Here is a 55,316-nt window from a genome sequence, read left to right as displayed (position 1 = left end):
CCGGACGAAGGGGTAGGGGACGCTGTGGTCGGTCATTGCTTGAGGCTCATGGCGAAGTCCGGCCGCTCAGATCGCCCGCACCTCTTCCGCTTTGGCGACGAACTCCAGCGTGTCCGCTGCGTCGAAATCCGCCACAGGCACCGCGAAGGCGAAGCGGTTCGCGTACCAGAAATTGCCGAAGGGCAGGAACAGGCTGCCGGAGGTGAAGGTGGCGAGCGGCGTGTCGCTCGCCTTCAGCACCGCCTCGAAGCCGGGGCCGGCTTCAGCTGCGGCGGTGTTGTCGCCGAACACCTCGAACTGCACGACGAGCCGCACCAGCGGGGCGCCCGCCTCCTCCGTCCTGATGGCGATGACCTTCAGGTCCTGGAAGCGCCGGCCGATGCTGCCGTCCGCCAGCAATTGCGGGAATTCATGCACGCGCCCCTTCTTCACCGCGAGGCCGTCGGCGGGCAGCACGCCGAGGTCGGCGAGCCCGGTGGGCTTGGCGGGGGCCAGTGTCACGCTGGTGCGGGTTTCCTGCAATGCCGGCAAAATACGCTCCTGTCGGGTGGGTCGTTGGACATGCGACAAAAATCGACATTGCCCGCCCAGAAGCACATTGCGCGCCAGATCGTCCTCAGCTCCCGCGATAGGTGGTGTAGGCGCCCGGCGAAAGCAGGAGCGGGACGTGGAAATGCTCCTCCGGATTCCACACGGTGAAGGCCACGCGCACCTTGCCGAGATAGGCGCGGGCGGTGGTGGAATAGCCGTGGCGGGCGAAATAGGTGGGCGTGTCGTAGCGCCACTCATAGGTGCCGGCGGCAAGGTCGCCGTTGCCGAGGAGATGGTGGTCGCAGGCGCCGTCATCGTTGGTGACGAAGGAGGTGAGGCGCGTCATGCCGCCATCGCTCTCCCGCCGCCACAGCTCCACGCCCAGCCCGCCGGCCGGTGCCGCGCGCACGGTGTCGAGCACGTGGGTGGAGACGCTGCCCGTGGGCGCGGCGCGCACGCGGTCGAGCAGCCGCATCCAGGAGATGGCCGCGACCTCCGCCAGCGCCTCCGTACGCTCCGTCTCCGGGCTCGCCGCGAGGCGCCGCTCGAAGGTGGCGAACAGGGTTTCCAGCGAGGCCTTGCGCACCGCCAGGATGAAGGGATAGCCGAAGCGCGCCTCATAGGCGGCGTTGAGCCGGTCCAGCCGGGCGCTGATCTCGGCGTCGAGCGCATCTAGCCCGAGGGCGGTCTGCTCGGCGGTGGATTCCGCCGTGGTGCCGCGCCGGAGCGTCTCGGGGGAGAGGCGGGGATGGCCGTTGAGGAAATCCGCAAGGGCCGGCGCGGGCAGCGCCTCGATGCCGGCGAGCATCGCCTTGTGCAGGGCGGTGAGGGTGGCGAAGGGGCGCGCGGCGGCGGCGTTGCGCGCCACCCACGGGGCATTCTCGAACACCGGGCCGAGGGCCGCCGAGAAGTCGGTGGCGGTCATGGCATTCAGCGCGTCGAGGCGCAGGAGGTCGTTCTGCACATCCCGTCTCCCGGTCATTTCATGAAGCGTGAGAAGCCGGCGACGCGCTCCATCAGCACCATCATCAGCACGGTGGCGATGATGATGACGCCGCAGGCGGAGGCGGCCCGGCTGTCGAGCTGGTTCTGGATGATGTCCCAGAGATAGATGGGCAGCACCTGCGTGCGGGCATCCTGGAGGAACAGCGACACCGGCACGTTGTCGAACGAGGCCATGAAGGCGATGAAGGCGCCCGAGGCGACGCCGGGGCTGATGAGCGGCAGCGTCACCGTCCGGAACGTATGCACGCGCGAGGCGCCGAGGCTGCGCGAGGCGTCGAGCAGGGCCGGATCGAGCTGGGCGAGGCTGGCGAGCGTGGTGCGCAGCACGAAGGGCACGCACACCACGATATGGCCGATGGCGAGCGTCAGCGTCGAGGGCCGCATCCCCAGGATCGAGAACAGCATCAGCGCCGCGAAGCCGAAGGCCAGCGCCGGCAGGATCAGCGGCGACAGGAACAGCGTCTCCAGCCCCCGCGCCACCGCGCCCTCGCTGCGAGCGATGCCGAGTGCGGCGGCGACCCCCAGCACCACGCAGGCGGTGACGCTGATGACCGCCACCTTCAGGCTCACCCACAGGGCGGCCTGCAATTCGTTGGCGTCGATCAGCGCCGCATACCAGCGCAGCGAATAGCTGGCGGGCGGGAAGTGCAGCGCCTCCTCCCCGGTGAAGGAGAGGATGAGGATGACCAGCGTCGGCCCCGCCAGTACGATGACGGAGATGAGGGAAAGGAGGCCGAACACGGTGTTGAAGGAGAGGGTCTGCCAGTCGCGGAGCATGGCGTCCTCCTAGCCGTAGAGCCGGGCCGCGCGGCTGCGCGAGAGCGCCACCAGCATGGCGACGATGAGCAGCACGGAAATCATGAAGATGACCGAGACGGCGGCGGCGAAGGGCCAGTTCTGCAAATCCATGGCCTGCTGGAAGATCATCATGGGCATGTAGAGCAGCCGGGAACCGCCGATGAGCGACTGGGTGACGAAGGCCGTCACGCTCGCCGTGTAGGTGAGGATGGTGCCGGCGATGATGCCGGGAAGGGAGAGCGGCAGCGTGACCTTGAAGAAGGTGCGCCACGCCCCCGCGCCCAGCGCCTGCGAGGCGCTCTCGAGATTGGGATCGATGCGCTGGAGCGTGGTGATGAGCGGCAACACCATGAGCGGCATCTGCACCTGCGCCAGCACGATGACGACGCCGGTCTCGCTGAACAAAAGCTTGAGCGGTTGCGCCGAGAGGCCGAGCGCGAGGATCGCCTCGTTGACGATGCCGTGCCGGCCGAGGATGACGATCCACGCGAAGGTGCGCACCACCACGCTGGTAACGATGGGCAGCACCACGAGGAAGATCAGCACGGCCTGCCAGCGGGCGGCGACCCGTGTCGAGAGCCAGGCCAGTGGATAGCCGAACAGGAGGCACAGAAGGGTCGCCTTCGCGCCCACCAGCAGGGTGTCGCGCAGCACGGCGAGGTTGAGGCCGTCGGTGAGGAAGGCGGCGTATTGGGCAAGGCCCAGCGTGCCGGTCATCTGCCGCTCGGTCTCGAAGCTGATGGCGACGAGCAGGCCGAGCGGCGCGACGAAGAACAGCGCGAAGAAGGCCGCAAGCGGCAGCGCGAGCGCCCAGTCTCTTGGTTTGGAGTGATGGGCGCCCGCCATGGTCACGCCCGGATGTCGCGGTTGAACTGCTGGGTCCAGGCGGCGCGGTTCTGGTTCACCTTGGCCCAGTCGAAGAACACCATCTTGTCGAGGTCGGTGGGGGTCTTGGCGATCTTCTCCGCCACCAGCCCGGCGTAGGGCACCTTGCTGGAGGTGGGGATCACGTTCCAGGGCGACTTCTGCATCTCGCTCTGCACCTCGGGCGAGATCTGGCTGTCCACATAGGCATAGGCCAGCTCCGGCTTCAGCGCGCCGGCGACGATGTGCATGGTGGTCTTCCAGGCCGGGGTGCCGGTATCGACGCGGACGAACTCGATGGGCACGCCCTTGGCCTTCAGCTCCTCGGCGAAATTGAAGTTCTGCACGCCGATGTCGATCTCGCCCTGCTGGAACAACGCCCCGTGGGCGCCGAAATTGGCGGAGACGGCGGCGAGGTTCGGCAGCAGCGTCTTCAGCTTCTTGAAGCCCGGCTCCATGTTCGCCTCGGTTCCCCCGGCCAGCCGGTTGATGTCGAGCAGGAAGGCGAGGCCGAGGGTGGAGGCCAGCGAGGTGATGCCCACCCGGCCCTTGTATTCCGGCTTCCAGAGGTCCTCCCAGGAGGTGGGCGGGGTCTTCACCGTCTTCGGATTGTAGGCAATGCCGATGGCCTGCATGGTGATGGCCGGGCCGAACGTGCCCTGGAACTTCGGGTTCAGCGCTGCGAAGTTCGGCGACTTGGCCGGATCGTATTTGGCGATGAGGCCGGCATCGATGGCTTCCAGCGCCGGGCCTTCGTCCAGCATGGCGACGTCGAACGGCGGCTGGTTGCCCTTGGCGGCGGTCAGCTTGGCGATCTGCTCGGTCGCCAGCATGGGCGACTGCACCACGCTCGCCCCGGTGCGCTTGACGAAATAGGGCGGGAGGATCTGCTTCTGCACATTGGCCCAGGTGCCGCCGAAGGTGGCAGCCACCAGTTCGTCCGCTGCGAACGCACCGCGCGGGGAGAGCGCGAGGCCGGCAGCGGCAGCGGCGGCGGAGGCGAGGAACCCTCGCCGGGACATTTCGAACGTCATGCTCAATTCCCCTTCTTGTGGGTGTCGCCAGACGGGTCCGGGAACAGTCCGGTGATGCGGTTGGGCTTGAACTCGAGGAAGACGGCGCCTTCGAGCGGGGCATTGGCCTCGCGCTCCTGCACCACCTTCACCGACGAGCCGTCCATGAGCCGCGCCTCGTAGATGAGCGCGGGGCCGATGGGCATGACGGCGGTGATCTCGGCGGCGATGGCGTCCACGCCGCCTGCGGCGCTCACGCGAAGGCCCTCGGGGCGCACCGCGACGAGGACGGGGGCGCCAACGGGCAGCGATGTCTCGCGCCCGGTCTCGATGACGATGCTGTCCACGAGGCGTACGGCAGTTCCGTTGGCGGACGTGCCGGCCACTGTGGCCCTGAGCAGGTTGGCGGTGCCGACGAAGGTGTTCACGAAGAGGGAGGCCGGCCGGTCGTAGATGTCGGCCGGCGGGGCGAACTGCTCGAGGTTGCCGCGGGAGAGTACGGCGATCCGGTCGGACATGCTGAGCGCCTCCTCCTGATCGTGGGTCACCATCACCGTGGTGATGCCCGACTGGCGCTGGAGCCGCTTGATCTCGATCTGCATGTCCAGGCGCAGATTCTTGTCGAGGGCGCTGAACGGCTCATCCAGCAGCAGGATGCGCGGGCGGATGGCGAGGCAGCGGGCGAGGGCCACGCGCTGCTGCTGGCCGCCGGAAAGCTCGCGCGGTAGCCGGTCGCGGAACGCGGCCATCTGCACCACGTCCAGCATCTCGGTGACGACCGAGTCCGTCTCCGCCTTGGGCCGGCCGGCGGCGATGGGGCCGTAGGCGATGTTCTGCGCCACGCTCATGTGCGGGAACAGGGCATAGTTCTGGAACACGATGCCGATGCGCCGCCGGTTGGTGGGCAGATGGGAGATGGAGGCACCGTCCACCAGCACGTCGCCGGAGGTCTGGCGCAGGAAGCCGGCGATGATCTTGAGGAGGGTGGTCTTGCCGCAGCCCGAGGGGCCAAGCAGCGAGACGAGTTCCCCGGGGCGGATGTCGAGATCGACGGCGTTCGCGGCCACCACCTGCCCGAACGCGTGGGAAATCCCCCTCAGCGTCAGCGCGTGTCCGGCGGACTGGCTCATGTTTGAAGCCTCAAGGGTGCAGTCTGATCGGGACGCCCCATCGCCCGCGACATCAGGAGTGTCGCCGTGCGAGCCATTGCCGTCCATCGCAGATTTGATACTTTTCCATACGCAGATTGCGTATGGAGGCAGTGGTGCCGGCATCCCTCGTTCCCGCCGCCCTGCGCTATGCCGAGCAGGTGGCCCGCTCCGGCTCGATCCAGCGCGCCGCGAAGGATCTCAACGTCGCCGCCTCGGCCATCAACCGGCAGGTGCTGCAACTGGAGGAGACGCTGGGCGTCCCCCTGTTCGAGCGGGTGGCAAAGGGCATGCGCCTCACTCCCGCCGGGGATGCCCTCGTCACCCTCGCCCGCCGATGGATGGCGGACGAGCGGCGCACCGCCGCCGAGCTGCGCCAGCTTCAGGGGGTGGATCAGGGCCATGTGCGGGTGATGGCCATGGACAGCCACGTCAACGGCATCCTGCCCGCCCTCATCGCCGATCTCGACGTCCGCCATCCGCGCATCTCGTTGGACGTGGAGGTGGCGAGCACGGATGCCGCCGTCGCCGCCCTGACGGCCGGGGATGCGGACATCGCCGCGATCTTCAACCTGTCGCCCCGGCGCGACATCCATGTGTTGTGGTCGGCGGAGCTGCCGTTCGGCTGCGTGATCGCGCCGGACCATCCGCTCGCGCGGCGCGGCTCCATCAGCCTGCAGGAGGTGGTGGCCCATCCCATTGTGCTGCAAAGCCGCGCCTTGATGATCCGCCGCTATCTGGAGGCACGGCACGGCTGGCTGTTCACGCAGGAGCGCAAGACGCTGGAGACCAATTCGCTGCAACTGGTGAAGATCCTCGCCCGCGAGGAGGGCTACGTTGCGTTCACCTCCGAACTGGACGCGGCGCCGGAGCTGATTGCCGGCACGCTGGTGTTCCGGCCCGTGCGCGACAAGGGCGCCGAGCCGCAGATGGTGTCCATCGCCATCGACGGGCGCAAGCCGCTGACGCGCGTGGGCCGCATCGTGGCGGAGACGCTGGAACGCCTCATCGGCCAGACCATCGCCAACGTGCGCCGCGCGGGGCCTGCGTCGGACTGAGGGACGCGCGCGGCAGAATTGGCCTGCTGGTGCTGCGATAGGTATGCTCGCGCGAGGCGGTCGCGTCGCGGCCAGGGGCAAGCTGGAGGAGCAAATGGTTCGCTTTGCGCTGCGGGCAGTCGCGGTCCTGCTGGCGCTGGCGTGTGTCGCGATCCTCGCGCTGGTGCTCGCGGTCAACCTTCCGCAGGCGGAGGGCGCGCGCCGGGCGCTGGCGGAAGAGGGGCTGACCCAGCTTTGGGGCGAGCCGGTCCGAGTGACAGGAGCCGTCGCCGTTAGCCTTTGGCCTCGCGTGTCGGTGGACATGGACGGCGTGGAGGCCCGCGGTGCCGATGGCGCCAACGCGCGCATCGACCGCCTCACCGTCTCCATTTCGCGCTATGCGCAACTGCTCGCCGGTCGCCTGCGCTACGGCCTCGAGGTCGGGGGTGGCGATTTCGACCTGCCGTTCGACGCCGGCCTGAAGGCCCGCCCCGGATCGTTGCTGGCATCTCCCATCCACGTGCTCTCGTTGCTGCCCCACCTTTCGATCCGCGACACGGTGATGCGCTTCACCGATCCAATGAACGGCTGGCTGTTCGAACTGAAGGTGTCGAACCTGAAGAGCGCGATCGAGACGGGGCGCAACGTGCTCGTCGCCGACGCGGCGTTGAACGGCCAGGCGTTGACCCTCGCATTTGCCTTCGACATCGATGTGGAGAAAGAGGAGCGGGAGCGCCCCTATGGCGCGCAGATCACGCTCGCGACCGCCGGCGAGGCCGACGCCCGGGGCCTCTCGGCCCGTCTCGATGTGCGCGCGCCGACCAAGCGCTTCGATCACGGCCTTTCAATGCGGCTGCATGCCGATGCCGGCAGCCTCGCCAAGGTGCTCACCCTCGCCGGGATCGCGCCGACCATTGACGGGACCGGCCAAATCGCCGTGCGCCTCAAGGTCGAGCCGGACCACGCCAGCTTTCACGATCTGGATCTCGTCCTCAATTTGGCCGAGGGCCAAAGGATTTCAGTCACAGGGCAGGCCGACGACCTCGAAACCCTCGCCGGCGCCGAGCTGAAGGCGGTCGCCGATCTCAAGACGGACGCGCCGCCCGCCGTCTCCCTCCGCGAGATCGTCGTGACCCGCCTGACGGGCACCTTCCACAGCCGTGCCGAAGGCATGATGCTGGACGAGGCGCTCATCTCCACCAATGCGTTCGACCAGAGCCTGCGCGAGATCGGCCCCATCCGCGTGCGCTCGGTCGCCCGTGACCCGGAAGGTCACGTGGCCTTCCGGGGCCTATCTGTGCGCGCCGGCCCCCCGGATCGGCCCATCGCCCAGCTTGAGGGCAATGTGGATGACGTCCTCGGCCTTGCCGGCGTCGAACTGGCGGGCAGCATCGACATTCCCGTGGCCAGCGTTCTTTCCTTGCCCGCTGAGGCCCAGGACAGGCTCGGCCGTATCGTCGGCAGCCTGTCCCTGTCGGACGCCGGGGACGGCCTCGGGGTGGATTCCTTCGCGGCCCGCATAGACGGCAGCGACCTGATCTCCGCCGATCTCGCTCTCGTGCTGGACGAGCTCGGCAAGCCCGGCGTGGCGGCCACCACCCAGGTGGATGCGCGCCTCAAGGTGCCCAACTATTCCGCCTTCGCAGCTGCTTTGGGGGAAGCATCCAACTTCCGGGGGCAGCTGGGGTTCGAGGGGCGCCTCAGCGGCAACACCGACGCCCTGACGATGGAGGGCCGCACCGACATCGGGCGCACACGCATCAACGGAACCCTCTCCAGCCTTGCCGCCCCCGGGGGACGCTCGTTGGTGAAGGGCACCATCAGCTCCCCGATGGTCTATGCGGACGAACTCATCTCGTTCCTTCGGCCGGCGGGCCAGCGGCGCCCCAAGACCGTGCGGGTGGTGGGCGCCCGCGAGCGGGATGGCGGCAGCCAGCTCGACCTTGATCGGCACCACGGATGCGGACGTGAGCATTACCGCCACGCGTCTCCAGGGCGGCGGCGACAGCGCCACCGGCGTTCAGGCGCGTCTCGCGGTGAAAGACGGCAGCCTGAGGGTGGACCCGATGCGCATCGGCTACCGGGGTGGCGTGATCACCGGCGTCGTGGCGAGCGAGGGCCGCTCCGTCATGCGCGCCAAGGGGTCGGGACAGGGCTGGCCGCTGTCCTCCGTGCTTGGGCGCGGCTCGGCCATCTCGGTGTCCGGCACCCTGCAGATCGTCTTCAATCTCACCGCGCGGATGGATGCCGCCGATCCTCTCGCCACCCTCGCCGGCACGCTCACCGGCCGCGTGGGCAGCGGCCGCATCGGCACTGGCCTGCTTGATCTCGCCGGTGTCGGCATTATCGCGGGCATCTTCACCTCGTCGGTCCAGAAGGGCGAGAGCGTGATGCGCTGTGCCAAGGTGCCCCTGGTGTTCCACAAGGGTGTCGGCCGCACCAATCCGGTCATCGTCGTGAATACGGAGAATGTGCAGGCGCTCGCCCGAGGGACGGTCGACCTCGTGCGCAATCGCATCGACCTGCGCGTGGCGCCCCGGCCGCTCAACGCGCCCGAGGGGCCGGCCGGGCACAGCTTCACCGTGACGGGCGCGCTCAGCAGCCCGTCGATAGAGCTGGCATCGTCGGGCAATGATCCGGGGGGGCGCTACAGCTGTAAATGAGACCAAAGCGCTCGCGTGACCTGGACTTGGAATTAATAGATCGATCGATTAGTCTATAAATTCCAGCCGCGCCCTGCGGTTGATCTGGCCTCCCCCCCTCTGGAGCGAACCATGACCGACCATCGGCCCGTGCCTCCGCGCGGCGTGCCCGCGCATGAGGGAGCTTCCCCCGTCACGATCACCCGTCACGGTCCTGTTGCTGTCATTCACATCGACCATGCTCCGGTGAACGCGCTGTCTCGCGGCGTGCGTCAGGGTCTGCTGGATGCGGTGCGCGCGCTGAATGCCGACCCCGCCGTCTCCGCCATCGTCCTGAGCGGCGGTCCGGGACGCTTCATCGCCGGGGCGGACCTGCGTGAGATGGCGCTGCCGCCGGATGAGCCGTTTTTGCCCGAGGTGGTGGGCGCGATCGATGCCTCAACCAAGCCCGTGGTCGCGGCGCTGGATGGCGCGGCGCTGGGCGGCGGCTGCGAGATCGCACTGGCCTGCGATCTCAGGCTCGGTTCGACGAAGGCGCTGGTCGGGCTCACCGAGACAAGGCTCGGCATCATCCCCGGTGCCGGCGGGACCCAGCGGCTGGTGCGGCTGGTGGGGGTCGCGCAGGCCATCGCGCTGGTGTGCGAGGGGCGGGTGCTGAAGGCCGGCGAGGCGCTGGCGCTGGGCCTCATGGATGCGGTGGTGGAGGGCGATCTCCTCGCCGAAGCCATCGCCCGCGCGCCGACGGTCGCGAAGCGCCGGCTCTCGGCGATGCCGGTGCCGGCGGGCGATATTGGCGAGGAGGAGGCCGCGACCGCCAAGGCGCTGAAGGGGGCCAAGGGCGTGCCCGCCATCGCCGAGGCGATCCGCGTCATCAAGGCCGCGCGGGCGGGCGACTTCGCCGCCGGCCTCGCTGCCGAGCGCGCGGCGTTCCTCGCCTTGCGCGAGAGCCCGGAAGCGAAAGCCCTGCGCCATCTCTTCCTCGCCGAGCGGGAGGCGGTGAAGGTGCCGGGGCTGGAGGGGGCGAAGGCACGCCCGGTCTCCTCGACCGCCGTCATCGGCGCCGGCACCATGGGCGCGGGCATTGCCGTGGCGCTGCTGGATGCAGGTTACCCGGTGATCCTCGTGGAGCGGGATGACGAGGCCGCCCAGGCCGGCGTCGCGCGCATCGACGGGCTTTACGCCCGGCAGGTGAAGAGCAGCCGCATCACCGAGGCGCAGAAGGCCGAGCGCCTCGCCCGCCTCGCGCCCGCATCCGACTATGCGGCGCTGTCCGAAGCCGACCTCATCGTCGAGGCCGCGTTCGAGGACATGGCCGTCAAGACCGACATCTTCCTCCGCCTCGATGCGGTGGCAAAGCCGGGCGCGGTGCTCGCCACCAACACCTCCTATCTCGACCTCGATGCCATCGCCGCCGCCACCGCCCGGCCGCAGGATGTGGTGGGCCTGCACTTCTTCGCCCCGGCCAACATCATGAAGCTGCTGGAGGTGGTGAAAGCCACCCATACCGCGCCGGATGTGCTGGCGACCGCCCTCGCGCTGGCAAAGAAGATGGGCAAGCAGCCGGTGGTGGCGGGCAATTGCGACGGCTTCATCGGCAACCGCATCTATGCGGTCTACCGGCGCCACGCGGAATATCTGGTGGAGGACGGGGCCAGCCCCGAACAGGTGGATGCGGCGCTGGAGGCCTTCGGCTTCGCCATGGGCATCTTCGCGGTGTCGGACATGTCCGGCCTCGACATCGCCTACGCCATGAGGAAGCGCCGGGCGGCGACGCGCGACCCCGCCGAGCGCTACGTGGATATCGCCGATCAATTGGTGGAAGCGGGGCGTCTCGGCCGAAAGACCCAGGCCGGTTGGTACGCCTACGACGCAAACGGCAACCGCACGCCCGACCCAGCCGTCACGCAGATCATCGCGCAAGCCCGCGCCGCCAAAGGCATTCAGCCGCGATCCTTCACCCCCGAAGAGATCCAGCTCCGGCTTCTGGCGGTGATGGCGAACGAAGGCGCCAAGGCCCTCGCAGAGGGCATCGCGCTGCGGCCGTCCGACATCGACCTCGCCTTCGTCAACGGCTACGGCTTCCCCCGCCTGAAGGGCGGCCCCATGCATGCCGCCGACGCCCTCGGCCTCGCCGCCATCCTCGCCGAAGTCGAAGCCGCCCACGCCACCGGCGGCACCGGCTCCGACCCCGCACCGCTCCTCGCCCAGCTCGCCGCCGAGGGGACGACATTCGCAGACTGGCAGAAGGCCTAAGCCTCTCGCCCAGAAGTAAAAAACCCCGCCGCCGGCGCGTGCCGGGCGGCGGGGCAGTCAGCGGGCCGCCACGGTCGGATCAGGCGGCACCGACAATGGTGATGGAGCAGACGTTCTGCGCCGGCGCACCGCCCAGATTGTGGGTGAGGGCGAGGCTGGGATTGCCGAGCTGGCGCTCGCCGGCCTGCCCCGTCAGTTGCAGCCAGCATTCGTAGAGCATGCGCAGTCCGGAGGCGCCGACGGGATGGCCGAAGCATTTCAGGCCGCCATCCACCTGGCAGGGCAGGGTGCCGTCTGCGTCGAAAGCGCCGTCCAGCATACGTTTCCAGGCGGTGCCTTCGTCGGCGAGGCCGATGTCTTCCAGCGTCACCAGCTCGGTGATGGAGAAGCAGTCGTGCAGCTCTGTGAAGCTCAGCTGGGCGCGGGGTTCGGCGATGCCCGCCTCGGCATAGGCCCGGCGCGCGGCGATGCGGGCCGTGTGGACATAGGAGCCGTTCCAGCCGCTGCTCTGCACCTCCCAGCCATTGGAGGCGACGAGCTGGATCGCCTTGACCAGAACCAGCGTCTTTCCAAGGCTTTGGGCGATTTCCGGCGTGGTGACGATGGCGCAGGCGGCGCCGTCCGACACCGGGCAGCAATCGAACAGGCCCAGCGGGTCCGCCACGAGGGGCGCATTCACCGCCTGCTCGACGGTTATCGCCTTGCGCAGATGGGCGTTTTTGTTGCTGACCGCATTGGCGTGGCTCTTCATGGAGGTGTGCCCCATGGCCCGCTTGAGATCACCCGGCGAGATGTTGTGCCGCGTTCCATAGGCCCGCGCGAGCTGGGCGAAGTTTCCCGGATTCGTGTGTGTTGGCAGATACATGGGCGCGAAGGTGCCGCGCGAGGCCGGGGGCAGGCCGGCAAAGCCGGTGTCCTTCAGCTTCTCGACACCCACCGCCAGTGCAATGTCCACCGCCCCCGACGCCACGGCATAGACGGCACCGCGAAAGGCTTCCGTGCCGCCGGCGCAGAAGTTTTCGACACGGGTGACGCCGATGTTCGGAAGGCGCAGAGCCTGGGCCATCGGGGTGCCGGCCTTGCCGGCGCCGATATCGTCATAATGGGAAGAATACCAAGCCGCGCCAATCTGTTCGGGCGTGATGCCGGCATGGCTGAGCGCCTCAAGATACGCTTCCGCCATCAGCTCTTCCTGCCCCACATCCCAGCGCTCGCCAAAGCGGGAGCAGCCCATGGCGAGGATGGCGACCTTGTCCTTGATTCCATTGGCCATTTTCTCGCCCTCTCGTCAGTCTGCGGCGGACGGCGCGGGGGCCGCGACCGCTTTCCAGAAATAGCGACGGTACCCGGTTCGCTCGTCCAAATCCTTGATGCGAAAGACGAAATTGACCGCATCGCCGGGCGAGAGACGCTCCGCTTCGGGGTCGGTGAAGTCCATCATCAGGCGGGCGCCGCCGGGGATGTCGATGAGGCCGTAGCAATTGGGCGGGCTGCGGGAGAAGGCGAGGCGGTCTGCGGTGGCGGTGGCCACCGTGCCGCCGAGGTCCGCGAAGGGGCATGGTTGCTGGGTTTGCGCGAACAAACCAGCCTCCGCCACGGCGAGGCGGGAGGGGGGAAACTGCACCTGCCCTGTCTCGGGGCTGCGACTGCCGACGAAGCCCAGCAGGGCCTCGGAATTGCGGTAGGCGGTGGTGAGCGCCTCGTTGACCGGGAAACGTCCGCGCAGGCCGCGCTCCCACGGCATGAGGCCGCGAAAGATGGGGAGTTTCAGATAGTTGCCCTCGGTGACCCCAGCCGCCAGAGCGGCCGAGGCGGCGGCCGGGAAGGTGGTGATGGCGTCGGTCGCCTCCAGCACCAGAGCGGTGGCGCCCTGGCCGAACTGGGCCACCAGCACCCGCTCGCCGGGGTGCATGTCTTCCATCACTCGCGCCAGCATCACGAGGGCATGGGCCGCGCCCGTGTCTCCGCATTCCAGATCAAGGGGTTGCGCGAGTTTTGCGCGGGAGAGGCCGGCCGCCTGCGCCACCGCCTTGGCTGCGCCGGGGATGACGCAGGGCAGGACGAAATGGTCGATGTCGGCGGCAGAAAGCTGCGCTTTTGCAAGAGCTTCCGTGATGGCGCGGGGCACGAGGTCGAGGAAGCCTTCTTCCCGCACCCAGCGCTCCTCCCAGTCGGTCGCCAGCGGCCGGTCGGGGACGCGGTAGCGCTCGATGAAAGGGGCGGAGAGGCTGGCACCGCCGCGATAGGTGAGGAGGTCCGGCCCGCCGCCGACGAGGGCGCTGACACCCCCATCCGAATAGCGCATTTCGGCCATTCCACCCGGGTTGTTGAGAGGCATATCGGCGGCGATCAGCAATGCCGGGTCGGTGGATTCGAGCGCCCCATGCAGCGCGAGCAGCCCGCACCTCATGGTACCTCCCACATCCTGCGTCCGGGTCGCCTCGGGGAGGCGGAGGGCGGCATGGACGAGGGCGGCCTGCTGCGGCTCGGCGAACACCGGGGTGGTGGTGGCGAAGGTGAGGGCGCGGATGGCGGTGCGCGCCTGCGGAACCTGTGCCAGGCAGGCGCGGGCGGCGGCGACGCCCATCGTGATCGGGTCTTCGTCCCAATAGGCCAAAGTGCGGGCGCCGCGGGCCTCGCCCCGGGGGCAGAGCCAGCCCATGGCGGCGGCCATGGCGGCGCGCTGGAGGCGCAGGCGCGGCAGGTGGATCGCGAGTGCTGTGATGCCCGTCATGTGGTGCCCGTCTGTGCGGCCGGGGGAGGGGGCTTCACCGGTCGCCGCGCGCCGAACGTCGGGGTCGACGGCGCGCGGGAAAGCCGATTGCCGCCCGCATTTCGGCAGTATAATAATCAGAACGTTCGGTCAATAAATATCCAGAGGGGGGCGCCATGGGAGACGTGCGGACGGGTGAGGAGCACATCGCCATTGTCGGGGCCGGGCAGGCGGCCGCCTCCCTCGCGCTGCGCCTGCGGCACGGGGGCTATTCCGGAGCGCTGACGATCTTTGGCGACGAGCCGCACCCGCCCTATCAGCGCCCGCCGCTCTCCAAGGCCTATCTCAAGCGCGAATGGACGGTGGACCGGCTCTATCTGCGCCCGGCCGAATTCTGGAGCGGCCTCGGCGTCGATGTGGTGACGGGGGCGCCCGTCACCGCGCTCGATCCCGCCGCGCGCACGCTGGAGGTGGGCGGGCGCAGCGTGGCGTGGACGAAGCTGGCATTGGCCACCGGCACCCGGCCCCGCCCGCTGCCGCCGGAATTCGCCGATCTTTCAGGCGTCTACGAATTGCGCAGCCTCGCTGATGCGGACCGGCTGGAAGGCGAGATCCGCCCCGGCCGGCGGCTCCTCGTGCTCGGCGGCGGCTATGTGGGGCTGGAGACGGCGGCGGTGGCGGCGAAGGCCGGCGTCACCGTGACCGTGGTGGAGCGTGCCGCGCGCATTCTGGAGCGCGTCGCCTGCGCCGAAACCTCCGACGCCATCCGCGCGCTCCACGCGGGCCACGGCGTGCGCATCCTGGAAGGCCGCAGCGTGGCCGGGGTGGAGGCGCGGGAGGGCGCCGTCGCAGCGGTGACGCTGGACGACGGCACGCGCCTGGATGTGGATGCGGTGCTGGTGGGCATCGGCGTCCTGCCGCGTGATGAACTCGCCCGCGCGGCCGGCCTCACCTGCGAGAACGGCATCGTGGTGGACGCGCACGGCCGCACCTCGGTGGGGGGCAACTGGACACCCGGCATCTGGGCGGCGGGCGATTGCGCGTCCTTTCCGTTTGAGGGCGTGCCGACCCGGCTGGAGAGCGTGCAGAATGCGGTGGACCAGGCGGAATGCGCCGCCGACGACATGCTCGGCCACACCCGTTCCTATGCGCCGGTGCCGTGGTTCTGGTCCGATCAGTACGAGATGAAATTGCAGATCGTCGGCCTCAACCGGGGCTATGACGCCGTGCTGCGCCGGCAGTCCGAGCGGGGGGAATCGCTCTGGTACTTCCGCGACAGGCGCATGATCGCCGTGGATGCGCTGAACGACGCGCGCACCTACATGGCCGCGAAGAAGCTGCTGGAAGCGGGCGCGGTCCTGACGCTGGACGAGGTGGCGGACGCGGGGTTCGATCCGGTGGCGCGGATGAAGCGGTCGGCGTGAGGGGGGCGCCGGTCTGGCTGTAGGGAACGCCGGAGTGATTTAGAGCGCTGTCATGCCCCGGCTTGGCCGGGGCATCCACCCGGCCGCGGCCTGGGTGCTTGATCGCCAAAAGCCGGCCCAGCCGTGGAGTGGATCCCCCGGACAAGCCGGGGGATGACGGCGCGAGAAAGGGGTTGAAGGCGTCTGACAGATCGCTGGGTCGCCCCGCCCCTCTACTCCTTGCCGCGCCCCTCATGCCGGCTCCCATGCCGCCCGTCCGGCTTCGCATGTGCCGCGCCGGTGGTCGTCGGCGCGGGGGCATTGGCGTAGCCCTTCACGAAGAGGGCCACGGTGCGGTCGGCCAGCTCGTCGGGCGTCACGGCGCCGTCGGCGTGGTACCAGGTGTAGGTCCAGTTGATCATGCCGAAGAAGAGCATGGTGTCCACGTGCGCCGTGGGGGAATGGGCGAGATCCGGCCGCAATTGCAGAAGGATGTCCCTGACATAGGCGATCAGCTCGCGCTGCTTGGCCACCAGCACCTTGCGCGTCTCGGGCGCGAGGAATTCGGTGCAGGTGAGCAGCGCCACATGCTGGTCGCGCGAGACGGAATAGACGTTCAGGAACAGGCGGGTGAGCTGGCGGAAGCGCTCCTCCGGGTCCTGATAGCCGTAGAGGGTCTGCCGGCACTTCATGAGGAGGCTTTCCACATGCGAGGTCAGCAGGTCGGAAAGGATCGCCTCCTTGGAGGTGAAATAGTGATAGAGCCGCGACTTGGAGCACTCGCACGCCTCGGCGATGTCGCCGATGGAGGTCGCGGCATAGCCGCGCTGCGCGAACACGGACGCCGCCCGCTCGAGGATGGTGTCGTGGATATTGTCGTATTCGGCTGAGCGCGTTCTCGCCACGGCGGCCACACCTGCAAGAATGATCCGATCATTCGGTCTATAGGCGCATGGGGCGTCGGTGCCAAGGGCGGTACAAAGGGCGGTACACCGGCGCATCGCCTACTGAGGCACCATCGGCCGCTGCATCGAGCGGCGCGACAGGTGATCAAGGCGCCTTCCCTATGGTAGCCTCGCCGCGTCAGCGCGCCACCGACGTTGATGCAGATCAAAATCGCCGTTTACATAGACCATCCGTTCGGTCTATTAATTCGCCAATCGAGAGCGGCCACAAGAGCCGTGTGTTCCAACGGTCGGATGGGGGAGGAGCCAGATGCAGCATCCCGAGGTGGAGTCGCTCGACCGCGACGGAATTCTGAAGCTTCAGCGCGAGGGCCTCGCCGGCCTCGGCGCGCGTCTCGCCCGGTGTGACACCTGGAAGGCGCATTTTGCCCAGGCCGGCATGAAGCCGGAGGATCTCGCCTCCGAGGACGGCCTCGCCAACGCGCCCTTCATGGACAAGTCGCTGCTGCGCGACCTCTATCCCTTCCCCTTCCTCACCGTGCCCATGGAGAGCGTGGAACGCTTCGTCGCCACCTCCGGCACCACCGGCCTGCCGGTGACCTTCGGCATGACGAAGAATGATTACAACACGCTGCTGCCCTATCAGATGGCGCGCCTGCTCAGCGCCGCCGGCGTGAAGCCGGGCTTCCGCGCCTATCAGGGCTATGGCTATGGCCTGTGGATCGGCGGGCCGGCGCTGGATGCCGGCTTCTCCGCCGTGGGCTGCACCAACTTTCCCATCGGGCCCGGACGCGGCGAACTCGCCGCCCGCTGGCTGCGCGACCACGCCTATGACGTCGCCTCCATGTCGCCGCTGTGGCTGATGACGCTGGTGCAGGCCGCCAAGAACCAGGGCATCGATCCGCGCACGGACTGGACGCTCAAGGTCGCCATCCTCGGCGGCCAGTCGGTCTCGGCCGAATTCCGCGCGCAGCTGGAGGCCGAGATGCCCGCGGGCTTCATGAGCCACAACATCTACGGCACCACGGAAGCCGGCGGGCCCATCCTCGCCATCTCCACGCCCCACACCCATGCGGACGACGAGCTTCAGCTCCTCAACGAGGATACGGTGATCGTCGAGATCCTCGATCCCAAGACCATGAAGCCGGTGTCCGAGGGTGAGGTGGGCGAGATCGTCATCACCACCCTGCGCAAGGAGGCCTCCCCCGTGGTGCGCTGGCGCACGCGCGATCTCGTGCGCCTCTCCCCGCGCCCCTACGATTGCCCCTCGGGCCGGCGCGGCATGCGCAAGATCGGCCGGATCATCGGGCGCACCGACGACATGATCAAGTTCAAGGGCGTCATCGTCTTCCCGTCCCAGATCGAAGACGTGATCGCCGGCATTCCCGGCCTCGCCAAGGAAGCCTGGCAGATCTACGTGGACAAGGAAGCCACCACCATCGGCAAGATGACGGTGGCGGTGGAGGCGGTCACCGCCTCGCAGCGTCCCGGCGAGGATGCGGCGGCCGATGTGCGGCGCGAGATCAAGGCCCGCCTCGGCATCAACGTGAACGTGGAATGCCACGCGGAAGGCGTGCTGCCGCGCTATGAGGCCAAGGCCACGCGCGTGCTGCACCGGCCCGAAGCGACCCACTGAGGCGGCCTTGGCAGAGGCTCTTTCCTCCGACGCACCCGCCTTCGAGCGGGTGCGCGCGCGCATCGAGGCCGCGACCTCCGCCTGGGCGGCGGGGCTGACGCTCGCCGAGATCCGCGACAGCTTCGAGGCTTTCCTCGCAGACGGGGAGAGCGCGCCGGAGGTGACGCGCACGCCGCTCGCCCGCGCCGGCCTTCCCGCCTGCGCCTTCGATGCCCCGGGGGGCGATGCCGCCCGCGTCCTGCTCTATTGCCATGGCGGCGGCTTCCAGATCGGTTCCATCCGCTCCCATGCCGGGCTGATGGCGCGGCTTGCGGCGGCGAGCGGGATGCGGGTGATCGGTTTCGACTATCGCCTCGCCCCCGAGCACCGCTTTCCGGCGGCGCACGACGATGTCTTCGCAATCTATCGCGCGATGTTGGAGGCGGGGGAAACGCCGCTCGCGCTCGTGGGGGATTCCGCCGGCGGGGCGCTGGCGCTGGGCACGGTGATGCGGGCGCGGGATGCGGGATTGGCGCTGCCCAAGGCGCTGGTGCTGCTCTCGCCCTGGCTCGATCTCACCCTGGGCGGGGAGAGCTATAGCGCGCTGGCGGACCGGGACATCTTCTCCCGTCCCGAGCAGTTGAAGGCCATGGCGCGCACCTATCTCGGCCGGAACCACACGCCGGCCGATCCCGCCGCCTCGCCGGTGCTGGGCGATCTTTCCGGCCTGCCGCCGATGCTGGTGCACGCGGGCGGGCACGACATCACCCTCGACGACAGCCACCTTCTTGCCCGCCGCGCGGTGGAACAGGGTGGGCGCGTGGAAGTCGAGGTGTTTCCCGGCATGTGCCACCATTTCCAGGTGTTCGCGGAGCTGCCCGAGGCAGCGGCGTCGCTCTCCCGCATCGGCGATTTCCTGCGCGGGCTCTGAAACCCGGCCTCCTCCCGACGCCTTTCGACGTCGCTTGCGCCGGGCGCACTCGCCGGCCTCCCGCCACCGCCGGGAGGCCGGTTTTTTCGTTTCACCCCAGCCGCGCCGGATCGAGCCCCCAGTCGGCGAGGATGGCCGGCCCATCCGCGCCCGGTGCCGCGGGACCTTGAGCCACCTCCGAGGGGGTGGCGGAGAAGCGGGGGGCGGGGGCGGGTTGAGTCACGCCGTCGACCGTCACGAACGCGCCGCGCGCCTGCGCATGGGGGTGCGCGGCGGCCTCGTCCCAGTCGAGGATGGGGGTGACGCAGGCGTCCGTGCCGTCAAACAGCGCCGCCCAATGGTCGCGCGGCTCCGTGATGAACAGAGCCGCGAGCCGCGCGCGCAGTTCGCCCCAGCGGGCGGGATCGGCGGCGTGGGTAAACTCGGTGGGCTCCAGCCCCAGCCGGTCGAGGAGGATGCGGTGGAAGCGGCCCTCTACCGGCGCGACGGCGAGGAACTTCCCGTCCGCGCAGGCATAGGTGCCGTAGAAATAGGCCCCCCCATCCAGCAGGTTCGCGCCGCGCGCATCCCTCCACATCCCGCCGGCGCGGAAGCCCCAGAACATGGCTGCGAGGAGCGAGGCGCCATCCGTCATGGCGGCGTCCACCACCTGTCCCTGACCGGTGGTCCGCGCCGCGAGCAGCGCTGCCACCATGCCGAACGCCATCAGCATGCCGCCGCCGCCGAAATCGGCGACGAGGTTCAGCGGCACGGGGGGCGGCGCATCGGCCGGGCCGATGGCGGCCAGCGCCCCGGTCAGGCCGAGATAATTGAGGTCGTGCCCGGCCGCGTCCTTGAGCGGCCCCTCCTGCCCCCAGCCGGTCATGCGGCCGTAGACGAGGCGCGGATGGGCGGCAAGGCAGGGCTCCGGGCCGAGGCCGAGGCGCTCCATCACCCCCGGCCGGAAGCCCTCGATGAGGCCATCCGCGCGGGCGATCAGATCGTGCATCACGGCGAGGTCGGCCTCGGCCTTCAGGTCGAGGGCCAGCGAGCGGCGGCCGCGCGCCAGCACGTCGAAGCGCGTGTTCATGAGCGGCAGTTCCGCCCGCGCGCCCTTCTGGTGAATGCGGATGACCTCCGCCCCCGCATCCGCCAGCATCATGGCGGCGAACGGCGCCGGGCCGAGGCCCACCATCTCGACGATGCGCAGTCCCGAAAGCGGACCCGGCATCGTCCTCAGCCCTGGCCGGCGGGCAGATGGACGACGAGGCCGTCCAGCGCCGGGGCCACCTTGATCTGGCAGGAGAGGCGGGAGGTTTCGCCCACGTCCTCCGCGAATTCCAGCATGTCGCGCTCCATGCCGGTGGCCTCGCCCACCGCCAAAGACCAGGCGGGATCCACATGCACATGGCAGGTGGCGCAGGAGCAGGCGCCGCCGCACTCGGCGACGATACCGGGCACATTGGCGCGGCGGGCGCATTCCATGACGGAGAGCCCGTCATCCGCATCGATCTCGATGCGCGCGGCGGCAGGCGTGACGAAGACGATGCGGGTCATCGGGGGCTTCCAGTGTATTGGTCTTGCTTGCGAAATTCAGGCGCCGCAGCCCATGCCGCCGGAGACGCCCAGCACCTCGCCCGTGATGAAGGCGGCGCCCGGCGAGGCGAGGAAGGCCACCGCCGCCGCCACTTCCTCCGGCTCGCCCATGCGGCGCAGGAGGGTGAGGGCGGCCATGTCGGAGAGGATCTTCTCGCCCACCTCCGCCACCGCCCGCTCCACCATGGGGGTGCGGATGGGGCCGGGGGCGACGGCGTTCGCGGTGATGCCGTAGCGGGCGTTTTCGCGGGCGATGGAGCGGGTGAAGCCGATGAGCCCGGCCTTGGCGGCGGCATAGACCGCACCGCCCTTCGAACCCAGCCGCCCCGCCTCGGACGCGACGTTCACGATCCGCCCATAGCGCGCCGCCTGCATGGCCGGCAGCGCGTGGTGGGTGAAGAGGAAGGCAGTTTCCAGATTCACCGAGAGCAGGAACCGCCAGTCGTCCACCGTGGTGTCGGTGAAGAAGGCGTGCTGGTCGGCGCCAATATTGTTCACCAGCACGTCGAACGGGCCGTGGGTGGCGAACAGCGCCTGCGCGGCCGCCGCGTCCGTGCCATCCATGTGGACGAAGGTGGCCCCGGTCTCGCCCGCGAGCACGGTGCCGGTCGTGGCATCGCGATCGCAGAAGGTGACGGCCATGCCGTCCGCGCCGAGCTGGCGGACGATGGCGGCGCCGATGCCGGCGCCACCTCCCGTGACGAGCGCGCGGCGCGGGGGCAAAAGCGGCTTCTCGGGCGCGCTCATCGGCCGGTGAAGACGGGCTTGCGCTTCTCGATCACCGCCGCGAGGCCCTCGCGGCTGTCGGCGGTGAAGGAGAGTTCGGAGACGGTGCGCGCCTCCTCCGGCAAAGCGCGCTCCACGTCCAGCGCGTTCCACAACAGGCGCTTGGTGGCGGCCATGGCGAGCGGCGCGCCGGAGGCATAGAAGCGCGCGGCCTTGCCGGCTTCCTCGGTCAGCGCCTCGTCCGCCACGCACTTGGTGATGAGGCCGATGGACTGCGCCTCCTCGGCGGTGACGACGCGGTTGGAGAGCATGATCTCGGCCGCGCGGCGGAAGCCCACGAGATGGGGCAGGATGACCGAGGCGCCGGCATCCGGCGCCATGCCCACCCGCGTCGCCCCGGCCATGAACTTCGCGCCCGCGCCGGCGATCACGATGTCGGAGGCGCAGACGAGGCCGAGCCCGCCGCCGCCCGCCGCATAGCCGTGCACCTCGGTGACGACGATGGCCTTCAGGCGGATGAGGGCGCCGATGGCGACCTGGAGATAGGCCGTCACCTCGCGCAGGAAATCGCCCAGCGCCTCACCTTTGGAGGCGAACTCGCGCACGTCGCCGCCGGCGCAGAAATTCGCGCCCGCGCCGCGCAGATGCACCACCCGGACATCGGCGGCGCGATGCACCACCATGATGGCGCGATAGAGCGCCTGCATCAGCTCGATGTTCATGCCGTTGGCCGAGCCGGGGCGATTGAGCGTGAGGGTGGCGACGCCATCGGCATAGTCGAGCAGGACGGGGCCTTCGGCGATCCAGCTTTCGGGGGCGGGGGTGCCGTGTGTGGTGCTGTGTGTCATGGAAGCCTCTGGGGTGGGAGGGGAGGGAGCACGGTGGCAGGGCCCGCCCTCACACCAGGAACGACAGGGTGAAGATCGGCTTCATGTTGTTCACGAGGCAGATCTTCTTGCGCACCAGCCGGAAACCTTGCTCCGTCATGCGCAGGCGGTAGGTGTTGCGCGCCGCCCAGAGCGTCTCGCCGCGCAGATTGTCCTCGTAGATGAGGACGTTGGCGCGCACGTCCACCTCGGGGCCGCGCACCTCGGCGATCTCGATGTTGGAGATCACGCGGGCCAGCTCCGAGCGCGGCGTCTGGGTGTGGCGGCGGCCGGTCTTGAGCTGGCGGATGCGCACGCCGATGCGCGAGCGGTTGTCATAGAGCACCGACATTTCCTTCTCGGGGTCGGTGTCGTCGCCATTGGCGGGGACCCAGTAGATGGCGTCGTCCGTCCACAACGCCTCCCACCCGTCATAATCGTGGGTGTCGGCGAGGCGCGCCTCCAGATAGAGGAATTGCGCCACCTGATGGTGCAGCGTCGCCGGCTCGATCTTGGCGAGGTCGGGGGCGGAGGCGTCCGTGAAGGAGTGAGCGAGGGCGGTCATCAGCGGGCCTCCGTCATCAGGTTCAGATAGTGGCGCCAGATGCCGCGCTGGGGCGTCTCGTCGGTGGAATGGGCGATGCGGAAGCCGTTCTCGTCGAGGCGCTCGCGGTGCAGGCCGCGCGAGAGCACCAGCCATTCCGGATCGAGGATCTGCGCGCCGCGATGGTTGCGCTCGTACATCTCCGTATCGTCGGCGAGGAGGAGGCCGGCGGGGCCCACCGAGCCCATGGTCTGCTGGCGCAGGCGGCGGTTGATGTCCGGCGCGCCCTTGAACTGCACGGCGGTGACATGCTGGATGGTCTCGTCCACCGCCACCGGCTGGAGCACGAAGATCTGGATCTCGGCGATGAAGAGGTTCGGGAAGATCATGACGTGGGGCGAGCCGTCGATCATGATCTCTCGCGCGCGCTCCTCGCCATAGGCGGCGTTCATGCGCGTCACATAGTCGGGCAGGCGCTCCGGCGTGGTGCCGAACCACTGGAGCGGCTTGTCGTTCTTGCGCCATTCGGGGCGCAGGTCGAACTCGGTGTGGCCGTTTCCATAGTCGCGGGTCAGCGCCGTGGAGTCCGCCGCGTAGAGGCTGCCGATGCCGGAGTTCGTCACCTGGAAGACGGAGCCATGGACGAAGCCGGGGTGATAGCCGTCCGTCTCGTTCTCCAGCATGAACTTCCAGTTGGCCTTGGTGCGGTGCTGCAGGAAGCCGGCGGTCAGCTCCAGCTCGCCGGTGGGCGAGTTGTCGAGCAGCTGGTCGAGGGCCGCCTTCGCGCCGCCGAGGTGTTCCTCCAGCGAGATGCCCTCGGCCGCCAGGGAGCCGAACACGAAGCCGCGATAGATGGCGATGCGCGGCACCTTGCCGAGGTTCAGCCCCGCCTTGCTCTGGCCCTCATAGCCCTCCGGCAGGGCATAGCCCATGAGGTCGCCGGTGTTGGAGAAGGTCCAGGAGTGATAGGGGCAGGTGAAACTGGTGCGGTTGCCCTTCTGGTAGGCGCAGAGCTGGTTGCCGCGATGGGGGCACTTGTTGAGGAGGAGGCGGACCTCGCCCTCCTTGTCCCGCACCATCAGCACCGGCATGGGTCCGATGGACTTGGTGACGTAATCGTTCTTGTTGGGAATTTCGCTGGTGTGGCCCACATAGACCCAGGTCTTGTACCAGATCTTCTCCAGCTCTTCCTGGAAGATGGCCGGATCATAGTAAAGACGGCTGTTGATGCGCGCGGGCTCGATGAGCGCGCGATAGTCGCGGGCCTGTGCGGCCTCGGACACGGCGGCGTGCGGCATGGCGGTCCACCCCTGGTGTGGTCTTTGGATTGGCGGATAATTCATCGAACGATCGATCTAACTATTCCCGCGATCCTTGCGCCATGTCAAGCGGAACCCTGCGACGTGCCGATGCGAAATCTTTGAGGGGCGGATGCGCGAAAGGCGCGCCTTGATATTGGTACGTCCCTGAATTGGCGCAAAAAGTCCGCTTCGCTGACCTTGCGTTCAAACGCCCAAGATTCTGGTGGCAATGCGGTGCGATCTGAATTAAAAAGACCGAACGATCTAACGATAATAGATCGAAGCGTGATGCCCCCTCGCTGATCTCCGCAGGCTTGCCCGCGGTGGCGACGGCGCGGCGGCGTCAGCCATCAATCCTGGGGAGGACACATGAAGAGGATTGTCACGGGCGCCCTCGCGCTGGCCCTGCTCGCCACCGCCGCCCCCGCTCTCGCCGACATCAAGATCGGCGCCGTGGTTTCCGAGACGGGGCCGGCCTCCTCCCTCGGCGATCCCGAGGCCAAGACCATCCGCATGATGGTGGAGGAGCTGAACGCCAAGGGCGGCATCAAGGGCGAGAAGGCCAAGCTCGTCCTCTATGACGACGGCGGCGACCCTTCCAAGGCCAAGACCTTCGCCACCCGCCTCGTGGAAGACGACGGCGTCGTCGCCATGGTCGGCGGCACCACCACCGGCACCTCGCTTGCCATCCTCGCGGTCGCGGAAGAGAGCAAGGTGCCGTTCATCTCGCTGGCCGGCGCCATCGAGATCATCGATCCGGTGAAGCCCTTCACCTTCAAGACCCCGCACACCGACCGCATGGCGTGCCAGAAGATCTTCGACGACATGAAGGCCCGCGGCCTGACGAAGATCGGACTCATCTCCGGCACCGACGGCTTCGGCGCCTCCATGCGCGCCCAGTGCATCGCGGTGGCCAAGACCTCCGGCATCGAGATCGTCGCCGACGAGACCTATGGGCCGAAGGATGCGGACATGACCCCGCAGCTCACCAACATCCGCAACAAGCCGGGCATCCAGGCGGTGCTCAACACCGGCTTCGGGCAGGGGCCTGCGACCATCACCCGCAACTATGCGCAGCTCGGCATCACCTTGCCGCTCTACCAGTCCCACGGCGTCGCCTCCAACGCCTTCATCGAATTGTCCGGCGCCAAGAATGCCGAGGGCGTGCGCCTGCCCGGCACCGCCCTTCTCGTGGGCGAACTGCTCGATCCCAAGGACCCGCAGAAGCCTGTGGTGCTGGCCTACAAGGCGAGCTTCGAGAAGGCGGCGAGCGCGCCGGTCTCCACCTTCGGCGGCTATGCCCATGACGCCATGCGCATCCTCACCGAGGCGCTCAACAAGGCGCCGTCCGCGAAGCCCGCCGCCATCCGCGATGCCATCGAGGGCACCAATGGCCTCGTCGGCACCACCGGCACCTACAATTATTCGAAGACCGACCATCTCGGCCTCGATCTGTCCGCCTTCCGCATGCTGGAAATCAGCAATGGCGGCTGGAAGCTGGTGAAGTAGACGCAGCTTTGCTGCACATCTTCCGCCGCGCCCGTCGCGGCGGACCATAAGCCGCCCCCGCCGGGCCAGCGCCCGGCGGCAAGGCGCGGCACCCTTCCACACAGCGTGAGGCGGCCCGCCGGTGCAACCCGGCCGCCGCTTTGAACCGCCCGCGGGGAGCGAGCGCATGTCCGATCTGCTGCAATTCCTGGTGTCCGGGGTCACGGTGGGCGCGGTCTATGCCCTCGTCGCCCTCGGTTTCACCATCATCTACAACGCCTCCGACGTGGTGAACTTCGCCCAGGGCGAGTTCGTGATGCTGGGCGGCATGATCTCGGTGGCCGGGGTCGCCGCCGGATTGCCCTTGCCGCTCGCGGCGCTCATCGCCATCGCACTCACGGCGGCCATCGGCGTGGCGCTGAACACCTTCGCCATCGAGCCGGCGCGCGGGACGCCCGTGGTGTCGCTCATCATCATCACCATCGGCGCCTCCATCTTCATCCGGGGCGTCACCCAGATCGTGCTCGACAAGGGCACCCACCGGCTGCCCTCCTTCTCCGGCGACGATCCCATCCGCGTGCTGGGCGCCACCGTGCTGCCGCAGAGCCTGTGGGTGGTGGCGGGGGCGGTGGCCATCTTCGTGGCGCTGTGGCTGTTCTTCACCCGCACGCTCATGGGCCGCGCGGTGCTCGCCACCTCCAACAATCGCCTCGCGGCGCAGCTCGTTGGCATCAACACCCGCTTCGTGATGACGTTCTCTTTCGCCTTGTCCGCCGCCATCGGCGCGCTGGCGGGCGTGCTCATCACCCCCATCCTGCCCACCAGCTTCGAGATCGGCATCACGCTGGCGCTGAAGGGCTTCGCCGCCGCCATGCTGGGCGGCATGGGCAACCCGAAGGGCGCGCTCGCAGGCGGGCTACTGCTGGGCCTCATGGAGGCGCTGACGGCGGGCTACATCTCCTCCCACTACAAGGATGCGGTGGCCTTCTTCGTCATCCTCGCCGTGCTGTTCGCCTTCCCGCGCGGCCTTTACGGCAGCAATCCGGTGGAGCGCGTGTGACCATGCGGCTCTCCTCCAAGCAGTCCACCTTGCTGGTGCTGGCGGTGCTCATCATCGCCAGTCCCTTCTTCTTCCCGTCGAACTATTATTACCGCGTGGGCTCTCTGGTCTTCGTCAATTCCATCGCGGTGGTGGGCATCGTCATCCTCACCGGCTATGCCGGGCAGATCAGCCTCGGCCATGCCGGCTTCCTCGGCATCGGCGGCTATGCCTGCGCGCTGCTGCCGGCGCATTTCGGCCTGCCGCCCGCGCTCGCGGTGGTGGCCGGGGCGGCGATTTCCGGCGCCATCGCATACGGGGTGGGCCGGCCCATCCTGAAGCTGAAGGGCTATTACCTCGCGGTGGCGACGCTGGGCTTCGGCGTGCTCGTCTCCATGGTGCTCGCCAACGAAGGCTGGCTGACGGGCGGGCCGGACGGCATCAAGGTGCCGGACCCCGGCCTGCGCGCGCTGCTGGAACAGGCGGGCATCGAACTCACCAACCCGCAATTCTGGTACGCCCTCTGCGGCCTCGTGCTCTTCATCGGCGCATGGCTCGCGCTGAACCTGCGTGAAAGCCCCACCGGCCGGGCGCTGCGCGCGCTGCATGGCTCGGAGGTGGCGGCGCGCACGGCGGGCATCGACGTGGCGAAGGCGAAGCTGAACGCCTTCGTCATCTCGGCCGTCTACGCCTCGGTGGCCGGCTCCCTTTTGGCCTTGCAGAACCGGCTCATCACGCCGGACGTGGCGGGCTTCATGCACTCCATCGAGCTGGTCACCATGGCGGTGCTGGGCGGGGCGGGATCGGTGCTGGGCGGCATCTTCGGCGCGGCGCTGCTCACGCTCCTGCCGCAGGTGCTCACCGTGCTGCAGGATTACGAGCACGTGGTGCTCGGCCTCGTGATGATGCTCGTGATGATCTTCCTGCCGGCGGGGCTCATCCCCAGCGCCCGGCGCCTGTTGCGGGGGAGGGGGGAATGAGCCTCTTGCAAGTGGAAGGCCTCGGCATCTCCTTCGGCGGCGTCACGGCGGTCAACGACGTGTCGTTCGCGCTGGAGACGGGCAGGATCCTGTCCGTCATCGGCCCCAACGGGGCGGGCAAGACCACGCTGTTCAACATGATCTCCGGCGTCTATCTGCCGAAGTCCGGCCGGGTGCGCCTCGATGGCGAGGACGTGACCGGCCTGCGCCCGGACCTGCTGGCGGTGCGGGGCATGTCGCGCACCTTCCAGAACCTCCAGATCTTCCACGAGATGAGCGTTCTGGAGAACGTCATCGTCGGCTTCCACATGCACGAGCGCGGGCCGGTGCTCGCCGATCTCTTCGGCCTGCCCGGATCGCGCAAGCGGGCACGGGCGGCGGCGGAGGGCGCGCGGGTGCTGCTGGAGCGGGTGGGGCTGGAGCGGGCGGCCGAGCGCGAGGCGGGCGCCCTCTCCTACGGCGCGCTCAAGCGCCTCGAGATCGCCCGCGCGCTCGCGGCCAGCCCGCGCGTGCTGCTGCTGGACGAGCCGGCGGCCGGCTGCAACGCGGTGGAGACGGAGGAGATCGACCGCCTCATCTGCGAGGTGGCGAAAACCGGCGTCGCCATCCTCCTCGTGGAGCACGACATGAAGCTGGTGATGCGCCTGTCCGACACCATCGTGGTGCTGGACCATGGCGAGAAGATCGCCGAGGGCGATCCCGCCGTCGTCAGCCGCGACCCGAAGGTGATCGAGGCCTATCTCGGCGCCGGCACGACGGAGGCGCTTCATGCTCACGGTTGAGGGGCTGCGCTCGCGCTACGGGCGCATCGAGGTGCTGCACGGGGTGGACCTGTTCGTCGGCTCCGGCGAGATCGTCACCGTGGTAGGGGCGAACGGGGCGGGCAAGACGACGCTGCTGCGCTGCCTCTCCGGCGTGCAGCCGGTGTCGGGCGGCTCCATCACCTTCCGCGGCGAGGCTTTGACGGCCGTGCCGGCCTATCGCCGGGTGGCGCGGGGGCTGGCGCAATCGCCGGAGGGGCGGCAGATCTTCACCAATCTCAGCGTGGAGGAAAACCTGCGCCTCGGCGCCTTCGTCTTCGCCGACGCGCGGGTGGAGCGCGACATGGCGGACGCCTTCGCCATGTTCCCCATCCTGAAGGAGAAGCGCAACCAGCTGGCGGGAGGCCTTTCCGGCGGGCAGCAGCAGATGCTCGCCATCGCCCGCGCCCTCATGGGTCGCCCCGCCTGCCTCTTGCTGGACGAGCCCTCCATGGGCCTCGCGCCCATCCTGGTGGCGCAGATCTTCGAGGTGGTGAAGGGGCTCAAAGCGCTGGATGTCACCGTGCTGCTCGTGGAGCAGAACGCCTTCGGCGCGCTGTCGGTGGCCGACCGCGGCTATGTGATGGAGACCGGCCGCGTGACGATGGTGGGACCGGCGGCGGAGCTGATCGCCGACCCGCGCGTGCGGGAGGCGTATCTGGGGATTTGAGGCGCGTTGCCTCCCCGCCGCAAATCTGCTCTTGAGGGGCCATTGCTCCCAGCCCCCGGAGAGATGGACCCATGCCGCGCGTCGAGATCGATCTGCCGCTCTCCCTGAAGACCGCGCTGGAACAGGAAGCCGCCCGCGCCGGGAAGGATCTCGGCACGCACATTCGCGCCATCCTCGCCGATCATCTGAAGGCCGAGGTCCACACCGTGTTCCAGGTGTCCACCTCCGGCGCGCTCGTGGCCGGCGTGTACGACCGGGAGGTGAGCGTCGGCACGCTGCTGGAGCACGGCGATTTCGGCCTCGGCACCTTCGCCGGGCTCGATGGCGAGATGGTGGTGCTGGACGGCAAGGCCTTCCAGGTGCGCGGCAGCGGCGCGGTGCATGAGGCGCCGGCGGAGGCCGGCTCGCCCTTCGCGGTGGTGACGCGCTTTTCCGCCGATCGGGTGGGGGAGACGGAAAGCGTCACCAGCTTCGACGGCCTCGGCGCCGCCTGCGACTGCTTCCGCGCCTCCGACAACATCTTCCACGCCGTGCGGCTCGATGGGCGGTTCAGGAAGGTGAAGGCCCGCGCCGTGTGCCCGCCCAAGCCCGGCACGCCGCTCGCCGAGGCGGCGAAGACGCAGAGCGAGTTCACCTTCGAGGACGTGGACGGCACGCTGGTGGGCATCTGGTCGCCCTCATACTCCGCCGAGTTCAGCGTGGAGGGCTACCACTTCCACTTCCTCTCGGACGACCGCAGCCAGGGCGGCCATGTGCTGGAGGTGGAGGCGGGGCCGCTGAAGATCGCGGTGGAGAACCTCACCGACTTCCACCTCATCCTGCCCGAGACCGAGCACTTCCTGAAGGCGAACCTCGACCAGGACGTGGCGGCGACGCTGAGCACCGTCGAGCGCTCGCACTCCTGAGCGGGCGCCGTCCCGTCAGTCGGCGGGGGTGTGCCGGCGGAAGAGGATCTGCCGCATCCGGTCCGCGCCGATGGCGCGCGTCACGTTCTTGAAGGCGAAGAAGGGCAGCAGCGACACGAACAGGATCACGGTGACGATCACCGTGCCCACCCCGCCGCCGCCGACCTCGACCGCGCTGGCGGTGATGGCGTGGCCGCTGAACTTCGCGATCACCGACCGCTCGATGACGTGGAAGACGAGGAAGAACAGGGTGCAGATCACCGCCTCGTAGAGGATGACGAGAATGAGGGGGCGGCCCCTGAGCCAGCGGGCGACCTCCAGTTCCTCGATCACCAGCATCACCTTGGCGAGCACCAGCGCGTTGAGGAAGGCGAAGCCCTGGAAGGTGACGGCGTTGCCGTGGGCGCGCTCCACCAGCGCCTGGTTGAGCACGAACAGGCCGAGCAGCACCCACAGATAGAGGAACAGGAACAGGAAGCTGCGCGCCTGCCGGAGCGCCATCTCCTTCAGCGCCGCCGCCCGGCCGCCGGCCCCTTCGGCCCTCGGATTCCGCTCGTTCATGCCTCTCCCCCTTCTGCCGCCCGGCCGACGCCGCACCTGTCCCCCGCCGCGTCGCGGGGGCGTACAGGCGCGGAGGGGGGAAGGCAATACGGAGACGCTCAAGCTCCCGCCCGACGCGGCGCGGCCGGCAAAGGGCGCGAGGCTCTCCGCGCTATGGCATAAGCCGGCCAGCTCCCCATATAATTTGTATTGCAATTCAAATTATATTCTGGTTTCCATCGGGCATGGAATCTGCCCCCGCCTCCACCTCGCCCCGCGCCCGTTTCGGCGTCCGCTTCGCCCTTCTCGCCCGCCGCTGGCGCCGGGCGCTCGATGCCCGTCTGGCCGAGGCGGGGCTCTCGGATGCCACCTGGGTGCCGCTGGTCCATCTCCATGAATCCGGCGACGGCATCACCCAGAAGGAGCTGGCCGCGCTGGTGGGCATCGATGGGTCGAGCCTCGTGCGCCTGCTCGACATCCTGTGTCGGCAGGGCCTCGTGGAGCGGCGGGTGGATGCGGCAGACGCCCGCGCCCGGCTGGTCCATCTCACCGACGCCGGCCGCGCGCGCGTCGCCGAGATCCGCCGTGAGCTGGGCAAGGGGGAGGCCGAGATGCTGGCCGATCTTTCGGACGCCGACATCGCGGCCATGCTCCGCAATTTCCAGCTGATCGAGCAGCGGCTCCAGGCCCTTCAGGCGCAGCGCGCGGAACAGGTGGCGTGATGGCCCCGCCCGAGCCCGCGCGGGCGTCCTCCGCCGATGCGGCGACGCTGCCGACCCGCCGCCGCGATGCCGCGCGCCATCTGTTGAAGCCGCACCAGATCCGCGAAAGCTGGGGTCTCGCCCCGCAGCCGTGGCTGCGCAATGCAGGGCTCGCCGGCCTGCAATCGGCGCTGGCCGCCGCCATCGCCTTGCCGCTGACGCTGGTCTCGCCCTGGCCGCATCTTGTCGGCTTCGCGGCGCTGGGCACGCTCGCCGCCTTGTTCGGCCGCTTTGCCCCGCAGGCGGGGCGGGGCCGCATCGTGCTCGCCTGCGCCTTGTGGCTGACGGGGGCGGTGCTCGCCATGTCCGCGGCGGCGTGGCTCGGTGCGTCCTTCACCATGCAACTCGGGCTGCTGGCCGTCGCCTGCGGATTCTTCTTCTTCGTCGCCACCACCGGCCAATATGGCCCGCCCGGCGCGCTGATCTTCGTCTTCGCCGCCGGTGCCGCCATGGGCCATGCGACGACCGGGCGGGACGTGATCGAGCGTGCCGCCGCGACGGCGGTGGCGGCGGGCCTCACCTGGCTGATCTGCGCCGCGACGGAGCGTTTCCGCCGGCAGGCTTCGGATGAGGCGCCGTTTCCGGTGGAGCCGCTGCGGCCGCTGGATCACCGGCTGATCGCCGCCGCGCGCATCGTTCTCGGCTCGGGCATCGCCGCCTTTGCCGCTTATGGGGCCGGCGCGGCGCATCCCGCCTGGGCGGCGCTCGGCACCGTGGCGGTGATGCAGGGCGCCCATCTGCACATCAGCATGAACCGCGCCCTGCAGCGCATGGCGGGCACCGTGGTCGGGGCCGGCCTCGTGTGGGTGATCCTCGCGCAGGAACCCTCGGTGGGGAGCGTCATCGCGCTGCTGGTGCTGCTGCAATTCACCACCGAGCTGATCATCGGCGCCAATTACGCGCTCGGCCAGATCCTGGTCACGCCCATGGCTTTGCTGATGAGCTACCTCGCCGCTCCCGGCGCCGCCGGCACTGCCATGGCGCCGGAACGGGTGTTCGACACGCTGGTGGGCGCCGGCATCGGCATCGTTCTGGCGGTGGCCTTCTCGACGCTGGACGACCGCATCCATCTCGCCCGCCACCATGCGGCCCGCGAGGGCCGGCGGTCGGGCTGAGGTCGATTGTGCGATGCAATAGGAGTGATGTTGCGCCGCACTTGGCGGGCGGTCGCGCAAGGTGTATATTCATCCCTTCGAAACCACGTCCGTGACCAGAGATGACCCAAGACGACTTGCGCAAGGTTTTCCTGCCGCTCGTACTGGTGGCGGCGCTGTTTGCCGCCGCGGCGCCGCGCGCGGCCGGGCAGCCGATCTCGCTGTCGGCCGTCTCCAAGTCGCTCGCCCAATGGGGCGAGGCCTATGCGGACGCTGCGCCCATGCTCCAGCTGGGCAACTGATTTCGTCCCTTCAGCCCGCGCGTGTCACGCCGAGATCCGTTGACGGTCGAGGGCTCTGCCACAGGCTGTCGACGCGCGCCGGCATCGCCGATGGAAGCGCTCGCCCCGCGTCTGCGCGAGAAGCCTGCGCACAGGTGAGCGCGATCATGTGGAACACGTCGTCCTGGGAGCAGCCGCGCGAGAGATCGTTGGCGGGCCTGGCGAGGCCCTGAAGCACCGGCCCGATGGCCTTCGCCCCGCCCATGCGCTGGGCGATCTTGTAGCCGATGTTGGCGGCATCGAGATTGGGGAAGACGAACACGTTCGCATCGCCCCGGATCTGCGAGCCCGGCGCCGTCTTGGCCGCGCCCACCGTGGCGACGAAGGCCGCGTCGAACTGCAATTCCCCCTCGATCACCAGATCCGGCTCGGCCTGTCGCACGAGGCGCACGGCCTCCACCACCTTGTCCACCCTCTGGTGGCGCGCGCTGCCGTTGGTGGAGAAGGAGAGCATGGCGACGCGCGGCGCCTCGCCGGTCATGGCCGTATAGGAGTGCGCCGCCGCGCGGGCGATGTCGGCGAGTTCCGCCGCATCGGGGTCGATCACCAGGCCGCAGTCGGAGAACACATAGGCGCCCTTCTGCGCGTGATACTCCTCGCACAGGATCATGAGGAAGAAGCTGGAGACGATCTTTGCCCCGGGCGCGAGGCCGATGATCTGGAGCGCGGCGCGCACCGTCTCCGCCGTGGTGGCGACCGCGCCGCCCACCGTGCCGTCCGCATCGCCCTGCCGCACCATCATGGCGGCATAGGCCAAAGGCTCGCGGATGCGGCGCCGGGCGGCGGGAAGGTCCATGCCCTTGGCGCGGCGCAGGAGGTGCAGGGCCTCCGCATAGGCCTCGCCGCGCGGCGCGGTGGCGGGATCCTCGATGGCAATGCCCCGCGCATCGCCACCGAGGGCCGCCAGCACCTCCTCGTGGGCGCCGAGGAGGATGGGCCGGGCGATGCCTTCGTCCACGGCGCGGCGGGCGCCGGCCGCGATGCGCGGGTCGCTCCCCTCCGGCAGGACGATGCTGCGGGGCGCGGCACGGGCGGCGTCGATGATCCGGTCGAGGGCGAGCATGGCCGTGATCTCGGTGGGGCAGAAAAGGCCGGGCGGGGCGTGCGGAGGGGCCATCCCCGCCCGGAGGCGGGTCAGCGGGCGATCTGCGCGCGCATGTCGTCGCGGGCGATGCCGGCCACCGGCACCGGCTTCTTCATGGCATCCCGGCGGAACGGCTCGCCGAGCTCCTGGTTCAGCACCACCTCGATGAAGGTGGTGATGCCGGCCTTCTGCTCTTCGGCGGCGGTGTGGATGGCCTCCTTGAGGCTCTCCGGCGTGTCCACGCGCACGCCCTTGAAGCCGCAGCCCTCGGCGATCTTCGCGTAGGAGAGCTTGGGGTCCAGCTCGGTGCCGACGAAATTGTTGTCGTACCAGAGCGTGGTGTTGCGCTTCTCGGCGCCCCACTGGAAATTGCGGAACACCACCATGGTCACCGGCGGCCATTCCTCGCGGCCGATGGAGGTCATCTCGTTGATGGAGATGCCGAAGGCGCCGTCGCCGGCGAAGCCGAACACCGGTACGTCGGGGCAGCCGATCTTGGCGCCGATGATGGCCGGGAAGGCATAGCCGCACGGGCCGAACATGCCCGGCGCCAGATATTTCCGGCCGATCTCGAAGCTCGGATAGGCATTGCCGATGGCGCAATTGTTGCCGATGTCCGTGGACATGATGACGTCCTTCGGCAGCGCCGCCTGGATCGCCCGCCACGCCTGACGGGGCGACATGCGGCCCTTGTCGCGGGCGCGGGCGTCCTCGTTCCAGCGGGTGCCGGGATCGTCGTCCTCATGGTCCATGGAGGCGAGCTGCTGGAGCCAGCGCGAGCGGGTCTGGTGGATCAGCGCGCGGCGCTCCGCCCGGCCGGCATCGCCGGCGCCGGGGGCGAGCCGGTCGAGCAGCTGGCCGGCCACTTCCTTCGCGTCGCCGCAGATGCCCACCGTGATCTTCTTGGTGAGGCCGATGCGGTCCGGATTGATGTCCACCTGGATGATCTTGGCCTGCTTCGGCCAGTAGTCGATGCCGTAGCCGGGCAAGGTGGAGAAGGGGTTGAGGCGGGTGCCGAGCGCCAGCACCACGTCGGCCTGCGCGATCAGCTCCATGGCGGCCTTCGAGCCGTTGTAGCCCAGCGGGCCGACGGCGAGCGGATGGCTGCCGGGGGCGGCATCGTTGTGCTGGTAGCCGGCGCACACCGGCGCATCGAGCCGCTCGGCGAGCGCCATGGCCTCGCCGATGGCGTTGCCGATGACGACGCCCGCGCCGTTCAGGATCACCGGGAACTTCGCCTGCGAGAGGATTTCCGCCGCCTCGGCGATGGCGTTGCGGCCGCCGGCGGGACGTTCGAGGCGCACGATCTGCGGCAGCTCGATGTCGACCACCTGGGTCCAGAAATCACGCGGCACGTTGATCTGCGCGGGGGCGCAGGCGCGCCAGGCCTTCTCGATGACGCGGTTCAGCACCTCGGCGACGCGGGAGGGGTCGCGCACCTCCTCCTGGTAACAGACCATGTCCTGGAACATGGCCATCTGGGAGACTTCCTGGAAGCCGCCCTGGCCGATGGTCTTGTTGGCCGCCTGGGGTGTCACCAGCAGCATGGGCGTGTGGTTCCAGTAGGCGGTCTTCATGGCGGTGACGAAGCCCGTCACGCCCGGCCCGTTCTGGGCGATGGCCATGGCCATGCGGCCGGTGGCGCGGGTGTAGCCGTCGCAGATCAGGCCCGCATTGGTCTCGTGGGCGCAATCCCAGAAGCGGATGCCGGCCTTGGGGAAGAGGTCGGAGACCGGCATCATGGCCGAACCGATGATGCCGAAGGCCTCGTTGATGCCGTGCGCCTGCAGGACTTTGATGAACGCCTCTTCGGTGGTCATCTTCATGACGGAAAATCCTTTTGGAACCTTTGGAGATCTTGCAGTGAGATCTTGAGTGCTTGGGAGAGTGGGAGGCGGCGGCCGCGCGCCGCCTCCGGATTGCGCGCTGTCCCGAGGCTCAGCGCGCCGGCTGCCGGGCCGCCTCAGTGGTGGCCCGCGCGGCCTTCGATAATTGGGTGCCGGGGGCCGGCACCCGTATCGCCAAAGCGCAGAGCATGGAGACCAGCGCGGCGAACACCACGTAGGCGCACACCTGCCAGGGCAGTCCGTCGCCACGGGCGAGCAGATAGGTGGCGATGATGGGGGTGATGCCGCTCGCGACGATGCCGGAGAACTGGTAGACGAACGAGATGCCGGTGTAGCGCACCCGGGCGTCGAACAGGTCCGAGAACAGTGCGGCTTCAGGCCCGTAGCACATGGCGTAGAGCACGCCGAACGGGAACACGATGCCGAGCGCGATCAGCGGCAGAGAGCCGGTGGAGAACAGCCAGAAGGCCGGGTACACCACCAGGGCCAGCAGCGCCGAGCCCACCGCATAGGTGCGCGGACGGCCCCACTTGTCGGAGAGCTTGCCGAACATGGGGATGGTGAACACCATCACGAAGGCGGCGAGCGTCACCAGCCACAGCGCGGTCGTGCGCGGGATCTTCACGTAGTTCGCCAGATAGACGATGGAGAACACCGCGAAGACGTTGAAGAACACGCCATCGATGTAGCGCACGCCCATGCCCAGGAGCACGTTGCGCGGATACTCCCGCAGCATGGTGAAGAAGGGGATGGCCTCCGCCTTGTTGGCGGCCTTCACCTGCTCGAATTCCGGCGTCTCGTGCACCTTCAGGCGGATGTACATGCCCACGATGATGAGCACGATGGAGCCGATGAAGCCCACGCGCCAGCCCCACGCCATGAACTGCTCGTCCGGCAGCATGGAGACGATGGCGGTGACGCCCGAGGCGAGGCACAGGCCGAGCGCGAGGCCGATCTGCGGGATGGAGGCGAAGAAGCCGCGCTTGTTCTCCGGCGCGTATTCATACGCCATCAGCACCGCGCCGCCCCACTCGCCGCCGATGCCGATGCCCTGGGCGATGCGCAGGAGCAGCAGCAGGATGGGCGCGGCAATGCCGATCTGCGCATAGGTGGGCAGGAGGCCGATGGCCACCGTCGCCACGCCCATGATCATCAGCGTGATGATGAGCATGCTCTTGCGGCCCAGCTTGTCGCCGAAATGGCCGAAGATGAGCCCGCCCACCGGCCGCGCCACGAAGCCCACCGCGAAGGTGGTGTAGGCGAGCAGGATGGACACGACCGGATCGTCGGCCGGAAAGTACAGCTTGTTGAAGACGATGCCGGCGACGATGCCGTACAGGAAGAAGTCGTACCACTCGATGGTCGCGCCGATGACGCTGGCGCCGACCACGCGCCTCAGCTCGCGACTTGAAGCTCCCGCTTGCCCAGCCATTGTTGTGTCCTCCCGTCATTGATTTGATTTGGGGCGTTGTCTCGCCCGTTTCTGTTGTTCGCCACGTCTTCCCGGATCATGTCGGCGGCTTTTTCTCCGATCATGATCGCGGGAATATTTGTGTTGCCGGACACGAGGCTCGGCATCACGGAGCAATCCACCACCCACAGGCCATCGACGCCACGGACCCTTAGGCGCGGGTCCACCACCGCGTCGCGGTCGGCGTCGGGGCCCATCCGGCAGGTGCCGGCGGGGTGGAAGATGGTGGCGCCGTATTCGCGGGCGAAGGCGAGGAGGCCCTCGTCGTCGGTGACGCCCGGTCCCGGCAGCTTCTCTTCCGCCACATAGCTCTTCAGCGGCTCGGTGGCGGCGAGTTTGCGCGCGAATGTCATGGCGGCGACGGCGCAGCGCCGGTCCGTCTCGGTGGCGAGATAATTGGCGGTGATCTTCGGCGGCGCGAGCGGATCGCCCGAGCCGAGCCGCACCCAGCCGGTGCTTTCCGGCCGCAGCTGGCACACCGAGAGGGTGAAGCCGGAATAATCATGCACCTTGCCGCCGGCCATGTCGGCCGAAAGGGTGCCGATGTGGAACTGGATGTCGGGGGTCTTCGATTCCGGCAGCACGCGGGTGAACAGTCCGCCCTGGTTGATGCCGATGGCGAGCGGCCCTCCCCGGAAGAGGAGATATTCCAGCCCCATCCTGAGGCGCCCGAACAGGGAGTTCAGCGCATCGTTCGTCGTGATGGGCTTCGTGCAGCGATAGAGCAGGCGCAGCTGGAGATGGTCCTGCAGATTGCCGCCCACGCCGGGGCTGTCCACATGGACACCGATGCCGTTGGCCTTCAGGTGCTCCGCCGGCCCGATGCCCGAGAGCATGAGCAGATGGGGCGACTGCACCGAGCCCGCCGAGAGGATCACGCCGCGGCGCGCGCGGATGACCTTCACCTGTCCGCCGGTGCTCACCTCCAGGCCCACCGCCCGCCCGTTCTCGAACAGCACGCGGCGCGCCTGCGTCTCGGTCAGGATGGAGAGGTTCGCACGGCCCTTGGCGGGGGAGAGATAGGCCTTCGCCGCGCTCATGCGGAAGCCGCTGCGGGTGGTGAGCTGATAATAGCCGACGCCCTCCTGCCGGGCGCCGTTGAAATCCTGGGTTTCCGGCACGCCGAGCTTGCCGCCGGTCTCCTTGATGACCTCGATCAGCTCATGCTTGCGCGGAATGGAGCTGATGCGCACCGGCCCGCCGGTGCCGTGGAGGGGATCGCCGGCAAAGGCGGGATTGTCCTCGAGCTTGCGGAAATAGGGCAGCACATCCTCGAAGCCCCAGCCGGTGGCGCCGCGCGCGGCCCAGCCGTCGTAATCCTCCTGCTGGCCGCGGATGACGATGAGGCCGTTGATGGAGGAGCAGCCGCCGAGCACCCGCCCGCGCGGCCAGTAGATGCGCCGGTCGCCCATGGTGGGTTCCGGCTCGGTGTGGAAGCGCCAGTTGAGGCGATCGTTCCACATGGTCTTCCCGTAGCCGATGGGCACGTGAATCCAGGGATTCGTGTCCTTGGGGCCGGCCTCGACCAGAGCGACGCGGCTTTTGCCGTCTTCACTCAGCCGGTTGGCCAGAACACACCCCGACGACCCGGCGCCGACGACGACGAAGTCGAAGTTTTCCTCGCCTTGCATGGGCAGTTTCCTCTCTGCGAAACAGACGATGCGACGAAGGGATGAGATGAGTCAATGCATTTTTTGAACTGAAACGTCTCATTGAGTGAGATTTGTGTTGTGCAGTGCGAGCGGCGCCGTGTGCACCTGCGTTGCGTTTGACACCCCGCCGCCAGCCGCTAAGGCTGCATCCAGAGCACGCGCCGATCTGATTGCAGCGCAATCAGATCGGACAACGCGTTCTCGATTACGAAGTTAGAGGGCGATTCACCGATCAAGTTGGTTCAACTTGATCGGATCGCGCTCTAGCGAAAGGCTGGCGATTCAAATGGCCAAGGCAGCGAAGCAGCAGCTGGAGACGCAGGAGAAGCCCGAGAAGCCGGAGGAGCGCGACAACGCCTCCGCCATGCTGCGGGCGCTGGATCTGCTCGGCGAGATCGCCCGATCGGAGACGCCCCTCGGCGTGCCGGAGCTGTGCGTGCGGCTGTCCCTGCCCAAGCCCACCGTTCATCGCCTGTGCCAGAAGCTGGAGGCGGAATCCTACCTGCTGCGCGAGCCGGACGGCCGGCGCTTCGCGACGGGGCCGCGCTTCCTGCGCATGGGCTTCGACATGCTGCGCAATTCGGTGAGCGCCGAGCGGCGCGGCATCCTCGAGGCGCTGGTGGAGGTGGCGGGCGAGACGTGCAATTTCGTCACCCGCGTCGGCTCGGAAGCCATCTATCTCGACCGCGTGGAAGCCGCCTGGCCGCTGCGCCTGCATCTGGAGGTGGGCTCGCGCGTGCCCATGCACTGCACGGCCTCCGGCAAGCTCTTCCTCTCCGCCATGCGCCCCGTGCAGCGCCGGCGCATCCTCGAAACGCTGCACCTGAAGGCGCAGACCCCCAACACCCTCACCACCGTGGAGGCGCTGGACGCCGAGCTGGAGCGCATCGCGAAGAATGGCTACAGCACCGACGATCAGGAGTTTCTGGAGGGCCTCGTCGCCATCGCCGTTCCGGTGAAGGACAGGCGCGGCACGGTGGTCGCGGCGGTCGCCTGCCACGGCCCGCTGCCGCGCTTCTCGCTGGAGAAGGCGAAGACGCTGGTACCCAACCTCAAGGAAGCCGCCGAACGGCTGGCCGCCACCCTTCCCGATTCCGGCGCCGACGACGCGGACGGCTGAGACGGGCCTGTTACGGCGCGACGATCGCGGTGCCGATCATGCTGTCGCGGGTGACGAGGCGGGCAAGATCCGCCTCGCTCGCGTCCTCGGTGCCGGCGGGGCGGCGGGGCAGGACCAGATAGCGCATGTCCGCATTGCTGTCGTGGACGCGCACCTTCACGCTCTCCGGCAGGTCCAGCCCGAATTCCTTCAGCACGTCGCGCGGCTCGCGCACGGCGCGGGCGCGGTAGGATTTCGAGATGTACCACCACGGCGGCTGGCCCAGCAGCGAGCGCGGATAGCAGGAGCACAGGGTACAGACGATGACGTTGTGGAGATCGTCCGTATTCTCCACCACCACCAGCTGCGCCTCCTTGATGGTGAAGCCCAGCTCCGCGGCGGCGCCGGCGCCGTCCTTCAGCAGGCGGGCCTTGAAGGCGGGATCCACCCAGGCGCGGGCCACCAGCCGCGCGCCCCATTCCGGCCGGGGCGCCTCGAGGGCGGCGATCACCCTGTCCGTCTCCTCGGGGGCGAGGAGGCCCTCCTCCAGCAGGATCTGGTGCAGGGCGCGGGTCATCAGGGCGTAATAGTCGGAGCCCTGATGCCCCTCGATCACGGGAACGGCGCTCATCTCGGCGGGGGAGGCGGGTGTCGCAATCATGGGGCGTCGTCCTGTGCCGGCGCGAGCCAGTGGTCGTAGACTTCGATCTCCAGCGTGTCGTCGGATGCGCCGGCATAATCGGGCCACAGATCACGCTGGCCGAGGCGCACGCGATAAAGGTCGATGGCCGGCAGGCCCGGCCGCGCGCAGGAAAGCTCTTCCGGATTGGGATAGGCGCCGCAATGGCGCTCCACTACCCCCACCTTGTGCCGCACATACCAGGGAATGCGCACGTGGCCGGGTTTGCCGATGTCGAGGATGCGCACGCGGTCGCCGGGGGCGAAGCGGGGCGCGCTCATGGCGCTTCGGTCCCGGCGGGCGGGGCGCTCTTCCCGGAAACCGTCTTGGCCTCGTGGTCCACCTGCCGGCATTCCATGGCGGCGATGGCGTCCATGCGCGCGAGCACGGCGGCGCGGGGCACGATGCCCTTCTCGTCGAGCAGCACGGTGAGGGCTTCCGCCCGCCGCTCGTAGAAGCCGAGGGTATTGTACAGGTCCTCGCCGAAGCTCTCGAACACGCGGCGGATTTCATCGAGGGAGACGATGCGCCCCTTGGCCTCCAGCGCGCCGCGCATGGCCTCGGACAGCTTCTGCCAGTCGGCGAAGGCGTATTCGTCCTTCACCACCGGTCCGGCCGGCCGGCCGCCGATGTCGTGATAGCCGCGATAGGGGGGCGCGTCTGAACTGGTCGAACTCGTGGTGGCATTCATGGGGCGCTGCTCCTCACCGCCGTCTGGAACACCTCCAGCGCATGGGCCTTCAGCGCCACGAAGCGCGGGTCCGATATGGTCTCGGAATTGCGCGGCCGGGGCAAGTCGATGTCCATGTATTCGGCGATGCGCGACGGCCTGCGGGTGAGCAGCAGCACCTTGTCGGAGAGCCACACGGCCTCTTCCAGATCGTGGCTGACGAGGAGGGTGGTGGTGCGCGTCTCGGTGAGCACCTTCTGGAGCAGGTCGCGCATGGTCAGCGTCATCTCGTAATCGAGCGCCGAGAAGGGTTCGTCGAGGAACAGCACTTCCGGGTCCACCACCAGCGCGCGCATGATGGAGACGGTCTGCTGCTGGCCGCCGGACATTTCATAGGGGTAGCGGTGGAGGTCGAACTTGAGGTCGAACTGCGCCGCCAGCTTCTCGATGCGTCGCTCCCGCTCGGCCTTGGGCACGCCCATCATCTTCAGCGGATAATGGATGTTGTCGATGGCCCGCTGCCAGGGGAACAGCGCCTCGCGATAGTTCTGGAACACATAGCCGATGCGCGTCTCGGCGATGGTCTTGCCGTCGAACAGGATCTGCCCGGCATCATAGGGCAGGATGCCGGAGATCATGTTGATGAGCGTGGACTTGCCGCAGCCGTTCGGCCCGAAGATGGAGACGATGCCGCCGCGCGGGAAGTCGATGTCGAAGCCGGTATAGACCGGGTTGCCACGGAACGTCTTGGTGAGCCCGCGGATGGTGATGTGGGTGCCGGGCGTGAACCAGGTGAGGTCCGGCAGGGTCTCCCCCGCCGGCTCCCGCGTCTTGCGCTCCGTGGCGGTCATGGCGAAGGCGCTCACGACAGGTCGGAGGGCTTGAGGATGAAGGGCTTGATGTCGAAGTCCTGCTTTAGCGCGCCCTCGGAGCGGAACACGTTGACGAAGGTCTGGTAGGAGGTGAGGTCGGTCTCGTTCAGCTCGGCCCACGGCCGCAAATAGGGCTGGGCGACGATCGCCACCTGGTCCGGCTTCACCGCCGTGTAGGCGGGCAGGATGGTGCGCAGCGAGGTGTAGTTCTTCTCGGCCATGATGGTGGCCTCGTCGAGCGCCTCCACGAAGGCCTTGGCCACCTTCGGCCGCTCGGTGATGAACTTGGTGGTTAGCAGCGACACGCCCGAATAGAAGGGATCATAGACCGCCATCGACATGGGATTGGTGATGGCGCGCTTGGCCTCGCCCAGCGCCACGGCGATGGAGCCCACCGGCTCCAGCGAGAGCGTCGCGTCCACCGTGCCGGCGATCACGGCCTGAACCTGAAGGCCCACCGCCAGTTCCACGAGGCGCACGTCCTTGTCCGGGTCGAGGCCGGCCTTGCGCACCATGTAGCGCGACAGGGTGCGCCACTGGATGCCCGGCAGATGGCCCAGCGACTTGCCCTTCAGGTCGGCGAAGGTGGCGATGGGAGAGTTGTTGGCGACGATGAGCGCATCGTTGATGCGGTTCACCTTGATGCCGCCGCCCTGCAGGCCGAACACCTTGAAGGTGCCGGGAAACTGCGTCTCGGCGATCACCGCGATGCCGGCGGCGGCGCCCGGTGCGCCGGCATCGGCCCGGCCGGAGACGAGGGAATCGATGATCTGGTTGGGCGCCTGGAAGCGCACGGATTCGATCTCGATGCCGCGCTTCTCGAACAGCTTCTGCTCCAGCGCCACGTAATAGGCGAAGGACTGCATGATGGGCAGCCAGGAGACCACCACCTTCTCCTTCGGCTGGGCGCGGAGCGGCCGCGGGAAGGACGAGGCGGCGGCGAGCGTCGCGGCGCCGGCACCGAGGACGAAGTTGCGGCGGGTGGTCATGGTCGGTTCCTTCAGGGCAGGGCGGAAAGGTCGGGAGATCAGCGGCCGGACCAGTGGACCAGCAGCTTCTCGGCGGCGAGAAAGACGAGGTTGAGGCCGTAGCCGAGGATGCCGGACACCAGGATGGTGCCGTAGAGCTGCGGCAGGTCGAAGGTGATCTGGCTGTCGATGATGCGCTTGCCGAGGCCGTTGTCGGAGCCGATGAACATCTCGGCCACCACGATCACCACCAGCGCCATGGAGACGCCGGTGCGCAGGCCGATGAAGGTCTGCGGCAGGCTCTCGTAGAACATCACGTCCTTGAACACGCGCAGGCGCGAGGCGCCCATCACGCGGGCGGCGAGCACACGGGTGGGGCGCGCGTGCATCACGCCATAGGCCACGTTGAACAGGATGACGAGGAAGGCGGCGAAGGCCGCCACCGAGATCTTCGAGAAGTCGCCGAGGCCGAAGATGATCATGAACAGCGGGAACATGGCCGTGGCGGGCGTGGAGCGGAAGAAGTCGATGAGGAATTCGATGGAGCGGTAGACCTTCTCGCTCGCCCCCACCACGATGCCCAGCGGCACGCCAAACACTGCCGCGATGGCGAAGGCGTGGAGCGTGCGCTCCAGCGTGTAGAGAAAATCCTGCCCGAGCCCGGCGCCCATGTTCTCCCAGATGGCCTGGAGCGTGCGCACGGGGGAGGGCAGCAGCTTGGGCGTGACGAGGCCGGCGGCGAACACGCCGTACCAGATCAGGAAGAGGGCGAGCGGCCCGATGGCCATGTACCCCCAGCGGCGCCAGCCCGAAATGTCCGACTGCATTTATTTGCCTATTATTCGATCAGAAATGGTCAGTTGCATACCGGGATCATCGTGAACGATCGTGCGCCATCTCGCTCGCCGGGCGAGGCTTGGGCGGCTCGATCGTCCTGACCAAAGCAAGCGAGGGGCCATCTGCCACCGCGACACACGCAATTTTTGTCGTGGGCTGAACGCCCGAGAGGAAAACCACGCACGCAGAGTGGTTTACGAAGAGCGGCGGCGCCGGCCTGCCGGGCGACGGCTTGGGCGTAACGGCCGCACGTTGCTACCTCTGATTTAGAGCGTGCGTGCTAAAATAAGCCCAATCAATAGGCATATGCATACACTGTGCATGCAATGCAGGGGCGAGGGCCCGCTCTGGCCGGCGACTGCGTGACCGGAAGTCGATATAAGCCTCTGCAAAACATCGTATTTTTAAACCGCGCCCGCGGGCGGCCCGCATCTTGCTGCGGTCGAGAGGGCGCCTGCTGCGCGTCCCATCGATCTGGAGGAACCCGTGCCCGTGATTGCCGCCGACCCCTATCCCTGGCCCTTCGACGGCGTGATCTCGCCGAAGGACACCGCGCTGGTCGTCATCGATATGCAGACCGATTTCTGCGGCCCCGGCGGCTATGTGGATGCGATGGGGTACGACATCTCGCTCACCCGCGCGCCGCTGGAGCCCATCTCCCGCGTGCTCGCGGCCATGCGGGCGGCGGGATACTGGATCATCCATACGCGCGAGGGGCACCGTCCCGATCTTTCCGATCTGCCGGAGAACAAGCGCTGGCGGTCGCGGCAGATCGGCGCCGGCATCGGCGATCCGGGGCCGTGCGGCAAGGTGCTGGTGCGCGGCGAGGCGGGCTGGGACATCGTGCCGGAACTGGCGCCGCTGCCGGGCGAGATCATCATCGACAAGCCGGGCAAGGGCTCCTTCTACGCCACCGACCTGGAGATGATCCTGCGCACGCGCGGCATCCGCAATCTGGTCCTCACCGGCATCACCACCGATGTCTGCGTCCACACCACCATGCGCGAGGCCAATGACCGCGGCTTCGAATGCCTCCTGCTGGAGGATTGCTGCGGCGCCACCGACGCCGGCAACCACGCCGCCGCGGTGAAGATGGTGAAGATGCAGGGCGGTGTCTTCGGCGCGGTGTCCAACTCCCGGGATTTCGTCGCCGCGCTGCCGGCCTGAGCGCCCCCGGGCGCGTGAGAGACAACCGGATGGCCGCGCGTCAGGCGCGCGTCATCCGGCGCCAGGCGTTGGGGCTCATGCCGCTGTAGCGGCGGAAGATGCGGTTGAGGTGGCTCTGGTCCGAGAAGCCGCAGTCGAGGGCGATCTCGGCCAGCGGCAGGGCGCTCTCCACCATCAGCGTGCGCGCCCGCTCCACCCGCTTGCGCAGCACGAAGGCATGGGGCGTCTCGCCCTGGGCGATCTTGAACACCCGCCCGAAATGGCTGGGGCTGAGGCCGACGCAGGCCGCCATGCGCTCCAGCGTGATGCTGCTGGCGATGTGCGCCGCCACGAACGCCTCCAGCCGCCGGATCTGCCAGGGGGCGAGGCCGGACGCGCGGGGCGTCTCGGGCACGGTGTCGAGGATCTCGATGGCCCGCGCGAGCAGCGAGCGCGCCACCGTGGGATCGAAGGCCACGACCTCGCGCGCATCGGCGAGGAGCCCGGCGACCACCAGGCCAGCGGGGATGGCGGAAGGGCCGTTCGGGCGGGAAGTGGCGAGGGACATCATGCGCTCCGCTTCGGATGGCTCGGTTGGATCGGCCCATCTTCCCCGGCGGGGCACCTCCCTGAAATCGCATGAAGATTGCTTCGCACGACACCTGCGTTGGATGGCGGCAAACCAAAGTATGCCGCGCGCATCGCAGGCGGAACGCGCCGGACAGGCGTCAGGAAAAGCGCGGGATCGGCCCGACCTGCGGGGTCTGGTCGGGCAGGTCCACCTCCTCCGCATCGATGTAGCACCAGCCCCAGCCTTCGGGGGGATCATAGCCCTCGATGATGGGATGCCCGGTGGCCCGGAAATGGGCGCGTGCATGGCGGTGGGGGGAGTCGTCGCAGCAGCCCACATGGCCGCACGTCCGGCACAGCCGCAGGTGTACCCACGCGCTGCCGATTTTCAGGCACTCCTCGCACCCCTTCGCGCTCGGCGTCACCTCTTGGATGGCTCTCTTGTGGGTGCAGCTCATCTCGGAGCCTCGTCGCCGGCCGCCTCGGCGAACATGGCATGGATCTGCGCCACCACCGCCGCGCCCTCGCCCACGGCGGCCGCGACGCGCTTGACGGAGCCCGCCCGCACGTCGCCGATGGCGAAGACGCCGGGCACGCTCGTTTCCAGCGGGCGGCGGCCGGCGCCGGTGGTGATGAAGCCCTTGCCGTCCGTCTCCACGCAGGGGGTGGCCCATGCGGCGTTGGGGTCCGCGCCGATGAACAGGAACATGTGCCGCAATTCTCGCCGGTGCAGGCTGCCGTCGCGCCGGTCGCGGAAGGTGGCGGCGGTGAGGCCCGTGGTGCGGTCGCCTTCGAGGCTCGCGATCTCGCTGCCCACATGCAGCTCCACATTGGGCAGCGCGTCGATGCGGTCGATGAGATAGCGCGACATGGTGTCGGCGAGGGGGCGGCGCACCACCACGTGCAGTTTCTTCACATGCGGCGCGAGATAGACGATGGCCTGCCCGGCCGAATTGCCGCCGCCGACGAGGGCCACCTCCTCCCCGCCGCACAGGCGCGCCTCCACCGCCGACACCCAATAGGAGATGCCCGCCCCCTCGAACGTCGCGAGGCCCGGCACGTCGGGCCGGCGATAGCGGGCGCCCGAGGCGATCACCACCGCGCGCGCCTGCACGCGCCGGTCGCCCGCGCAGGCCAGAGACAGCGCGCCGCCGATGCAGTCCAGCCGCTCGACGGCGACCGGAATGGCGACCTCCGCGCCGAACTTCACCGCCTGGTTGAAGGCGCGTCCCGCCAGCGCCTGGCCCGAGATGCCGGTGGGAAACCCGAGATAGTTCTCGATCCGCGCCGAGGCGCCCGCCTGCCCGCCCGTGGCCCGCGCGTCGAGCACGAGAACGGACAGGCCTTCGGACGCCGCATAGACCGCCGCCGCGAGGCCCGCCGGCCCGGCGCCGACGATGGCCACGTCGTAGAGCCGTTCGGGATCGAGCGGCGGCACGATGCCGAGGCATCCGGCCAGTTCCTCGATGGTCGGACGCTTCAGCAGCGCGCCGGCGGGGCATACCGCCAGCGGCAGCTCGTCCGGCTGCACGCCGGTGCGGGCGACCAGAGCGCGGCCCTCCTCGTCGTTGCGCACGTCGAGGACGAGGTTGGGCAGGCCCGCGCGGTTCAGGAAGCCTTGCAGCTCCAGCACCTCCCGGCTGTCCGGCACGCCGATCAGGATCGTCCCCGATCCGCCCTCGGCGATCAGATTGACCCGGCGCAGGATGAGGGCGCGCATGATGATCTCGCCCAGCTCCGCCGAGCCGATGACGAGGGCACGCAGATGGGCGGCGTCGAAGGGCAGGGCAGTGCAGCCCTGCGCCCCGGCGCGGCCGGAGGCGATGGCGGGCCGCCCGTCCAGCTGGCTCACCTCGCCCGAGAACTGCCCGGCGTGGTGGACCGTGACGGGCGCCTCGCCCGACAGCCCGTCGCGCCGCACCACCTCGATCGTCCCGGAGATCACCAGCCAGGTAGGGGCGTCCACGGCGCCGATCTCGTAGAGGGCCTCCCCGGCCGCGAAATGCTGCTCCGGGCCGCTGGCGAAGCGCCGCGCGACGGCGATCTGCTGCGGAGTGAAGGCGGGAAACATCTGGTGCTCGCGCGCGTTGGTCGTCGTCACGATGACCTCCGGTCCGGGAATGGTGCTCCGGCGCTGGCGTCTGCGCGGGCCGCCCGCATCTTATGGCCGGTCGGGCCGCCCGCGTCTTCTATACTCAGGTTTGCGCGTCCGGTTCCGGCCGGGCGGTGTCATCGAGCGCCTTCAGGCTGAAGAAGAAGACGCTGCCCTCTCCCACGGTCGAGCGCGCCCGCAGCACGCCGCCGTGCGCGTCGATGATGGAGCGGCAGATGGACAGGCCGATGCCCATGCCCGCGTGCTTGGTGGTGAAGAAGGGTTCGAAGATGCGGGCGAGCACGTCCTCGCTCATGCCGCAGCCGGTGTCGGCGATGCTCAGGCGCACCTCTCCCGCCTCCTGCACCGTCTCGATGGTCAGCCGCCTCCGGTCGGGATCGGCCGTCTCCATGGCGTGGATGGCGTTGGTGATGAGGTTGAAGACCACCTGCTGGAGCTGCACCGGATCGGCCTCCACAAGACGACGGTCCTCCGCGAGGCGGGCGTCGAGCACGATGCCGTTCGCCTGGAGATCCTTGACCACCAGCCGCAGCACGTCCTCGGCGAGGTCTTCGAGGCGGATCGGCTCCAGCGTCGGCGCCGAGCGCTTGGCGAGGGCGCGCAGGGACTTGACGATGCCCGCCGCGCGCATGCCCGAGGCCCGGATCTGCTCGACGCCCTGCAGCGCCTCGCCCACGTCCGGCTCGGCCCTCCTGAGCCAGCGCGTGGCCGCGTCCGCGCTCGCCACGATGCTGGTCAGCGGCTGGTTGATCTCGTGGGCGATGGAGGCGGCGTAATTGCCCATGGCCATCATGCGGGAGGCCCGCCCCAGCTCCGCCCGCGCCTCGCGCAGGTCGAACTCCGCGCTGGCCCGCCGCGTGTTCTCGTCCATGAGATCGCTGTAGAGGCGGGCGGCATCGAGCGAGATGGCCGCCTGCGTCGCCAGCAGCTCCAGTAGCGCCGTGCGGTTCGGCGTGAAGACATCCGCCGCGAGGCTGTTCTCCAGATAGAGGATGCCGACGAGGCTGCCGCGCTTGATGAGCGGCATGAACAGCAGCGAGCGCGCGGGCACGCCTCCGTGTCCCGCCGGGCGCAGGCCCGGTTCCTCGCTGGCGGCGTCGGCGAAGACGGTGGTGCGGCGCGTGCGCATCACCGTGTTGAGCAGGGCCAGCGGCAGGTTTTGCGCGGTGGGAACGGCCGAGCGGAGGTCCACGTCCACCTGCTGGTTCTCGATGCGCGCCGAGGCCTCGATCACCGGCTGGTCCGCGCGCATGAGCATCAGAAGGCCATATTGCGCCCCGGCATGGACGATCATCTCCCGCATCAGGGTGCGGATGACCTGATCGAGCCCCACCGTCTCGGCGAGCGTCTGCGCGGCGCGGGTCATGACTTCGAGGTTCAGGCCGTCCTGTCCCGCCGGCTCCGGCGTCGCGTCGCCCGCCGGGAGCAGGCGCGCGCCGGCCCCGCCGCCGGCGAGAAGCGGGAATGCGCGCAGCAGCTGGTCCGCCTTGCCCGCAGCGCCCCAGTGCCGGTAGTGGCTGATCGCCGCCTGCATGTATCCGCCGGCGGGAATCTCGAGCCCGGCCTCCCGGCAGCAATGAGCCGCCAGCTCGTAGGCCAGCGCCTGCTCGTGCACGAAGCCGCTCGCCGCCGCGGCGTCCGCGGCCTGCTCATAGAGGCGCTGCGCCTCCGCCGTCCGGCCGGCGAGCCGCGCCGTCTCGGCCTCCAGCAGCAGATGCTTGCACTCGAAGGTGGAGGGATTGCGCCGCGCCCGGTCGGCGAAGCACTGCCGCACGGCGTCGAGCCGCTCCAGCGCGCCCTTCCGGGCGGCCGGGCCGGTGCTGGTGCGCGCCACCGCGAGGGCGAGGAAGAGCGCGCACGCCGCCGTGTCGATGTGCGCCGGCGCCGCCCAGCTCAGCGACGCCGCCCTTTCCAGATGCGGCAGGGCGCGGTCGAAATCGCCGAACAGGAAGGAGATAACTCCCGCATAATATTGTACCCAGAAGAGGGTGGCGAGCGACGTGATCTCGTGATCCGGAACGACCTGCGCGCCGTCATAGTCCCCGGAGGCGAGGGTGTCCGCGAGGCGGAGCTGCGCGGCCAGGATGAACTCGATGTCGCGATACCTGTACTGGCGCGTCCACGCCAAGCCTTCCTCGATGTCCTCCCGCACGGCCGGGAGGGGTGCGCCCAGCATGAGCATGTTGGACGCGATGTGGTTGCGGGCGTAGCAGGCCCAGCCGAGATCGCCGGCCGTGAGGCCGATCTGCGCGGCTTCGCGCGCGCGGTCGAGAGCGAAGCGCAGCGGCCGCGTCCAGACGCTCACCTGGTCGAGGGCCAGGAGCGTCGCCGTCCGCTGCGCCTCGTAGCCATCCCGCTGGACGATCTCCTGCGCCATCATGGCGTAGCTCAACCCGTCCTCGTAGTCGCCGTAAAGATCGGCGCTGAACACGCCGAACCACGCAAAGCCGTAGGCCCCCTCGGGCGTCAATCCGTGGTCGAGTGTCAGCTCGACGATCTTGATCAGGTGCAGCAGGCGCAGGCTGCCACGCACGAAGAAGGACGCGCTGAGGGTGGAGAGCAGAGCCATCGCCGATCGCAGCGCGGGATCGGCGCTCTCCGGCAGGTCGCGCAGTGCGGACACGTCGAGGGCGTTGAGGCGGGCGCTACAGGCCTGATAGGCCTGCTCGAGCTGTTCGTCCGTCACGGACCGCTCGAGTTCGACACCGAGGAGCGCGAGCCCCACCAAGGCCTCGTCGATCGCCCCTTCGTAGTCCGACCGGATGGTCCGCGCGGTGGCCTTGAGGCGGTAGAGGTCCGCCTGGTCGATGGGATTGGCGGCGATCGCGAGCAGCCTGTCGATGGCCGGCAGGGCCTCATCCGTCCGTCCAAGGGTGAGCAGGCTGTCGCAATGCAGCCATTTCACCTCGACGAACAGCGCGTGGTGGCTCACCTGCCAGTCGGCAGGCATGAGGCTGCGGGCGGTCTCGATATGGCCTGCCGCCTGATGGACGGCGCCGGCATTGCGGGCGCGGCGGGCGGCGGTTCTCAAGGCCGTCACGAAGGTCACGCGCTCCGCCGCGTCGAGCGCGGAGCGGTCCGCCCGCTCGATCTGCGCGGCCAGGGCGAAGGCCCAGTCCGCATCCCCGTCGCGCGCGATCTCCATCAGGCGGCGGGCGATGGCGAGATGCTCGGCGGGGCGATCCGCCTCGGGAAGCGAGGCATAAGCGGCTTCGAGAACGCGGTCGTGGGCGATGACGTAGTCCGCATCCTGCCGCAGGAGCAGGCCGGCCTCCATGAGCGCGGCCGCGATGTGCGCCGTTTCGTCCTCGGACCGGTCGATGAGGCGCGTGGCATGGGCTGCCGGAAAGCGCCCGCCCACGCTCGCGAGCCGTTGCAGGATGCCGCGCTGGGCCGGCGGCAGGGCATCGAGCCGCTGCAGCATGAAGTCCGACACCGACGCGTAGGCGCCGAAGCGCCGCGCATCCCAGTGCCAGCGCCGCGTCTCGGGATCGAAGGCGAGAACCTTGTCGTCGAACAGCGTCTGAAGAAGCTGCCTCATGAAGAACGCGTTGCCGCCGGTCCTGCGATGGATGATGTCCGCGAGTTCGCCGAGGTCCTCCGGCGCGCCGTTCAGCGCGCTCGCGATGCAGTCCAGCGTCTCGGCCACCGACAGGGGGCCGATGTGGATGTCGGTGGCCGGCAGCGGGCCGTCGCGCGCCTCCGTCAGCAGGCGCGAAAGCTCTGGATGGCGGGCCGCCTCCTCCGCGCGATAGCTGCCGATGACCAGGACATGGGGCGGCGCCTCGCGGATCAGCGCCTGAAGCGCGCCGAGGCTCGCCGCATCCATCCATTGCAGGTCGTCGAGGAACAGGACGAGGGGACGGGCGGGCGTCGCGAACGTCTTCAGGGTCTGGATCACCACCCGCGCCAGGCGCGCCTGCGCCAGGCTCGCGGCTACCTCGGGCAGGGCGCCGCTGTCCGGCAGGATGAATTCCGCTTCGGGCACGAGATCGATCAGGAGGCGGCTGTAGCCCGTCAGGTGGGAGGCGAGGCGCTCCCTGATCCCGTCCAGCACGTCGGCGCTTTCCCCCAGCGCGCGCATGATGAGGGTGCGCAGCGCCTGGGCGAACGGCGCATAGGGCATTCCCTCCTGCAAGAGCACGCTCTTGCCGGCGGCGAACTGCGCGTCCGCCGGCAGCCAGGCCTTCGCGAAATGCTCGACCAGAGCGGACTTGCCCGCCCCCGCCTCGCCGTGGATCAGGACCAGCTCGCCGGAGCCCGTGCGGGAGACGCGCCCGAAGGCGTCCACCAGCTGCGACAGTTCCGTGGCCCGGCCGAACAGCCCGCGCGCCGCGATGCCCTGCCGCGCCAGCTCGCCCCGGCCCAGGGGGAAGCTCGCCGCGCCGTCGCCCGCCGCCAGCGCGGCGCGGGCGAGGCGCAGGTCGATCCCGAGCGCGTCCGCGCTCTGGTAGCGCTGCTCCGGATCCTTGGCGATGAGCTTCATGAGGATGGCATCGATAACCGACGGCACGTCGGCGCGCACGGCGCCGGGGCGCGGCGGCTCGACCGCCACATGGGCGTGCAGCCATTCGGCCATGCTGCCGGCCTGCAGCGGCAGCCGGCCGACCAGCAGCGTGTAGAGCAGCACGCCCAGCGCATAGAGATCGCTGCGGGCATCGCAGGTCGGACGATGGAGCCGCGCCTGCTCCGGCGCGGCGTAGGCGATGGCATCGGGCGCCGCCAACCCCGGCATGTCGCTGCCCGTGGCGCCGACGAGATGGCGGAACCGCACCCGTCCCCGTTCCTCCAGCAGCACGCAGGGCGGCCTGAGGCCGCCATGGACGGCGCCGAGGGCGTGCAGCCGGGCGAGCGCGCCGGCGATCGCCATGCCGAGATCGAGCAGCGCGTCAGGGGCAAGCGTGCCGGGGGTCAGGTCCGCGAGGGTCGCCATGGGGCGATCCGGGTAGAGGAGGATCAAACGGTTGCGGTGCTCCAGCCGCTGGGGCGGGTCCGCGAGGTCGGGCTGCAGCCCGAGCGCCAGCGCCGCTTCCCGATCGAGACGCGCCGCCGCCGGGCTGCCGCGCAGCGCGGATCTCACCCGCCAGCGCTCGCCCGTCAGCTCGTCCTGCGCGAGGAAGGATTCAAGCCCGTCGCTTCTGCCGTCCCGGATGGTCTCGGACGTCAGCGCGAGGCGGTCGAAGGATGCGGCATCCATCCCGCCGCTGCGAAGCAGGGGGCTGGTGCCGTCGAAGGTGCGCGCTCTATCCACTGGCGATCTTTCATCCGATCAGTACAACGACACCTGCAGGTCGCATCCGGTTGCGAATACGCAGGGCTCTCCGCAACGCCGTCTGGTGTCCCCCCGTCGATTTTGCCGCCGCGCGAACAGGCGCGGAAACGCAGGCACCTTGCTATTTATCATTCGATCAAATAACTCATGTGACGACGCCCGCGTCAAGGCGTGCCGCGACGTGCGCCACAGGGAGGGACGGGCAATCATGAAGGCGGGCTTCGCCTCGTTCGCAGTCATCGGGTCTCGCACGTGATGCATTGCACAAATCGCCGCGATCTTGCCAAGCGAAGGGGCCGGTCTCTTGTCGATTAGTCCGGTCGCCTTGAACGATCATGGTCGTGGGCGCGATGGCACCGGGCGGGTTGCTGCGCCATCCCTTCGGTGTGAGAGGTGATGGCTGCGACCCGGGACGGGAAACGCCAACGCCGGCGCGATCGTCCAAGCCTGCCGCCGCCTGCCGCTGACACTGTCATGCAGGATGCAGAAGGAGTTTGCGAATGGCACGCAAGGTTGCGGATCTGATGGTCGATATTCTGGCCGGCGCCGGCGTCGAGCGGATCTTCGGCGTCGTCGGCGACAGCCTGAACGGTCTCACCGATGCCCTGAGGCGCCATGGCGGGATCGACTGGTTCCATGTGCGCCACGAGGAAGCGGCGGCCTTCGCGGCGGCGGGCGAAGCGCAGATCACCGGAAGGCTCGCGGTGTGCGCCGGCTCCTGCGGGCCGGGCAACCTGCATCTCATCAATGGCCTGTTCGATGCCCAGCGCAGCCGCGTGCCGGTGCTGGCCATCGCCGCGCAGATCCCCTCGGCGGAGATCGGCGGCGGCTATTTCCAGGAGACGCACCCGCAGTCGCTGTTCGCCGAATGCAGCGTCTATTGCGAGCTGGTGTCCGACCCGCGCCAGCTGCCCTATGTGCTTGAGAACGCGATCCGCGCGGCGGTCGGCAAACGCGGCGTGGCGGTGGTGGTGATCCCCGGCGACGTGGCGCTGCGTCCCGCGCCCGAGCGCGGCCCTTCCGCCCCCGCAGGCCTGCTGCCGCCGGCGCCCGTCGTGACCCCCGCCGATGCGGATCTCGACGCGCTGGCGGACCTGCTGAACGGGGTGGAACGCGTCACCCTGTTCTGCGGCCGGGGCTGCGCCGGCGCCCACGCCGATCTGATGGCCCTCGCCGAGACCCTCAAGAGCCCCATCGTCCACGCCCTCGGCGGCAAGGAGTGGGTCGAGTACAACAACCCCTACGACGTGGGCATGACCGGCTTCATCGGCTTCAGGTCCGGCTACGACGCCATGCATTCCTGCGACCTTCTGCTGATGCTGGGCACTGATTTCCCCTACAAGCAATTCCTGCCCACCGGCATCCGCATCGCGCAGGTCGACATCCGTCCCGAGCAGCTCGGCCGGCGCTGCAAGCTCGATCTCGGCGTGGTGGGCGACGTGGGCGCGACGCTCCGGGCGCTTAAGCCGCGCCTCAACGTCAAGGACGACCGCAGCCACCTCGATACAGCGCTCGCCGCCTACAAGACCTCCCGCGAGGGCCTCGACAGCCTCGCCACGGGCACGCCCGGCAACAAGCCGATCCACCCGCAGTATCTGGCGAAGATGCTGAGCGACACGGCCGACGAGGACGCCGTGTTCACCTTCGACGTGGGCACGCCGACCATCTGGGCCGCGCGCTATCTGAAGATGAACGGCCAGCGGCGGCTGGTGGGCTCCCTCGTCCACGGCTCGATGGCGAATGCCCTGCCGCAGGCCATGGGCATCCAGGCCGCCCAGTCGGGCCGGCAGGTGATCTCCTTCTCCGGCGACGGCGGCCTCACCATGCTCATGGGCGAGCTGGTGACGCTGGTGCAGACGAAGACGCCGGTGAAGGTCGTCGTCGTCAACAACGGGGTGCTCGGCTTCGTGGCGCTGGAGATGAAGGCCGGCGGCTTCCTGGAGACGGGCGTGGACCTCGAAAATCCAGACTTCGCCGCCATGGCGCGGGCCATCGGCATCCACGCCATCCGGGTGGAGGATCCGGGCGACCTGCCGGGCGCGCTGGACGACATCCTCGCCCACGACGGTCCCGCGCTGCTCGACGTGGTGACCGCGCGGCAGGAACTCTCCATGCCGCCCACCATCGCAGCGGAGGAGGTGGAGGGGTTCAGCCTCTGGCTGATCCGCGCGGTGATGAGCGGGCGCGGCGACGAGGTGATCGACCTCGCCGAGACCAATCTGCTGCCGCGCTGATGCGCCAGCCCACCGCCCGGCCTCAGGTCGGGCGGCCCATTGATGTCTGTCGCCGGCGTCTCCTCGTGGGGCGCCGGCGTGTTCGTTTGCCTCCCGGTTCCGCACGTCCGGCGCGCAAAGACGCCTCACGCGCGGTGCCGGCCATATCCAGGAGAACGCACTTGCCAAGGAGAACGCCCATGCCCACCTTGTTCGATCCCATCCAGCTCGGCGCCATCGCGGCGCCGAACCGCATGTTCATGGCGCCGCTCACCCGCGCACGCGGCACGCGCCAGCATGTGGCCACCCCGATCATGGCGGAGTATTACGCCCAG

General features: G+C 68.8%; 53 protein-coding genes (2 of these 53 only partly in view). 19 read left to right on the top strand and 34 right to left on the bottom strand.

Annotated elements, in window-relative coordinates; genetic code table 11:
* From J2126_RS07405 to J2126_RS07375, 7 genes are all read right to left on the bottom strand, one after another.
* Positions 1–36, bottom strand: the 5' end (the start) of a protein-coding gene (locus J2126_RS07405; RefSeq protein WP_209485316.1) for a hypothetical protein. Its footprint begins 288 nt before the window's first position; the window shows 36 of its 324 coding nt (coding positions 1–36); the start codon lies at positions 34–36; its stop codon lies beyond the left edge, outside the window.
* Between the two features lie 30 nt (positions 37–66).
* A complete protein-coding gene (locus J2126_RS07400; protein ID WP_348634259.1) occupies positions 67–501 on the bottom strand; it encodes a hypothetical protein in 435 nt (144 codons plus the stop codon).
* Positions 502–616: 115 nt separating this feature from the next.
* A complete protein-coding gene (uraD, locus tag J2126_RS07395; protein ID WP_209485312.1) occupies positions 617–1,495 on the bottom strand; it encodes a 2-oxo-4-hydroxy-4-carboxy-5-ureidoimidazoline decarboxylase in 879 nt (292 codons plus the stop codon).
* A 14-nt stretch (positions 1,496–1,509) separates the two neighbouring features.
* Positions 1,510–2,313 (bottom strand): ABC transporter permease, encoded by an 804-nt coding sequence (locus J2126_RS07390; protein WP_209485310.1) that lies wholly within the window; start codon positions 2,311–2,313, stop codon positions 1,510–1,512.
* Between the two features lie 9 nt (positions 2,314–2,322).
* On the bottom strand, positions 2,323–3,180 hold the full coding sequence (locus J2126_RS07385) for an ABC transporter permease (protein ID WP_209485308.1): 858 nt from the start codon (positions 3,178–3,180) through the stop codon (positions 2,323–2,325).
* A gap of 2 nt (positions 3,181–3,182) precedes the next feature.
* A complete protein-coding gene (locus tag J2126_RS07380) occupies positions 3,183–4,232 on the bottom strand; it encodes an ABC transporter substrate-binding protein (protein ID WP_209485306.1) in 1,050 nt (349 codons plus the stop codon).
* A gap of 2 nt (positions 4,233–4,234) precedes the next feature.
* Positions 4,235–5,341: an ABC transporter ATP-binding protein gene (locus J2126_RS07375; RefSeq protein ID WP_245327240.1), complete on the bottom strand. Its 1,107-nt coding sequence runs from the start codon at positions 5,339–5,341 to the stop codon at positions 4,235–4,237.
* A 134-nt stretch (positions 5,342–5,475) separates the two neighbouring features.
* Here J2126_RS07375 and J2126_RS07370 point away from each other — a divergent pair, with 134 nt between their 5' ends.
* A complete protein-coding gene (locus J2126_RS07370) occupies positions 5,476–6,417 on the top strand; it encodes a LysR family transcriptional regulator (protein ID WP_209485302.1) in 942 nt (313 codons plus the stop codon).
* Here J2126_RS07370 and J2126_RS25760 read toward each other — a convergent pair.
* Genes J2126_RS25760 through J2126_RS25750 form a run of 3 tightly spaced genes read right to left on the bottom strand, consistent with a single transcriptional unit; the run spans position 6,365 to position 7,672 of the window.
* Positions 6,365–7,234 carry a hypothetical protein gene (locus J2126_RS25760; protein ID WP_348634258.1) on the bottom strand — a complete coding sequence of 290 codons (870 nt, stop codon included), beginning with the start codon at positions 7,232–7,234 and terminating at the stop codon, positions 6,365–6,367. The two genes, J2126_RS07370 and J2126_RS25760, sit on opposite strands and share 53 nt — an antisense overlap.
* Before the next feature lie 6 nt (positions 7,235–7,240).
* Positions 7,241–7,408 (bottom strand): hypothetical protein, encoded by a 168-nt coding sequence (locus J2126_RS25755; RefSeq protein WP_348634257.1) that lies wholly within the window; start codon positions 7,406–7,408, stop codon positions 7,241–7,243.
* Positions 7,409–7,414: 6 nt separating this feature from the next.
* On the bottom strand, positions 7,415–7,672 hold the full coding sequence (locus tag J2126_RS25750) for a hypothetical protein (protein WP_348634256.1): 258 nt from the start codon (positions 7,670–7,672) through the stop codon (positions 7,415–7,417).
* A 562-nt stretch (positions 7,673–8,234) separates the two neighbouring features.
* Between J2126_RS25750 and J2126_RS07365 the strand changes: the two genes are divergently transcribed.
* Both J2126_RS07365 and J2126_RS07360 read left to right on the top strand, forming a co-directional pair.
* Positions 8,235–9,059 carry an AsmA-like C-terminal region-containing protein gene (locus J2126_RS07365; RefSeq protein ID WP_348634255.1) on the top strand — a complete coding sequence of 275 codons (825 nt, stop codon included), beginning with the start codon at positions 8,235–8,237 and terminating at the stop codon, positions 9,057–9,059.
* Between the two features lie 111 nt (positions 9,060–9,170).
* The gene (locus J2126_RS07360; RefSeq protein WP_209485298.1) at positions 9,171–11,291 is read left to right on the top strand and encodes a 3-hydroxyacyl-CoA dehydrogenase NAD-binding domain-containing protein; all 2,121 of its coding nucleotides are present in this window, start codon (positions 9,171–9,173) and stop codon (positions 11,289–11,291) included.
* Positions 11,292–11,370: 79 nt separating this feature from the next.
* On the opposite strand, the gene J2126_RS07355 is transcribed toward J2126_RS07360, so the two are convergent.
* Both J2126_RS07355 and J2126_RS07350 read right to left on the bottom strand, forming a co-directional pair.
* On the bottom strand, positions 11,371–12,564 hold the full coding sequence (locus tag J2126_RS07355; protein WP_209485295.1) for an acetyl-CoA acetyltransferase: 1,194 nt from the start codon (positions 12,562–12,564) through the stop codon (positions 11,371–11,373).
* A gap of 15 nt (positions 12,565–12,579) precedes the next feature.
* The gene (locus J2126_RS07350; protein WP_209485293.1) at positions 12,580–14,025 is read right to left on the bottom strand and encodes a 3-oxoacyl-[acyl-carrier-protein] synthase III C-terminal domain-containing protein; all 1,446 of its coding nucleotides are present in this window, start codon (positions 14,023–14,025) and stop codon (positions 12,580–12,582) included.
* A 155-nt stretch (positions 14,026–14,180) separates the two neighbouring features.
* Between J2126_RS07350 and J2126_RS07345 the strand changes: the two genes are divergently transcribed.
* Positions 14,181–15,428 carry an NAD(P)/FAD-dependent oxidoreductase gene (locus J2126_RS07345; RefSeq protein WP_209485291.1) on the top strand — a complete coding sequence of 416 codons (1,248 nt, stop codon included), beginning with the start codon at positions 14,181–14,183 and terminating at the stop codon, positions 15,426–15,428.
* Between the two features lie 212 nt (positions 15,429–15,640).
* On the opposite strand, the gene J2126_RS07340 is transcribed toward J2126_RS07345, so the two are convergent.
* Complete coding sequence (locus J2126_RS07340) at positions 15,641–16,312, bottom strand: TetR/AcrR family transcriptional regulator (protein WP_209485289.1); 672 nt, start codon at positions 16,310–16,312, stop codon at positions 15,641–15,643.
* A 310-nt stretch (positions 16,313–16,622) separates the two neighbouring features.
* Here J2126_RS07340 and J2126_RS07335 point away from each other — a divergent pair, with 310 nt between their 5' ends.
* Both J2126_RS07335 and J2126_RS07330 read left to right on the top strand, forming a co-directional pair.
* Positions 16,623–17,948, top strand: coding sequence for a phenylacetate--CoA ligase family protein (locus tag J2126_RS07335; protein WP_209485287.1), 1,326 nt, complete (start codon positions 16,623–16,625; stop codon positions 17,946–17,948).
* Between the two features lie 7 nt (positions 17,949–17,955).
* Complete coding sequence (locus J2126_RS07330) at positions 17,956–18,858, top strand: alpha/beta hydrolase (protein ID WP_209485285.1); 903 nt, start codon at positions 17,956–17,958, stop codon at positions 18,856–18,858.
* 91 nt (positions 18,859–18,949) lie between these two features.
* On the opposite strand, the gene J2126_RS07325 is transcribed toward J2126_RS07330, so the two are convergent.
* Genes J2126_RS07325 through J2126_RS07300 form a run of 6 tightly spaced genes read right to left on the bottom strand, consistent with a single transcriptional unit; the run spans position 18,950 to position 23,867 of the window.
* Positions 18,950–20,068 (bottom strand): CaiB/BaiF CoA transferase family protein, encoded by a 1,119-nt coding sequence (locus tag J2126_RS07325; protein ID WP_209485283.1) that lies wholly within the window; start codon positions 20,066–20,068, stop codon positions 18,950–18,952.
* 5 nt (positions 20,069–20,073) lie between these two features.
* The gene (locus J2126_RS07320; protein WP_209485281.1) at positions 20,074–20,394 is read right to left on the bottom strand and encodes a 2Fe-2S iron-sulfur cluster-binding protein; all 321 of its coding nucleotides are present in this window, start codon (positions 20,392–20,394) and stop codon (positions 20,074–20,076) included.
* 36 nt (positions 20,395–20,430) lie between these two features.
* Positions 20,431–21,180 (bottom strand): SDR family NAD(P)-dependent oxidoreductase, encoded by a 750-nt coding sequence (locus J2126_RS07315; RefSeq protein ID WP_209485279.1) that lies wholly within the window; start codon positions 21,178–21,180, stop codon positions 20,431–20,433.
* Positions 21,177–22,007: an enoyl-CoA hydratase/isomerase family protein gene (locus J2126_RS07310; protein ID WP_209485277.1), complete on the bottom strand. Its 831-nt coding sequence runs from the start codon at positions 22,005–22,007 to the stop codon at positions 21,177–21,179. Before J2126_RS07310 ends, J2126_RS07315 begins: the two co-directional genes overlap by 4 nt.
* 49 nt (positions 22,008–22,056) lie before the next feature.
* Positions 22,057–22,590, bottom strand: a complete 534-nt coding sequence (locus tag J2126_RS07305; RefSeq protein ID WP_209485275.1) for an aromatic-ring-hydroxylating dioxygenase subunit beta — start codon at positions 22,588–22,590, stop codon at positions 22,057–22,059.
* The gene (locus J2126_RS07300; RefSeq protein ID WP_209485273.1) at positions 22,590–23,867 is read right to left on the bottom strand and encodes an aromatic ring-hydroxylating oxygenase subunit alpha; all 1,278 of its coding nucleotides are present in this window, start codon (positions 23,865–23,867) and stop codon (positions 22,590–22,592) included. Before J2126_RS07300 ends, J2126_RS07305 begins: the two co-directional genes overlap by 1 nt.
* 372 nt (positions 23,868–24,239) lie before the next feature.
* On the opposite strand from J2126_RS07300, the gene J2126_RS07295 reads away from it, so the two are divergent.
* From J2126_RS07295 to budA, 6 genes are all read left to right on the top strand, one after another.
* Positions 24,240–25,379 (top strand): ABC transporter substrate-binding protein, encoded by a 1,140-nt coding sequence (locus J2126_RS07295; RefSeq protein ID WP_209485271.1) that lies wholly within the window; start codon positions 24,240–24,242, stop codon positions 25,377–25,379.
* Positions 25,380–25,545: 166 nt separating this feature from the next.
* Positions 25,546–26,418, top strand: a complete 873-nt coding sequence (locus J2126_RS07290) for a branched-chain amino acid ABC transporter permease (RefSeq protein ID WP_209485268.1) — start codon at positions 25,546–25,548, stop codon at positions 26,416–26,418.
* 2 nt (positions 26,419–26,420) lie between these two features.
* Positions 26,421–27,377 carry a branched-chain amino acid ABC transporter permease gene (locus J2126_RS07285; RefSeq protein ID WP_209489951.1) on the top strand — a complete coding sequence of 319 codons (957 nt, stop codon included), beginning with the start codon at positions 26,421–26,423 and terminating at the stop codon, positions 27,375–27,377.
* Complete coding sequence (locus J2126_RS07280) at positions 27,374–28,159, top strand: ABC transporter ATP-binding protein (protein WP_209485266.1); 786 nt, start codon at positions 27,374–27,376, stop codon at positions 28,157–28,159. Before J2126_RS07285 ends, J2126_RS07280 begins: the two co-directional genes overlap by 4 nt.
* Entirely contained in the window at positions 28,146–28,847 is a 702-nt protein-coding gene (locus tag J2126_RS07275; protein WP_209485264.1) for an ABC transporter ATP-binding protein, read from the top strand. Before J2126_RS07280 ends, J2126_RS07275 begins: the two co-directional genes overlap by 14 nt.
* 71 nt (positions 28,848–28,918) lie before the next feature.
* A complete protein-coding gene (gene budA / locus J2126_RS07270) occupies positions 28,919–29,752 on the top strand; it encodes an acetolactate decarboxylase (RefSeq protein ID WP_209485262.1) in 834 nt (277 codons plus the stop codon).
* A gap of 15 nt (positions 29,753–29,767) precedes the next feature.
* On the opposite strand, the gene J2126_RS07265 is transcribed toward budA, so the two are convergent.
* The gene (locus J2126_RS07265) at positions 29,768–30,313 is read right to left on the bottom strand and encodes a hypothetical protein (RefSeq protein WP_209485259.1); all 546 of its coding nucleotides are present in this window, start codon (positions 30,311–30,313) and stop codon (positions 29,768–29,770) included.
* A 224-nt stretch (positions 30,314–30,537) separates the two neighbouring features.
* On the opposite strand from J2126_RS07265, the gene J2126_RS07260 reads away from it, so the two are divergent.
* From J2126_RS07260 to J2126_RS07250, 3 genes are all read left to right on the top strand, one after another.
* Entirely contained in the window at positions 30,538–31,014 is a 477-nt protein-coding gene (locus J2126_RS07260; protein ID WP_209485257.1) for a MarR family winged helix-turn-helix transcriptional regulator, read from the top strand.
* The gene (locus tag J2126_RS07255; RefSeq protein ID WP_209485255.1) at positions 31,014–32,168 is read left to right on the top strand and encodes an FUSC family protein; all 1,155 of its coding nucleotides are present in this window, start codon (positions 31,014–31,016) and stop codon (positions 32,166–32,168) included. Before J2126_RS07260 ends, J2126_RS07255 begins: the two co-directional genes overlap by 1 nt.
* A 101-nt stretch (positions 32,169–32,269) precedes the next feature.
* Complete coding sequence (locus J2126_RS07250; RefSeq protein ID WP_209485253.1) at positions 32,270–32,449, top strand: hypothetical protein; 180 nt, start codon at positions 32,270–32,272, stop codon at positions 32,447–32,449.
* 10 nt (positions 32,450–32,459) lie between these two features.
* On the opposite strand, the gene pta is transcribed toward J2126_RS07250, so the two are convergent.
* The 4 genes from pta to J2126_RS07230 all read right to left on the bottom strand — a co-directional run bounded on the left by pta (position 32,460) and on the right by J2126_RS07230 (position 38,521).
* Positions 32,460–33,551: a phosphate acetyltransferase gene (gene pta / locus J2126_RS07245; RefSeq protein ID WP_209489949.1), complete on the bottom strand. Its 1,092-nt coding sequence runs from the start codon at positions 33,549–33,551 to the stop codon at positions 32,460–32,462.
* Positions 33,552–33,622: 71 nt separating this feature from the next.
* Complete coding sequence (gene xsc, locus J2126_RS07240; RefSeq protein ID WP_209485251.1) at positions 33,623–35,398, bottom strand: sulfoacetaldehyde acetyltransferase; 1,776 nt, start codon at positions 35,396–35,398, stop codon at positions 33,623–33,625.
* Between the two features lie 112 nt (positions 35,399–35,510).
* The gene (locus J2126_RS07235; RefSeq protein ID WP_209485249.1) at positions 35,511–36,851 is read right to left on the bottom strand and encodes an MFS transporter; all 1,341 of its coding nucleotides are present in this window, start codon (positions 36,849–36,851) and stop codon (positions 35,511–35,513) included.
* On the bottom strand, positions 36,815–38,521 hold the full coding sequence (locus J2126_RS07230; protein WP_209485247.1) for a GMC family oxidoreductase: 1,707 nt from the start codon (positions 38,519–38,521) through the stop codon (positions 36,815–36,817). The genes J2126_RS07235 and J2126_RS07230 overlap by 37 nt, the downstream gene beginning before the upstream one ends.
* Before the next feature lie 307 nt (positions 38,522–38,828).
* On the opposite strand from J2126_RS07230, the gene J2126_RS07225 reads away from it, so the two are divergent.
* Complete coding sequence (locus tag J2126_RS07225) at positions 38,829–39,662, top strand: IclR family transcriptional regulator (RefSeq protein ID WP_209485245.1); 834 nt, start codon at positions 38,829–38,831, stop codon at positions 39,660–39,662.
* Between the two features lie 10 nt (positions 39,663–39,672).
* Here J2126_RS07225 and nthA read toward each other — a convergent pair whose 3' ends face one another.
* The 6 genes from nthA to J2126_RS07195 are packed head-to-tail and all read right to left on the bottom strand — an operon-like array spanning position 39,673 to position 43,657.
* On the bottom strand, positions 39,673–40,302 hold the full coding sequence (gene nthA, locus J2126_RS07220; protein WP_209485243.1) for a nitrile hydratase subunit alpha: 630 nt from the start codon (positions 40,300–40,302) through the stop codon (positions 39,673–39,675).
* Positions 40,299–40,601 carry an SH3-like domain-containing protein gene (locus J2126_RS25600; RefSeq protein ID WP_281066335.1) on the bottom strand — a complete coding sequence of 101 codons (303 nt, stop codon included), beginning with the start codon at positions 40,599–40,601 and terminating at the stop codon, positions 40,299–40,301. Before J2126_RS25600 ends, nthA begins: the two co-directional genes overlap by 4 nt.
* On the bottom strand, positions 40,598–41,011 hold the full coding sequence (locus J2126_RS25595; protein WP_209485239.1) for an SH3-like domain-containing protein: 414 nt from the start codon (positions 41,009–41,011) through the stop codon (positions 40,598–40,600). The genes J2126_RS25600 and J2126_RS25595 overlap by 4 nt, the downstream gene beginning before the upstream one ends.
* Positions 41,008–41,841 carry an ABC transporter ATP-binding protein gene (locus J2126_RS07205; protein ID WP_209485237.1) on the bottom strand — a complete coding sequence of 278 codons (834 nt, stop codon included), beginning with the start codon at positions 41,839–41,841 and terminating at the stop codon, positions 41,008–41,010. Before J2126_RS07205 ends, J2126_RS25595 begins: the two co-directional genes overlap by 4 nt.
* A gap of 11 nt (positions 41,842–41,852) precedes the next feature.
* The gene (locus tag J2126_RS07200; RefSeq protein ID WP_209485235.1) at positions 41,853–42,851 is read right to left on the bottom strand and encodes an ABC transporter substrate-binding protein; all 999 of its coding nucleotides are present in this window, start codon (positions 42,849–42,851) and stop codon (positions 41,853–41,855) included.
* Between the two features lie 38 nt (positions 42,852–42,889).
* A complete protein-coding gene (locus tag J2126_RS07195; protein ID WP_209485233.1) occupies positions 42,890–43,657 on the bottom strand; it encodes an ABC transporter permease in 768 nt (255 codons plus the stop codon).
* A 496-nt stretch (positions 43,658–44,153) separates the two neighbouring features.
* Here J2126_RS07195 and biuH point away from each other — a divergent pair, with 496 nt between their 5' ends.
* Positions 44,154–44,834 (top strand): biuret amidohydrolase, encoded by a 681-nt coding sequence (gene biuH, locus J2126_RS07190; protein ID WP_348634254.1) that lies wholly within the window; start codon positions 44,154–44,156, stop codon positions 44,832–44,834.
* Positions 44,835–44,874: 40 nt separating this feature from the next.
* Here the strand turns inward: biuH and J2126_RS07185 are convergent, their stop codons facing one another.
* From J2126_RS07185 to J2126_RS07170, 4 genes are all read right to left on the bottom strand, one after another.
* Complete coding sequence (locus tag J2126_RS07185; RefSeq protein WP_209485231.1) at positions 44,875–45,381, bottom strand: helix-turn-helix domain-containing protein; 507 nt, start codon at positions 45,379–45,381, stop codon at positions 44,875–44,877.
* Positions 45,382–45,541: 160 nt separating this feature from the next.
* Entirely contained in the window at positions 45,542–45,841 is a 300-nt protein-coding gene (locus tag J2126_RS07180; RefSeq protein WP_209485229.1) for a UBP-type zinc finger domain-containing protein, read from the bottom strand.
* On the bottom strand, positions 45,838–47,484 hold the full coding sequence (locus J2126_RS07175) for an FAD-dependent oxidoreductase (protein ID WP_209485227.1): 1,647 nt from the start codon (positions 47,482–47,484) through the stop codon (positions 45,838–45,840). Before J2126_RS07175 ends, J2126_RS07180 begins: the two co-directional genes overlap by 4 nt.
* A gap of 94 nt (positions 47,485–47,578) precedes the next feature.
* Positions 47,579–52,693 (bottom strand): trifunctional serine/threonine-protein kinase/ATP-binding protein/sensor histidine kinase, encoded by a 5,115-nt coding sequence (locus tag J2126_RS07170; RefSeq protein WP_245327236.1) that lies wholly within the window; start codon positions 52,691–52,693, stop codon positions 47,579–47,581.
* A 575-nt stretch (positions 52,694–53,268) separates the two neighbouring features.
* Here J2126_RS07170 and poxB point away from each other — a divergent pair.
* Complete coding sequence (gene poxB, locus J2126_RS07165; RefSeq protein ID WP_209485225.1) at positions 53,269–55,002, top strand: ubiquinone-dependent pyruvate dehydrogenase; 1,734 nt, start codon at positions 53,269–53,271, stop codon at positions 55,000–55,002.
* Between the two features lie 179 nt (positions 55,003–55,181).
* Positions 55,182–55,316, top strand: the 5' end (the start) of a protein-coding gene (locus J2126_RS07160) for an alkene reductase (protein ID WP_209485224.1). 1,014 nt of this gene lie beyond the right edge of the window; the window shows 135 of its 1,149 coding nt (coding positions 1–135); it begins with the start codon at positions 55,182–55,184; its stop codon lies beyond the right edge, outside the window.

The sequence above is a fragment of the Xanthobacter flavus genome (assembly GCF_017875275.1).
Taxonomy (GTDB): domain Bacteria; phylum Pseudomonadota; class Alphaproteobacteria; order Rhizobiales; family Xanthobacteraceae; genus Xanthobacter; species Xanthobacter flavus_A.
Note: the sequence above shows the minus strand (reverse complement) of the source record. Positions and strands in the feature narration are given on the sequence as shown.

Excerpts from the sequence above, each read along its gene's own strand:
- J2126_RS07350 (WP_209485293.1), bottom strand. The coding sequence starts at position 14,025 with ATGACGGGCATCACAGCACTCGCGATCCACCTGCCGCGCCTGCGCCTC.
- J2126_RS07195 (WP_209485233.1), bottom strand. The coding sequence starts at position 43,657 with ATGCAGTCGGACATTTCGGGCTGGCGCCGCTGGGGGTACATGGCCATC.
- budA (WP_209485262.1), top strand. The coding sequence starts at position 28,919 with ATGCCGCGCGTCGAGATCGATCTGCCGCTCTCCCTGAAGACCGCGCTG.
- J2126_RS07310 (WP_209485277.1), bottom strand. The coding sequence starts at position 22,007 with ATGACACACAGCACCACACACGGCACCCCCGCCCCCGAAAGCTGGATC.
- J2126_RS07205 (WP_209485237.1), bottom strand. The coding sequence starts at position 41,841 with ATGACCGCCACGGAGCGCAAGACGCGGGAGCCGGCGGGGGAGACCCTG.
- J2126_RS07250 (WP_209485253.1), top strand. The coding sequence starts at position 32,270 with ATGACCCAAGACGACTTGCGCAAGGTTTTCCTGCCGCTCGTACTGGTG.
- J2126_RS07170 (WP_245327236.1), bottom strand. The coding sequence starts at position 52,693 with ATGGATGCCGCATCCTTCGACCGCCTCGCGCTGACGTCCGAGACCATC.
- J2126_RS07305 (WP_209485275.1), bottom strand. The coding sequence starts at position 22,590 with ATGACCGCCCTCGCTCACTCCTTCACGGACGCCTCCGCCCCCGACCTC.
- J2126_RS07300 (WP_209485273.1), bottom strand. The coding sequence starts at position 23,867 with ATGCCGCACGCCGCCGTGTCCGAGGCCGCACAGGCCCGCGACTATCGC.
- J2126_RS07360 (WP_209485298.1), top strand. The coding sequence starts at position 9,171 with ATGACCGACCATCGGCCCGTGCCTCCGCGCGGCGTGCCCGCGCATGAG.
- J2126_RS07265 (WP_209485259.1), bottom strand. The coding sequence starts at position 30,313 with ATGAACGAGCGGAATCCGAGGGCCGAAGGGGCCGGCGGCCGGGCGGCG.
- J2126_RS07345 (WP_209485291.1), top strand. The coding sequence starts at position 14,181 with ATGGGAGACGTGCGGACGGGTGAGGAGCACATCGCCATTGTCGGGGCC.
- poxB (WP_209485225.1), top strand. The coding sequence starts at position 53,269 with ATGGCACGCAAGGTTGCGGATCTGATGGTCGATATTCTGGCCGGCGCC.
- J2126_RS25595 (WP_209485239.1), bottom strand. The coding sequence starts at position 41,011 with ATGAATGCCACCACGAGTTCGACCAGTTCAGACGCGCCCCCCTATCGC.
- J2126_RS07335 (WP_209485287.1), top strand. The coding sequence starts at position 16,623 with ATGCAGCATCCCGAGGTGGAGTCGCTCGACCGCGACGGAATTCTGAAG.
- J2126_RS07275 (WP_209485264.1), top strand. The coding sequence starts at position 28,146 with ATGCTCACGGTTGAGGGGCTGCGCTCGCGCTACGGGCGCATCGAGGTG.
- J2126_RS07185 (WP_209485231.1), bottom strand. The coding sequence starts at position 45,381 with ATGTCCCTCGCCACTTCCCGCCCGAACGGCCCTTCCGCCATCCCCGCT.
- J2126_RS07180 (WP_209485229.1), bottom strand. The coding sequence starts at position 45,841 with ATGAGCTGCACCCACAAGAGAGCCATCCAAGAGGTGACGCCGAGCGCG.
- J2126_RS07380 (WP_209485306.1), bottom strand. The coding sequence starts at position 4,232 with ATGACGTTCGAAATGTCCCGGCGAGGGTTCCTCGCCTCCGCCGCCGCT.
- J2126_RS07230 (WP_209485247.1), bottom strand. The coding sequence starts at position 38,521 with ATGCAAGGCGAGGAAAACTTCGACTTCGTCGTCGTCGGCGCCGGGTCG.
- J2126_RS07390 (WP_209485310.1), bottom strand. The coding sequence starts at position 2,313 with ATGCTCCGCGACTGGCAGACCCTCTCCTTCAACACCGTGTTCGGCCTC.
- J2126_RS07200 (WP_209485235.1), bottom strand. The coding sequence starts at position 42,851 with ATGACCACCCGCCGCAACTTCGTCCTCGGTGCCGGCGCCGCGACGCTC.
- J2126_RS07280 (WP_209485266.1), top strand. The coding sequence starts at position 27,374 with ATGAGCCTCTTGCAAGTGGAAGGCCTCGGCATCTCCTTCGGCGGCGTC.
- J2126_RS07235 (WP_209485249.1), bottom strand. The coding sequence starts at position 36,851 with ATGGCTGGGCAAGCGGGAGCTTCAAGTCGCGAGCTGAGGCGCGTGGTC.
- J2126_RS07365 (WP_348634255.1), top strand. The coding sequence starts at position 8,235 with ATGCGGACGAACTCATCTCGTTCCTTCGGCCGGCGGGCCAGCGGCGCC.
- J2126_RS07320 (WP_209485281.1), bottom strand. The coding sequence starts at position 20,394 with ATGACCCGCATCGTCTTCGTCACGCCTGCCGCCGCGCGCATCGAGATC.
- J2126_RS07225 (WP_209485245.1), top strand. The coding sequence starts at position 38,829 with ATGGCCAAGGCAGCGAAGCAGCAGCTGGAGACGCAGGAGAAGCCCGAG.
- J2126_RS07375 (WP_245327240.1), bottom strand. The coding sequence starts at position 5,341 with ATGAGCCAGTCCGCCGGACACGCGCTGACGCTGAGGGGGATTTCCCAC.
- J2126_RS07325 (WP_209485283.1), bottom strand. The coding sequence starts at position 20,068 with ATGCCGGGTCCGCTTTCGGGACTGCGCATCGTCGAGATGGTGGGCCTC.
- J2126_RS07315 (WP_209485279.1), bottom strand. The coding sequence starts at position 21,180 with ATGAGCGCGCCCGAGAAGCCGCTTTTGCCCCCGCGCCGCGCGCTCGTC.
- pta (WP_209489949.1), bottom strand. The coding sequence starts at position 33,551 with ATGCTCGCCCTCGACCGGATCATCGACGCCGCCCGTGCCGCGCCCCGC.
- J2126_RS07255 (WP_209485255.1), top strand. The coding sequence starts at position 31,014 with ATGGCCCCGCCCGAGCCCGCGCGGGCGTCCTCCGCCGATGCGGCGACG.
- nthA (WP_209485243.1), bottom strand. The coding sequence starts at position 40,302 with ATGATTGCGACACCCGCCTCCCCCGCCGAGATGAGCGCCGTTCCCGTG.
- J2126_RS07290 (WP_209485268.1), top strand. The coding sequence starts at position 25,546 with ATGTCCGATCTGCTGCAATTCCTGGTGTCCGGGGTCACGGTGGGCGCG.
- J2126_RS07295 (WP_209485271.1), top strand. The coding sequence starts at position 24,240 with ATGAAGAGGATTGTCACGGGCGCCCTCGCGCTGGCCCTGCTCGCCACC.
- xsc (WP_209485251.1), bottom strand. The coding sequence starts at position 35,398 with ATGAAGATGACCACCGAAGAGGCGTTCATCAAAGTCCTGCAGGCGCAC.
- J2126_RS07385 (WP_209485308.1), bottom strand. The coding sequence starts at position 3,180 with ATGGCGGGCGCCCATCACTCCAAACCAAGAGACTGGGCGCTCGCGCTG.
- J2126_RS07285 (WP_209489951.1), top strand. The coding sequence starts at position 26,421 with ATGCGGCTCTCCTCCAAGCAGTCCACCTTGCTGGTGCTGGCGGTGCTC.
- J2126_RS07355 (WP_209485295.1), bottom strand. The coding sequence starts at position 12,564 with ATGGCCAATGGAATCAAGGACAAGGTCGCCATCCTCGCCATGGGCTGC.
- J2126_RS25600 (WP_281066335.1), bottom strand. The coding sequence starts at position 40,601 with ATGAGCGCGCCCCGCTTCGCCCCCGGCGACCGCGTGCGCATCCTCGAC.
- J2126_RS07260 (WP_209485257.1), top strand. The coding sequence starts at position 30,538 with ATGGAATCTGCCCCCGCCTCCACCTCGCCCCGCGCCCGTTTCGGCGTC.